We start from the raw sequence: 52,985 nt of genomic DNA, 5'->3' as shown, positions 1-52,985 counted from the left end.
ACGACGAAGCTTATACCTGACACTGGCAACGGCGGGAAAGTCCCCCTTCGAAGGGGGCAGCGGGATGTTAATCGGGCACGGGTAATTGAGGCGACAATGCCTATACTTACGAACTGGCAACGGCGGAAAGTCCCCTCCTTGGATAAGGAGGGGTAGGGATGGTTTGACCCGGTACTGCAAAGAAACTGCTGCAGCTACGAAGCTATACCTGTAAAGTAGCAACATAAAACTTCCCTCTTGGGAGGGGCAGGGGTGTGTAATAGCAACTGCTTAACCTCCCTCCAACCAAGATCCTTTGAGGATGACAGATGGAGAGGGACTAGCGGCAAAAGTACCACTTCGATGGGAACAGGGGGATGATAACCAAGCACACTCCCATCTCAAAAAGGGGAAAGCCTGGCAACTCAATCAAACACCCACTGCAGCACAAAATGCGAAGGCAGGTAAATGCAGATTGGGAAAAACAATAGGGACAGAGCAAAGTACAGTCCCTTAGGTATAGCGGTTTGTGGTTCGCTGCCAAAGCCGTATACCCAGTTTACATTCTCTTTGGGGTCGGTGAGGAAGTAGCTGAGCGGGAGCACGACCCAGGCCAGTGCCGTTTGGTACCAGATTGCGCGGGTATCGTAACCCCACTCCATCAGCAGCCAGATCACGATGGCCGGCAGAAAGACGTGAAACAGCGACAGCCCACGCAAAAACAGGCTCTTGTCCGGATGAAACATGTAATCGCTTAGGCCCAGCAACTCCCTGCCAGTGAGCAGGCGCCCGAAATAGTCCACGTTCCAGATAAGCTCCAATCCCAGCACCCCGACAGCCATCATGCTCAGCAAAAGGTGGTTTTCCGTCCAGAGCACGATGCCCACCGAGAACAGCGCCACATCCGAAAACCATAGGAAATTGCCCGGACCATAGTGCTTCCAATACACCGGCACCAACACCAGCAGGAATAAGGTATAGGCGATTGGCAACCAGAGTGGGATGGTTTCTGACATGAAAACACAAGCGATTGATCGATCCCCTTATACCTGATTTCCCTGCGAAAGGATGAAAAGAGTTTGGGTGAGGCGTCAAATTATACCTGACAGCTAACAAATGACCGCCAGACAAGTAAAACAATGTAAAGACTTGATTGATAACGGTTTAAAATATTGGCTTATGAAACGGGAAGATTTAAGTATCAGGAGGGCGCTGTTTTATTTTTTAGTGATACTGAGCGGTTTTGCTTACGCCTGCGACGACGACGATGAGGAGGATCTACTTGAAAGTGAGGTTGAATTCACAAATGTAGGGCTGTCCGGAGAAAACGAGGTGCCGGCCGTTGCCACAAGCGGATCGGGTTCCCTCACCGCTACCTACGACCGGAGCACCCGGGTATTGACATATAATTTTAGCTGGACACTCGGCAGCACGGCTGACAACACGGTAGGTATACACTTTCATGGTCCGGCCCTTGCCACCGAGAGCGCTCCTGTCGTGATACCGATCGAAAATCACCCCACCAGCCATACCGGTTCGGTGACAGGCACGACGCGGAAGTTAACCCAAACTGAAGAAGAGCAGTTACTCGACGGCAGGTGGTACCTGAACATACACAGCACCGCTTACCCGAACGGTGAGTTGCGCGGGCAACTGCTGCGTGGTGAGAACTAATGATGTAACGGTTTAGTAGTGTCCTTTTGTGATAGCCTGTTTGACAATAAGGCAGGTATAGGTGTACCTTTGTGGTAAATTAAGACACATTATGCATTTGGCTACTACCGAAGCTACCGTACAAATACTCGATTTCGAACCCCAGCACGCCGGCGCGTTCAAAGCCCTAAACGAAGAGTGGATCACCCGTTATTTTGTGATGGAAGAGGCCGACCACAAATCGTTGGGTAATCCGCAAAGCTACATCATCGACAAGGGCGGGCATATCCTGATGGCCAGCTACCAGGGCGAGATCGTAGGCACTTGTGCACTGATCAACGATGGCGATGGCGTGTATGAACTGGCTAAAATGGCGGTGACTCCCAAAGCACAGGGCCTCAAGATCGGGAAGCTTTTAGGCGAGGCAGCCATCCGGAAAGCCTGTGAGGTCGGTGCCCGCATGGTATACCTGGTGTCGAACCGCAGGCTCGAAACAGCCCTGAACCTGTACCGTCGCCTGGGCTTTGTGGAAGTACCCATGCCGCCCAGCATTTACGAGCGAGCCGATATCAAAATGGAATTACCTCTGTAAGATATAGGTATAGAAGGTATAGCCTTTAGATCAGGCTGGATTGGCGGTTTACATCCTGGCGGGCAACGCCCACTGTCATCCAGCAGCCTTTATACATGCCTTTTCGCTGCTTGGCCAGTATGAACAGGTAAGGCACCTGCTCCCCACTTGCCCCTTTGATAACGACCAGTTGGTAAGCCGTGTCGTCTGTTATCACCATCTTACCGGTTTTGTATGAAACGAAGTTGAGCATGGGGCTGTAGGCCGGGTCACGCACCATCATCCGGAAGTGGTTGAGCGGTCCTAAACTTACCCGGCTGGTTGGCGACGAGAAATTAAAAACCGTGATGATGCCACTATCCGTCATGTCGTTTCGTTGGAGGGCGTAAAGCTGAATTTTGATGACTTCGCGGGGAGAAAGGGTCTTGGAGGGCTTCAGAAACCGGGCTTTTGAGTTCATAACCGTTTTGGCTTCGTCCGAGGTGTAGCGTACATGATCTTCCGCATTCATCTCGGGCATAGCCGGAAACTGCACCCACAGCAACACCAGCAACACGACCCCTACACCGAGTAGGAGTTTGTCGTATATGTTTTCAAACCCTCTCATGTTCAATATGTACTTTATATAGGGCCAATAAGTTGTTAATAAAGCATTCCGCTATGTGAACCGCCCTTTTTTGCGGGTAAAAGCGCTTGCGCCTGTATCAAATTGAGAGGATTGCGTATAAAAGTTGGATTTTTACTCTATGCTCCATTTTCTGACATACCTCTTCCAATCGATACGCAACTGGCTGGGCAGGCAGCCGGTCGTGCAGCGCTTCTACCGCCGATTCCCAAGGCTTTCCAGTTTTCTGCTGCGCCGCTTCGATACCACGTCTTTTATTGGGTTGCCGCTATCTATCCTGGTGCTGGCCATAGGGGTAAACGCGGCACTGCTCTCCCAACTTGCCGAAGATGTCATCGAATCAGAGGGGGTCGTGCATGTTGACAAAGCGTTCACGGACTTCCTTTACAGCATGCGCAGCGAGTGGCTGAGCCAGACGTTTTATGCCCTCACGCAACTGGGTACCCGGGAAGCAGTTTTCGCCGTCGGCGGTTTGGCCTCCATCGTGTTTTTGTACAACCGGCGCTACACAGCGGTGCTGGCCTTCTGGCTAACCATGGCGGGTACAGGGCTTTCGGTGCAGTATGGCAAGAAGTTTATCAGCCGCGATCGGCCCACCGAGGTAGCTTTCTATCCGGAGCATAATTTTTCTTTCCCGAGCGGGCACGCCACAACCAGCATGGCGCTTTGGGGGATACTGGCCTATTTCGGATACCGCCACCTGTACCGGAAGCGCTTGCGCAATGCAGTGGTGGCCGGAACCGGCGCGCTGATCCTGCTGATAGGTTTCAGCAGAATATACCTGGGCGTGCACTTTCTTTCGGATGTACTGGCGGGCTTTCTGCTCGGCGCCATGTGGGTGCTGTTGGGGATCAGTATCGTCGAAGTGATGAGCTACTTCAGAGCACGGAAAAAGCTGCATGCTTCTCCATAGAATATAGCCCTTATTCTATCTCTTTGGCGGTTTCTGCGTACAACACCTGACGCATACTTACAATCATGAATTACCGCACCCTTTCAAGGTCAGGCTTCCTGGCCCTGTTCCTATACCTGTTACTAACGGCGACCACCGTGCGCGCCTATGGCGTGCTCACGCACCAGGCCATTATCGATGCCGCCTGGAAGGACTCCATCGAGCCCCTGCTACGCAAGCGTTTTCCCAAGGCCACGGACGAGGACCTGCAAAAGGCACACGCACACGCCTATGGCGGCTCTATTGTGCAGGATATGGGCTACTTCCCGTTTGGTAACACCTTCTTCACCGACCTGACGCATTATGTGCGCAGCGGCGATTTTGTAGAGAACCTCATCAAGTCATCCACTACGATAGAGGAATATGGCTTTGCACTTGGCGCCCTGTCGCACTACAATGCCGACATACACGGTCACCCACTCGGCACCAACAAGGCGGTGGCATTGGTATACCCCAAAGTAAAAGCTGAGCATGGGCAAGTGGTGACGTATGCCGAAGACCCCGTATCGCATATTAAGACTGAGTTTGGATTCGATGTATTGCAGGTGGCAAGGGGCAATTACGCACCAGAGGCATATCAGTCTTTTATTGGGTTTGAGGTGTCGAAAGAACTGCTGGAACGGGCCTTCCTGGAGACCTACGGACTTGAGCTAAAGGAAGTGTTTCTAAACTTGCCGCTGGCGATCGGTACGTACCGCTATACCATCCGTGGTTTTATACCCGACCTGACCAAAGCCGCCTGGCAAGCCAAGAAAAGTGACATACAGGAGGCCAGTCCAGGTATAACCCGGCGTAAGTTTCACTACCACATGAAGCGCGCGGAGTTTAACAAGACCTGGGGCACAGACTACGACAGACCCAACATATTCGCCCGCTTCGCAGCCTGGATCATTAAAGTGCTTCCCAAATTAGGGCCTTTCCGGACGCTGGCCTTCAAACCCCCGACCCCAGAGGCCGAAAAACTGTTTTATCACAGCTTTAACACCACCGTTGAGCATTATACAAAACTTCTAAAGCAGCTCCGGCAACAGGACCAGCTAAAGCTGGCCAACAGGCAGCTCGACACAGGAGAGCCCACAAAACCTGGCGGCTACAAGCTTACCGATGAAACGTACGCTGAGCTGCTGCACAAACTCGCCAAATCTGACTTCAAGAACACAAGCCTGGCACTGCGACAGGATATCCTGCAATTCTATCAACCCCGGGTAGCGCTGCAGGAGGTGGAGAAGGAAGACCGTGCCGAATTGAAAGAAGACCTGAAAAAGCTGCAGGCGTATCAGTTGTAGAAAAAGGCCAGGCGTTTAAGCTCGCAGGTATATAGAACATAAATAAGCACATGGGTATTGCTGCCGGGAAAGATTGCTGGTCTGCTGATTTTCGTATAATTATAGCAGGTCGAATTTGTGCGCACAGGGGAATATGAGGAGCGACTGAAACCCTAAGCCTTAAAACGCGATACATATAAGTCTGACACCCTGCATAAAAGGCCAACTGTGGACGCATGACAGGGTGTGCATGTGTTTAATTAAAACAAACATAACTATGGAAAACAAAACGAATAAGAATTCGCAATCGAATCAGAATCCATCAGCTCAGAGCAGCTCACAATCAAATACATCCAATATGGGCTCCAGCCAGTCTTCCGCTTCAGGCTATAACAGCGGTAGTCAATCATCTTCCAGAAACGCATCCGGAAGCAGCCAGCAGTCTTCTGCATCAGGCAAGTCGAACTGGAAGGACACGTTCAAGAAGGAGAACCTGAACAACCTGACAGGAAAGCTGCAGGAATTTGGCAACAGCACCATGAACAAAGTGAATGGTCTGAGCACTACCCAGAAGGTAGTGGGTGGCTCTTTGCTGGCGCTGGGCGCAGGCTGGGTAGCCATGAACTCGATGAACAAAAACAAATCAGCCAAACTGGGTTCCAGAAGTGCGAGCTCACAGGACAAGCTGAACAGAAACCTGAACAAGAACAAGGGAAGCAACAGATAGTTGCTCCAACGATAAAGCTACATGGCAAAAAGCCGGGTGATCAACCCGGCTTTTTGTTTCGTGGGGCTACAGCAGACAGATAAATTCTGCGTATAGCAACACAAAGACCTGAATAACTCTATGAAGAAGCGAATACTATGGAAATAAGCAAAGCACTGGTAAGCGGACTGGCAGGGGCCGTTGTTTTAACAATCACACACGAAACCCTGCGCAGGCTTGTGCCTGAAGCACCCCGGATGGATGTGCTGGGAATGCGGGCCATTTCAAAAATTATGAAGAAGGCGGGTGCACAGCCTCCTGCCGATGATACTTTGCGCAGCTGGGCCATGGTGGGCGATGTGATCTCCAACTCACTCTACTACAGCCTGGCCGGAGCCGGCAAAGACACCTGGCTGCGTGGCAGCCTGCTGGGAGCCGGAGCAGGGGCAGGCGCTGTGTTGCTGCCCGGTCCGATGGGCCTCGGCACTGACCCGAGCAACCGCACCAACACTACCCGCGCCATGACAGTAGGACTATACCTGCTGGGTGGCCTGGTGGCCGCCGCCGTGGGCAGCGCCCTCGCCTGCGACGACAAAGACTGCTGATATTCGAAGTAAGGTATTAGACGGTGCTCTGCATCTGCGCCATTCTACTGCGGTAGATTGGCGCAGATGCAGAGCACTTCTTTTTGTGGGGTAACGGGCTCGTAATCGGGCTGCGTATACTCTTTCATGTATATCACCTGCAGTTCTTTTATGGGGTTTTGGGGATGTGCCTCGTTCCAGCGGCGCACCAGGTAGTTGCAGTAGTAAGGCCTCAGGAAAGCATAGTTCACAAACAGGTAGTTCTCGGAGTACTTCCGCCAGCGGTCATTCTTAAACATGCTCATCACGGAGGCGGGCTTGGCGTAATCAGCTTCCTTCCCCTCCCGGTTCAGGTCTATTAACTGGCCGTTGGCTGCGTGGCCTTCCAGCACATACCAACCGTCATCCTTAAAAACGGCCGGGGCAAACATACCCCAGCGCTGGTCTACGCGCAGCAGGTTGCCAAACCAGGTGGTGGACTCCGTCATGGCCGGCACCCGTACAGTGGCTCCTGCCAGGTTCCACCAGATGCAGTAGATCAGCACAAAAGTCACAAATCCCTCCCGGGCGTAGCGCAGCTGATTCTTCGAAAGCAGCGGCTTCTGCATGCTGATCTCCAGCCGTAGCTGAGCCGGGCTCTTAAAGCCCTTGAAGATGCGCTGAAACTGTCCTGAAAAAGGCCTTCTGAAGGATGTAAAGAACTTCCGCTCGGCCCAGTTCATGGCCTGTGGCGGGAGCAGACCGGAGATGGAGGCGATGTTGATGAGGTAAAACAGACCGACAAACAGAGTCAGGCTGATGCTGATGTGAAACACAAACAGCACACCGATGACAACGAGCCGCCAGACGTGATTATAGAAAGGGATCAGCAGCAGAAAGGGTAGCAGCAACTCGGTATACCAGGCACTGAGCGTCAGGAACTTCAGGAGCTCCGGGTAAGGGTATATCAGCTTGCCGACAGGCATCAGGATCTGGTCGAGGCTGAGCGCATAGTACAGGGCGGTGCCGTCGGTGTGCCACTCCGGTGAACTCTTGAGCAGGGCCGTGCAGAAATACACCAGGAAAATCTGCATGATGTACGCCACTGTGGCCGCACTGAAATAGGTCGTTTGCTGTAGCGGAGGAGCTTCCGATTTGACGGCATCATAGCTGTAAAATTTGCCCCAGGGCAGAAACATCCCCCAAAAGAGCAGCATGCGGAGCAGGTCATCACCGCCCTGCGCTATAAACGTGTTCCGGTTTTGCAGCGAGACGAGTAGGACCCAACTGACGATGGTGGCCGTGCGGGTTTTATAGCCCAGCAGCAGGCATACCGCAAATACGGCCGCTACCAGGAAGAGCAGGGCCTGTACCTGCCAGAGTCCGCTCAGGGTATGAAAGGAAAAGTGGTAAGGGTTCCAGCCAAACTGGTGTAGCACATGCAACGGCAACACGCCCATGTTGGAATAGTGCGCCTCCAGGTCGGTTGCCCGTATGGCCAGGTCCGTGAGGATAATCCCGGCTACCCAGATCCGCATGATGGCCAGTGCACGAAGGTCAACTGTAAAAACCTTTCGGAGGTATCCTTGCAGTTGATTCATGATGCTTCAGGTATAAGGTTGAATAAAACAAAAAGGCAAAGACCGGGAGGTGCTTGCCTTTTTGCTTGTGTGATCAGAAGAATAACGCCTGCTATCTTGGAGCTGTACCCATGGTGGTAGTTCCGGTAGTGGAGCCGGTGGTTGTACCGCCGGTAGTAGTTGTGCCGGTTGTAGTGCCAGTCGTCGTTCCAGTTGTAGTACCAGTCGTTGTGCCCGTAGTAGTACCGGTGGTAGTTCCAGTGGTTGTACCGGTCGTGGTTCCTGTAGTAGTTCCGGTTGTCGTACCCGTTGTTGTTCCGGTTGTGGTACCTGTGGTCGTGCCAGTAGTTGTACCGGTGGTAGTTCCGGTTGTAGTGCCTGTGGTCGTACCCGTAGTGGTTCCAGTAGTTGTGCCGGTTGTCGTACCAGTCGTCGTACCCGTAGTGGTTCCAGTAGTTGTGCCGGTGGTAGTTCCGGTCGTTGTGCCAGTGGTCGTTGTACCAGTAGTTGTAGTTCCGGTTGTTGTGCCGTTCATATCGGTATCCGTTGCATCAGTACCAGTAGTAGTGGTGTCTGCACAACCGGTCATTACCGTTGCCGCTACAAATGATAGAGCGAGCATGTTTACAAATGTCTTTTTCATAGTTCTTGTTGTTTGTAATACTGTAAAATTAGATTTCAGTATCCTGTTTACGGAACTAGTGCTATTTAGATAGCTTTTTTTGTGTAAATAGATTGGATAAAACCTGTTTCGATGCCCGATGCAGGTTTTCAGGAGTACTTATATAGACATAGACGAAATGGAGCGGATGCGGTTTTAGCCAAAGCGCTGGCTGCCAGTCTGTTGGTGGAGATACTCTTTTCTGGCCACCTCCAGCTCCTCTATCAACTCCTGGCGCTGCCGTTTCAGGCTTTCTGCCACCGGGCTGTTGCTCAGGAAGAGTCGTAGCAGCAGCCAGCGCTCCCGCACACGCAGCAGTGTGTTCCAGTAGCGCAGCGCGAAAAAGCCCGACAGCGGCAGACTGATCAGGTATAGCAACAGGTATAGGGTGCTCGGCCAGAAATGCCACAGGATGCCCGCCTGTAGTGCATATAGTATCGGAAATGAAAAAATGCCTACCGACAGCATGATCGGCGCCCTGAACTCCTGCTCCTCTGTCAGTGCATCGGCTACTCTGGAAGGTATAATGTAGGCCAGGTAATTGTTGATAAGCCCGTACAGGTATAGCGGCATGGTGAGCGTCAGTAGCAGGGTGCGGGCGAGGGTCTGACGGAGCAGCACGTTGTTTTCCTCCACGGTGGGGAGGCGCTGCAGGTCCAGTTCCTCAAGCTGCTGGTTATACGACCGCATCCTATCCCGGAACCGCTCCACCCGTGTCGGCTGCGTTTCCAGAAAGTGCGCCAGCCCTTTTATTATAGCCCTTGTCAGCAGAAAGTCGCGCACGTGGCGAGGGGCATCCAGAGGTGTTTGGGCTGCCAGTTTTTCTTTGTATACCTGCTCTATCTGCTGTACAAGCGTGTCCTCGTCGTCGGAGGGGGTTACGACGATCAGTTTCTCGAGCTGCCGCCGGATATGGTCCGTCAGTTCGTTAACGGTCCCCTTTTCATCCTGCTGGTACTGCGCCAGGTAGGGGGCGATGGCAATGGGTTTTCCCACGTTCACAAACACATCGCTTCGGAAGCGGGTAGGGTCGGAGTAGTTGAGGCCCACCGGGAGTATCTGCAGGTCAGCCACCTCAGGCAACTGTGCCACGGCGCCCAGTGCCATCCGGGCCGTGCCTGTCCTGAGCTTGCGCAGGCGCCTTTCAATAAAACTAGTGCCCTCCGGAAAGATAAGGAGCGTTTTGCGGCCTGCCAAGGCCTGGTAGCTGGCCTTGAAGGCGGCTTCATTGTCTACCGGCAAGCCCGGCTGGTCCTGACTGCGGTGAATCGGGATCAGGTTCATGCGGTAGAGGAGCCAGTTATGCAGCGGCGAACTGAACACGGTGCTCTTGGCGATAAAGTATACCTGCTGGGGAAGCAGCGAGGCGATCACGATCGGGTCCATGAACGTGTTGGGGTGGTTGGCCACGACCAGCAGCGGGCCTCGCGTGGGCATCAAATGGCGGTTGCGCACCACAAACCTCCGGAAGAACACCCACAGGCCTGTGCGTAAGATCAGCTTTAAAACAAGGTATAGCATGCGCGCTTTTCAGGTATAAGCAGTAGCCTCACCGGGGTATAGGCCTGCGTTTAGCCTGACAATATAAGCAATATCTTTTATAGCCGGATGATGGGGAAAGCAGAAGAAAGCAGCTTAAATCAGGGTATGGCTGGCGGTTAAGCGTGTGCCAGGCAGATCCGGGAACTGTGGTCTATTCCTCAGAAGTAAGCCAGTCGTAAGCGGAGGTTAGGTCGTCAAACTCCCGGGTTTCGAAGGGGAGCGGGGAGGAGCTTTTGAAAAACACCTGCTGGAGTTGTCGGTGGGCAGCAGGGTCGAAAGGGTTGAGGGAGGCGGAGCGCTTGAGCGGGAGTTGGCTGAAAGCCTGGGCGTACACGTCGCGGGTCCAGGCCAGGTCATCGGGGTCCAGGGGGGTAAGGAGGCGGCTGTCGGTAATAGCGTAGGGCGCTCCCAACTCCCGGGCAAGCCTGATCAGTTTGATGAGCGCCTGCCTGTACTGCAGGCTGCTGCATTTGCCATACCACTGACTCAGCAGTACATGGCTGGCTACGTGGTACTCTACGAGCAGATAGTCCGTCTGGAAGTAAACCATAATCTGTGGCGTTAAACCGGTGAATCCCAGCCTAATAATACAGATTAATTGTATTAGTGGCAACCTTTTTTCAGATAAAAAAGACGTTCTTTATATTGTAATAATGCTATATAATGCTGCTGGTTTCGTGATTTTGCTGCTATTGTTTGGTGAAAAAGTCTTTTTAGATTTCTCACGCAGTTTAATGGCCCAAAGCAAACGACAAAAGCCGCAGATAACAGCACCTAATGCTGTTATCTGCGGCTTTTCTGTTCAGCAATATTTTATTTTGTTCTTAAATTATTGGCGTTGCTGCCGTCCAGCTTACGGGTGTCTTCCTCATTTTTGGCTGCGACATTGCCTCCTTCCTCTGCGCCTTCCGGCTCAGCGTCTAATATGTCGTGCTCTTCTTTTTTGATGCCCTCCAGCGGCTCGGGGTTTTCGTCAGGCAGACGCTCGCTTTCATCAGAGTTGGTAATAATATCGTCTTCGCGTGGTATTTCCATGGTTCTTCAATTTAGGTTATACCTTATGTACGTAGCGCGGGCGCAAGGTTTTTATTTAGGCTGTGTTAAAGTATGCTGCTTCCGCAATTCACTTTGGATCCGTCAAAGAAACGGACTTCAACGAGAGCGCCGGGTATACAACTCGGGTAGCGGCCAGAAAAACCAGGTCGCCTACTAAACGCATCAACCCCAGTGTGTTGTCAAGAAGAATGATCAGCAGGTATAGATCTTGACGGAGTAAAGAATAATTTGCTTAATGTAAAATATGTTTTACTTTTAGTAAACAAATTCGTACATATACCCAAAAAGCCTATGAAAGAAGTAATGCCCCCGATAAAGTTGCTGCCCTATAGGTATAAGCGCTACGGCCTTTGGGTACTCATAGCAGGTGTCCCCTTTATGACGCTCTTAACCTTCGTCTTGATCAGTATAGGGCTCATACCAAGAAACGATGCTTTTTTTGATGAATGGTCAAAACCGATCATATACTACCCCATCATCATTGGGCTGGCGCTGCTCAATTTCTCGGAGGAGAAAGAGGAGGACGAGATGGTGCAGCATGTGCGCTACCAGGCGTTTATGACGGGTGTGCTATACCTGATAGTCGGGTTACTGCTGCTTCCTCTGTTCACTAACATAGTTAGGCTGTTGGAGGGCAGAGCGATTGGCATGCCCGACGTAGGGGGGATGCTCGGTGCACTGGCGCTGCTACTTGTTTATACCTATGGTTATTTCAGGGTCAGACTCCATCAGATCCAGAAATCCCTCGAGGCAGATGAGGAATAACATCAAAGTAGAGCGGGCCAAAAAAGACATGACCCAGGAGCAACTGGCCGAAGCCTTGGGCGTGAGCCGCCAGACCATCAATGCCATCGAAAAGAATAAATACCTACCTTCCACGCTGCTGGCTCTTAAAATGTCGGACTTGTTTGGCATGACCGTAAATGAGCTTTTTATACTCGAAGAAGGCGATTAGCGGACAACAAAAGGCTTTGGTCCAGGTACAGCGTGTGCCCCGTGTTACAAAAAAGATAGCCTTCCAGAGCATTTTTCGTTTGTGAGCCCCAACATTTTGCGGTAACTTTGGGCAATTTATACCTACCCATACAAATGCCTAAAGACACCAGTATTAAATCCGTTCTGATTATTGGTTCTGGCCCCATCGTTATCGGCCAGGCCTGCGAGTTTGACTATTCCGGTTCGCAAGCGGCACGCTCCCTTCGTGAAGAAGGCATCGAAGTGACGCTCATCAATTCAAACCCCGCCACTATTATGACCGATAGTGTAACAGCGGATAATGTGTACCTCAAGCCGCTTGAGAAGAAGTACATCATTGAGATTCTGGAGAAGCATAAGATTGACGCCGTGCTGCCTACCATGGGCGGACAGACGGCCCTGAACCTGGCCATCGAGTGCGATAAGGCCGGCGTTTGGGAGAAGTATGGCGTTCGCATCATCGGTGTGGATATCAGAGCCATCGAGACCACCGAAGACCGCGAGAAGTTCCGTTTGAAAATGCTCGAGCTCGGGGTGAATGTTTGCAAGGGAGAAACAGCTACCTCGTTCCTGGAAGGAAAAGAGATAGCGCAGGAAATCGGTTTTCCACTCGTTATTCGCCCTTCGTTTACCCTTGGAGGTACGGGGGGCGGTTTTGTTAATACCCCTGAGGAGTTCGACGCGGCCCTGACCCGCGGCCTGCACGCTTCGCCTACGCACGAAGTGCTGGTGGAGCAGAGCATCATGGGCTGGAAAGAGTACGAGCTCGAACTGCTCCGCGACAACATCGGCAACGTCATCATCATCTGCTCTATCGAGAACTTCGACCCCATGGGCGTGCACACCGGCGACTCCATCACGGTAGCGCCAGCCATGACCCTGCCCGACACCATCTACCAGCAAATGCGCGACCTGGCCATCAAAATGATGAACGGCATCGGGCAGTTTGCCGGCGGCTGTAACGTGCAGTTCTCCGTGAACCCGGAAGACGACACCATCATTGCCATTGAGATCAACCCACGCGTATCCCGCTCTTCGGCGCTGGCCTCTAAAGCAACCGGTTACCCGATTGCCAAGATCGCCGCGAAGCTGGCCATTGGCTACAACCTCGACGAGCTGAAAAACGCCATCACCAAGACCACCTCGGCTTACTTTGAGCCGGCGCTGGACTACGTGATCGTGAAGATACCGCGCTGGAACTTCGATAAATTTAAGGGCGCTAACCGCACCCTGGGTCTGCAGATGAAGTCTGTGGGCGAGGTGATGGGCATTGGCCGTACCTTCCAGGAGGCGCTGCAGAAAGCCTGCCAGAGCCTCGAGATCAAGCGCAATGGCCTGGGTGCCGACGGCAAGGAGATGACCAATTACGATGAACTCATCTACAACCTGAAGAACCCGAGCTGGAACCGTTTGTTCTGCATCAAAGATGCCATGCGCATCGGTATACCTACCAGCACCATCCAGAACCTGACCAAGATCGACCCTTGGTTCCTGTCGCAGATCGAGGAAATCGATATGCTGGAGAAGGAGATGGAGAAATACACCCTGGCTACCTTGCCGGGCGAGCTGCTGCGCGAAGCGAAGGTGAAAGGCTACGCCGACCGCCAGATTGCGCACATCCTGCGCTGCCTCGAGAGCGAAGTGCATGCCGTGCGCATGGAACTAGGTATACAGCGTGTTTACAAAATGGTGGATACCTGCGCCGCCGAGTTCGAAGCCAAGACACCCTACTTCTACAGCACCTTCGACGGAGAGAACGAAAGCGTGGTGAGCGACAAGAAAAAGATCGTGGTGCTCGGCTCAGGCCCGAACCGCATCGGACAAGGTATAGAGTTCGACTACAGTTGCGTGCACGGTGTGCTGGCGGCCAAGGAGTGCGGCTACGAAACCATCATGATCAACTGTAACCCGGAAACGGTTTCAACGGACTTCGACATTTCGGACAAGCTGTACTTCGAGCCGGTGTTCTGGGAGCACATCTACGACATCATCCTGCACGAGAAACCGGAAGGCGTGATCGTGCAGCTGGGTGGACAGACCGCCCTGAAGCTAGCCGAGAAACTCGACCGCTACGGCATCAAGGTAATCGGTACGAGCTACAAGGCGCTTGACCTGGCCGAGGACCGCGGCTCTTTCTCTTCCCTGCTGCGTGACCTAGGTATACCATACCCTCCGTTCGGCGTGATCGAGACAGCTGAAGAGGCGCTGGAGCTGTGCAAAACGTTGAAATTCCCGCTGCTGGTGCGCCCAAGCTACGTACTCGGTGGCCAGAGCATGAAGATCGTGATCAACGAGAAAGAACTCGAAGCCCACGTGATCGACCTGCTCAAAGACCATCCGGGCAACCAGGTGCTGCTCGACCACTTCCTCGACCATGCCATTGAGGCAGAGGCCGACGCGATCTGCGACGGCGAGGACGTGCACATCTGCGGCATCATGGAACACATCGAGCCGGCCGGCATCCACTCCGGCGACTCGTACGCGGTGCTGCCGCCGTTCGACCTGAGCGAGAACGTGATCCGAAAGATCGAAGACTATACCAAGCGCATCGCCCTGGCATTGGACACGGTAGGTATCATCAACATACAGTTCGCCGTGAAAAACGAAGAGGTATACGTGATTGAGGCTAACCCTCGTGCGTCGCGTACTATCCCGTTCATTGCGAAGGCCTACCGCGAGCCGTACATCAACTACGCGACCAAGATCATGCTGGGCGAGAAGAAGGTGAAGGACTTCAACTTCAATCCGCACAAACAAGGCTACGCCATCAAAGTACCGGTGTTCTCCCACAGCAAGTTCCCGGAAGTGAACAAGGAACTCGGCCCGGAAATGAAGTCCACAGGCGAGGCGATCTACTTCATCGATAACCTGCAGGATGACTACTTTGTTAAGGTATACTCTGAGCGCAACCTATACCTGAGCGTATAGTGCTTGTTCTGTAATATGTAAAAAGCCCTCTTCTGAAAAGGAGAGGGCTTTTTGTTTTGTTGGAACAGCATACTAATTGCCCTCACGTCCCGCAAGTGTGGAGATGCTTTTCTTGCTTTGTAGCAACTGTCGCAGCAGGTATAGCAACTAGTATTGTTGTATAGCTTCGCCTGTGTGGCGGGCATCCCGAAAGCTTTCGGGACAAAAAAATCAAGACGATTTTGAACTCGCTGACCGCTCAAACAAAAAATCGTCATTGGTGCACCTGGCTGAGGTGATCTGCTTCATAGTTTCCAGGGCAAGTTGGTCTTGCTATACCCGCCAGTGGTGTGTGACGTCTACAACAGTGCTTATACCTGTAGAGTGGCAACTGCATAAAGTCCCCCTTTGAAGGGGGCAGGGGGATGTTAATCGTGCACGGGTCATAAAGCAACGAAGCTATACCTGTAGCGTAGCAACAGGCTCCCCGACTGGGGGTAGGGGCCCCCTTCAAGAACAAGGAGGGGTGGGGGGGTGAAACCGGCAATGCGTGTGTTTCAGCAGCCCTTTCTATACCTGAAAATGGGCAACGGCCAAAAAATCTCCTGTATTGGGAGGGGACAGGGGGAGTAATGTCCAGGTGTGTTGTAGTTGCTACCTCACCTGCTGCCACCAAGATTTTTACAAGATGGCAGGTGGGGAGCAGTAAGTTGAAAGTCGCATTGGAGGTAAAGGCCATCGAAAAAGAAAGGGCAAGAGGATGGCAATCGTGCACAGAAATCCTGTAAATCCATAAATCCTGTAAATCCTGATTCAGACAGTTTAAACCAGCCGCCAGAGTCCGCCCGATAGCTCACACCCGCGGGACGCGAGCGAGGGCGGAGATAACTCATATTCCGAAAACGTTCGTGACAGAAGCAGTGTACACCCACAACCCCAATTTTCAAGCGAAATACAAAATCCGTATCTTTGCACAAGCCCCGCCGAAATGGCAGGAAAAACTTTTTGGCAGGGGAATTGTATCCGAACAGGTACTGTTTTTGTTAACTAATAGACGGCCGACGTTTGCTGGCTATACCTTAACCGACTATTATGAAGTTCATATTCATCACCATACTTGTTATCCTTTTTCTCAGATTAGCTGCTCCTGTCCTGTTTCGCTGGTTACTGGCTTTCTTTGTGAAGAAGAGCCTCCGCAACGGCACTTTCTTCTACAGCAACATGAACCAGCCACGCCCTGAGCCGCAATCGAATGGCAACGGCCGTCAGAAGGGCGGCGTGAAAATCGACTACATACCGGAGCAGCCGGACCGCAAGGATTTCAACGGCGGCCAGTACGTCGATTATGAAGAAATAAAATAAAAGCCCTATCTTTCAGCTCTATTCTGAGGTTTCCTGAAAGATATGACAGCTTCTATTGACTTTAAGCGCGATGTGCTCCCGCACCTTATCGCGGTTCTGATTTTCCTTGTTCTTACTGCCGTATATTTTGCTCCTGTCCTGTTCGAAGACAAGGCGATGGCGCAGCACGACATTCTGCAGTTTAAGGGCGGCGCCAAAGAGATACAGGACTACCGCGAGGCCACCGGCGAAGAAACCCTCTGGACAAACTCCATGTTCAGCGGCATGCCCTCATACCTGATCAACACCCGCTATTCCGGCGACCTTTCAGGATACATCCATAGCATCCTGACCTTCAACATGCCGGCCATGGCGGGCAACATCTTCATCACGCTGCTCTGTGCCTACTTTTTGCTGGTCACGCTGCGGCTCAATACCTGGGTGTCTGTCATCGGCGCCATTGCCATTGCCTTCACTTCCTATAACTTCATCATTCTGGAGGCGGGCCACAATACCAAGTCACTTACCATTGCCTACATCCCGCTGGTGCTCGCCGGTATGTTCTATGCCCTCCGGCGGAACGTCTGGATAGGGGCTGCCATTTTTGCCTTGGGCCTCACACTCAACCTGCATTTTAACCACCTGCAGATGACCTACTACATGCTCCTGATGGTGCTGGTGTGGATGGTGGTGGAGCTCATTTATGCCATTAAGGAAGGCCGGATGGCCGACCTGATCAAACGTGGTCTGGTGCTGGCCGTGGCAGCGGTGCTGGCCGTGGGCGTGAACTTCGGCAGACTTTATACCGTGGCCGAGTACAGCCAGCACAGCATCCGTGGTAAATCGGAGCTGAGCGTGGCCAACAGCGGCGACAAGACTTCCAGCGGCCTCGACCGCGACTATGCCTTTAACTGGAGCTACGGCGTGGGCGAAACGATGACGCTGCTTATACCTGACTTCTATGGGGGCAGCAGCAATAACACCCGCCTTGACAAAGACTCGCAAAGCTACCAGGCGCTCTTGGGGCTGGGTATGCCGCCGGTGCAGGCGGAGCAGGCGCTCGAGCAGGGCCTGCCAACTTACTGGGGGCCCCAGCCGATGACGAGTGGTCCGGTATACGTAGGTGCTATCGTGGTTTTCCTGTTCGTGCTGGGCTGTTTCATTGTGCATAAGCCAACCCGCATCTGGCTGATTGGTGCCACTATCCTGTCGATTGTGCTGGCCTGGGGCAAGAACTTCGAGGCCTTCAACTACTTCATGTTCGACTACTTCCCGGGCTACAACAAGTTCAGGGCGGTATCGTCAGCCCTGATCATCGCTCAGATTACCATACCGCTGCTGGGTATACTGGCGCTTTACAAAGTGATCCGTGACCGCGACCTGATCAAGGACTTCGACAAGAAACTGCTGATATCCGGAGGTATAACCGCCGGCGTTTGTTTGCTGGTATGGGTGTTTGCCGGCTCGGCGAGTTTTGTGGGTACTGTCGATGCGCAGCTGCAGCAGTCGTACTTCCCGCTCGATGCCATCCGGGCCGACCGCGAAAGCATGATGCGCTCCGATGCGCTGCGCTCGTTTATCTTCATCGCATTAGCGCTGGGTCTGCTGTACTTCTATCTGAAAAATAAACTCTCGGCTACGATGGCCATGGCAGGTATAGGTTTACTGATACTGGTGGACCTGTGGAGCGTGAACAAGCGCTACCTCAATGATGGTGACTTTGAGAAGCGCGTGGTGGAGAACTACTTCCAGCCAACCAAAGCCGACCAGATGATCCTGCAGGACAAAGACCCGCACTACCGCGTGCTCTACCTGCCGAATCCGTTTAACGATGCCCGTACCTCCTACTTCCACAAGTCGGTGGGTGGCTACCATGGCGCCAAGCTGCGTCGCTACCAGGATGTAATTGACCGCCACATTGTGCAGAACAACCTGGAGGTGCTGCGCATGCTCAATACCCGCTACGTGATCACAGGCGATCCGCAGCAGCCGGTGCAGCGTGTGCCGGGCGCACTGGGCAACGCCTGGTTTGTGAGCGAAGTGAAAACGGTGAACAATCCGGATGAAGAAATTGAGGCACTGAACGGACTGGACGCCAGCACGACCGCTGTGGTGGACGTGTCGAAGTTCAAGACAGCAGCTGCCAACTATAATGCCGAAGGCTCTACCATTGAGCTGACCGAGTACCAGCCAAATGCCCTGACTTATGCGGTGAATGCGGCGCAGGCCGGTCTGGCAGTGTTCTCGGAGGTATACTACGCCGACGGCTGGCAGGCCTACCTCGACGGAAAGCCGGTAGACCACATCCGGGTGAACTACATTCTGCGCGCCATGGAAGTGCCGGCCGGCAAGCATACCATCGAGTTTAAGTTCGAGCCGAAATCCTACGCGATTGGCAATACTGTATCATTGATCTCGTCGATTCTGCTGCTGGCAGTGCTGGGTGGCGCCATTTTCTATGGGATGCGCCGCAAGCCGGAAGAAGTAGAAAAAGAAGTGATCGTATAAATTGAGGCCCCGGTATTACAGATCGGGGCCTTTGTTTTAAAGCGCATGGAAGCACCGCTGCAACAGCTGCACAGCAAGGTATGGGAGGAGCAAGGTATAGCGCTTTGGGTGAAGCGGGAGGATCTGCTGCACCCCACCATATCGGGCAATAAGTGGCGCAAACTAAAGTACAACCTGCAGGAAGCAAAGCGGCTTCAACACGATACACTGCTCACTTTTGGCGGAGCCTACTCCAACCACATCATGGCAGTCGCGGCGGCAGGGCAGGAGTTTGGTTTCAAGACCATCGGCATCATCCGTGGAGAGGAGCACCTGCCGCTTAACCCTACGCTCAGTTTTGCTACAGCGGCAGGGATGGAACTGCACTACATTTCCCGCGAGGCTTACCGGCAGAAGACTGACGCTGTATACCTGGAGCAACTGGCCGGGCAGTTCGGACATCCTTACATTATACCTGAAGGTGGCACAAATGCGCTGGCCGTAAAAGGCTGTACTGAAATTGTGTCAGACATCTCCGTTGAATTCGACTACATCTGCTGCGCCAGTGGCACAGGCGGTACACTGGCCGGCATCATCGCCGGGCTTGCCGGCAGAAGGCAAGTGCTCGGCTTTCCGGCTCTAAAAGGGGGCGATTTTCTAAAGGAAGAGATCGAGCAGTTGATCAACAGGTATAGCGGGCAACACTACGACAACTGGCAGCTAATCACTGACTATCATTTCGGCGGTTATGCCAAAGTGAAGCCTGAGTTGTTGGATTTTATGCGCAGTTTTCAGCAGGAACACAGTCTGCCGCTGGAGCCGGTGTATACCGGCAAAATGTTCTACGGCCTGGTTGATCTGATCCAAAAAGGCTACTTCCCGGAAGGCAGCCGCATTGTGGCGGTGCATACTGGCGGTTTGCAGGGCAACGCGGGTTTTAAGGAGCGCCTGGGCCTGGAGGTATAGGATTTGAACTTTAGCACCATAATTGCTGTGTAGGCAATAGAAATCAACCAAGAAATGTATTTTTTCATGCCCCTTATCCGCTCTCTGTTCCGTCTGCTACCCTTTATTCTGCTACTTTTGGTGGGGTGGTATGTTTGGCGACAAGTGAAAGACACTTTTGGCCCCGACGAGAGGCAACCTGAAGTGATAGTAAACCACAACACCATCCTGACCACAGTGGAAGAGCTCGGAAAGATGGAACTGGTGCGCTATAATTTTAAGGATGTGGTGGAGTACGAGAAAAACGTCTCGCGCTGGGTGCCGAACTCGAAAGTGGTGCTGATTGTGACAGGAGAGGCCGTCGGCTGTATCGATTTCACGAAGCTGACTGAACAGGATATTGTGTTCCAGGGCGACTCACTGGTGCAGATCAGTCTGCCGGAGCCGGAGCTATGCTACTACAAGATCGACCACAGCAAATCCAAAGTCTTTTCGAAGGAGAACACGTATTTCCAGGACGCCGACCTGGTGCAGGAAAGCTACCGCTATGCCGAATCCAACGTGAAAGAAGCGGCCATCAACGCTGGCATCCTGCGTCAGACGCAGGTAAACGCCGAGAAGGTGCTCAAGCCTATTTTAGAGGAAGTAACAGGCCGTAAAGTGGTGCTGGTGCCGCAGCGACGGATCCAGAACCCTGAAATGCCGAAGAAGCGTTGATTACAACCGGTTCGGTTTTTTGATGGTTGTTAGTCAGCTATAAGAAATGCCGTCACTCCACTTGTCTGGGAGCGAATCTAACTAGACTGCTACTTAGTTTAAGGGGGTTGCTACCGGGCAGAAAGGCGTGTCTTCTGTTTTCTTCCTATCAAAAGATACAGGATGGCTCCTAAAACAGGCAGGAAAAGGATGACAATCACCCAGACCAGCTTGTTGGTGCTGTCGCTAAATTCGCTCGTAAGCAGGTCAACCAAGGCCCAAAGCAATAGAATGATGGGCATACCCAGGAAAAACAAGATCAGCATTAATTCTGCTCCTCCTAGTCCGCCGATAAATAAAAGGCTGTTTAGCATCATGTTAAGTTAGTTTTCGTGTGATATTTCTCTATACAAATTGTACTGCAACACAAGTCTTCACGCCACACCTGTGCGGACAGGCTGCTGGGACAAGTCATTACAGTTTACTAATATAGGAATTCTTTATTATAGTCTGATAATAAGGCAAACTTTTATTCCAGCTTCTTCAGCGCATCCTGCACCAGGTCACTTTCATAGCCTTTGCTCACCAGGTAATAAGTCAGCTTCTGGCGGCGGGCGAAGGGGTTCTTTTCTTTTTCGGTGGCGTTCTTTTTCTCGAGGAGCTGTAACAGGTTCTGCTCATACACGTCGTAGTCAATTTCCTTTAGGCCCTGCTTGATGCAATAGTCTGAGATGCCTTTGGCTTTGAGGCCCTGCACGATCTTGCGGCGACCCCATTTTTTGAGGCCGTACTTGCCGCGCACGTAGGCCTGGGCGTAGCGTTCCTCGTCCAGCATTTTCTCCTGACCCAGGCGCACAATGATCTCTTCCACATCATCCGGTTCCAAACCGTAGGTATAGAGTTTGGTTCGCACCTCCTGTTGGGTCCTTTCCTGATACGCGCAGTAAGCCGCCGCCTTGATCAGGGCCTCTTTCGGGGTATAGGTTTTCTGTTTTTTCTGTCGTTCCAAATCGTTCGTTTTGCTCCTGGTTAAAACAAGTACAGGGTCACAAGAGTTGCGCTTTTCGAAGCAATCAACAATTTAACAATCTAACAATTAAATCAACAACTAATCTGAATTCCCCGCACCTTTGTGGCTTCAAAAATTAACTTGGGTATGTTTTCAAAGGGAGTCAGGTACATGCTGCTGTCCACGTTTTTTTTCGCGCTCATGAACGTGTGCGTGAAGCTGATGCCGCATATACCTGCCATGGAGATTATCTTATTCCGCTCGGCAGTGTCGATTGTGATCAGCTATTTCGCGCTGAGTCGTCAGAAAGTGAGCGTATGGGGCAATAACCGGGGACTGCTCATCATGCGCGGCCTGACGGGCTCTACGGCGCTCGTGCTTTTTTTTAACACGCTGCAGAACCTTCCGCTGGCCACAGCCGCCACCATGCAGTACCTCTCGCCGATCTTCACGACCATTCTGGGTGTTTTCATTGTCAAAGAGAAGGTCAAGCCCTGGCAGTGGGTATTCTTTGCCATCTCTTTTGCGGGGATCATCGTCATTGAGGGGCTCGACGCCACGGCCGACTCACTTTACGTTTGGATGGGGGTGGCGAGTGCCCTTTTCTCGGGACTGGCTTACAGCTCCATCCGCCGGCTCAACACCCGGGAGCACCCGCTTGTGATCGTGTTTTATTTTCCGCTGGTGGCCCTGCCTATTGCCGGTGTGTACTCCGCCTTTAACTGGGTGCAGCCTGAGGGTTGGGACTGGGGCATTCTGTTGCTGGTGGGCATCCTTACGCAGCTGGGCCAGTACTACATGACCATGTCGTATCAAGCCGAGGAGATCTCCAAAGTAGCCAACCTGAACTACATCGGTATTATTTATGCGCTTTTGTTGGGCTTTGTTTTGTTTGACGAGCATTTCCAAGTGGCCACTTATGTAGGGATGTTCCTGGTGCTGGTGGGCGTGATCCTGAACGTGCGCTACAAAAACCGACTGTCCCAGCGCGAGATCGAGGCCCACGAAACCAGGCTGCCCAAGGTATAGCGCTGAGGTCCTCCACGCTTAAATTCTGAAAAAGCAAAACACGATGGGCAGGTTTTGTCGTTAGTTCTTAAATTGTGAAACCCAACAATCAAACTAAGAGCCTACTGTACATGCGCCCTGCTTTGCTGCTTTTCCTGCTATACCTGTTGCCGGCCATCACCATGGCGGGTACACTGCGCGGGCGCATCACCGACGAAAACAACCAGGGCCTGCCGTTTGCCAGCATCTACATCAAGGAAACAGCCAGCGGCACCGCCTCCAATGACCAAGGCAATTTCCAGCTGCAATTGCCGGCTGGTACCTATACCTTGGAGTTCAAGTATGTCGGGTACAAAGCCCGCATCGAAACCGTGACCATTGGCGAGGGCGCGCAGGAGCTAAATGTGCAGCTGCTGCCCGAGGTGCTCAACCTGAAAGAAGTGGTCGTAAAAGCCGCCGACGAGGACCCGGCCTACGGCATCATGCGCAACGCCATCCGGCTGCGCAAGTACCACCGCGACGAGGTGAATGCCTGGAGTGCCCGCGTGTATATGAAAGGCGTGGCCCGCATGGACAAGGTGCCCGGCAAGGTGTTGGGCGTGCGGGTAGTGGATGTGGACACGGGCATCGTATACCTGTCGGAGTCGGTGTCGGAGCTGCATTTCAAAAAGCCCAACAAGGTGAACGAGCGGGTGATCTCCTCCAAAGTAAGCGGTAAGAAACAGGGCTTCAGCTTCAACCAGGCCTCGGAGATGAACATCAGCTTTTATGATAACCTGCTGAAGGTAGAAGGCCTGAGTGAGCGGGGTTTTGTGTCGCCGCTGGCCAACAACGCGCTCTTCTTCTACCGCTTCGAGTACCAGGGCGCTTTCGAGGAAAACGGGCGCACCATCAACAAGATCAAAGTCATACCCAGGCGCAAAAACGATCCGGTGTTTCAGGGCAACATTTACATCGTGGACGGCTCCTGGCGCATCCACAGCACGGACCTCACCCTCACCAAAAACGCAGGGATAGATTTCGTTGATTTCATCCGGGTGCGGCAGGTATACGCGCCGGTGCAGGAAGAGGTGTGGATGCCGGTGTCGCAGCGCTTCACGTTCGAGGCTTCGGGACTGGGCTTTAAGGGCGGGGGCTATGCGACAGGCGTATACTCCAGGTATAAGGTGCAGCCTGCCTACAGCCGTCCGCCAGCGGTGGTGGAGCCCGAGCCGGAAGTGGTGGAAGATGCCGTAGCCGTGGAAGTGAAGCCCGCCCGGCGGAAGCGGGCACGGGTGATCGAACCCATCGCCGCAACACCCGAAGAGCAGCCTGCCATACACGACGAAAAGCTTTTCAGCCGCGAGGTGCTGGTCGTGGAGAAAGAAGCCAATACCCGCGACTCAGCCTACTGGGCGGAGATCCGGCCGGTGCCTCTCACCGAGGAAGAGCAAACCGACTACCAGCGCAAAGACAGCCTGGAGGAAATTCGCGAGTCCAGGGTATACAAAGACTCGGTGGACCGCATCCGGAACAAACCAACTTTTGGCAGTTTTTTTACGCGCGGCTATACCTACAATAACACCTACGAGCGCCGCTTTTTCCGGATCGACCCGCTGCTGAGTTTGACGGGCGGGCCGAGCGTGCTGCAGTACAACACGGTGGAGGGTACCGTGCTGAACGTGGGCATGGAGTACCGGCAGGACTTTGAAGACCGGCGGCGCTATGAAATAGAGCCCACCATCCGCTACGGCCTTGCCAACGAGAAACTCAATGCCAAACTGCGCCTGAGCTATACCTACGATCCCATCAAACGGAGCTCGGTTTCAGTCGAAGGAGGCCGTTTCGTGGATCAGATCAACTCCACCAACCCGATCTCGCCGTTTGCCAACACGGTCTATACCTTGCTGATGGAGCGCAACTACCTTAAACTATACCAGCGCGACTATGGCCGGGTGAACTACCGCTCCGAAATTCTGAATGGCGTCACAATCCTTGGATCGCTGGACTACAGTCACCGGATGCCGCTGCAGAACTCCACCGACTATACCTTCCGGGAAAGCAGCAGCGGCGGCTTCACCTCCAATGTGCCCGAGAACGCCGAGCTGGCCGATGCCGCCTTCGATCCGCACCAGGCCCTGACGGCGGCCTTCACCGTCGCTTTCCGTCCGGGCATGAACTACATCTCCCGACCCGACCGCAAGATCAACATCGGCTCGCGCTGGCCTACCTTCTCGCTGGGCTACCGGGGCGGTATCAAGGCACTGGGCGGCGATGTAAGGTATACGACCCTGGCGCTTCGCATCTCCGACGACTTCAGCCTGGGGTTGCTGGGCAGCAGTGAGTTTAGCTTTACCGGTGGCACGTTTTGGGGCAAGGAGAACATGCAGCTGATGGACTACCGCCACTTCAACGGCAACCGCACGGTGTTCGCGGGCGTGTATACCGGCTTCCAGCTGCTCGACTACTACAGGTATAGCACCAGCAACCGCTACCTGGAAGGGCACTACGAGCACCACTTCAATGGCTTCCTGTTCAACAAGATCCCGCTCTTCCGCAAGCTTAAGTGGCAGGAGGTGGTGAGTTTGCATTACCTCAACACGCGCGAGTCGGAGAACTACCTGGAACTGGGTCTGGGGATAGAGCACATCTTCAAAGTGCTGCGCGTCGATTTCTTCACGTCGTTTCAGGAGCGGCAGAAAGTGCATACCGGCGTTCGGTTCGGGTTTGGATTTTAAGGTATAGTGCCGGGTGAATGCTGTTTTATAACCAAATCCACAGGATGGCCGTTAAAAAAGCACAGTTCATAACCATTTAAAAACGACTATGAAGAAGCTAAAAGATATATTTATAACAGGATTGGCGCTGGCCTTGGTAGCGGTATTAGGCACCAGTTGCGGCGAACGACCACAGTCCGACCCGGTAAATGACACCAGTACTTCCGAAGCTATTACGAACAAGAGCGAATCCACGCAAAACCTGACCAAGCCACGCCCTGCACCGATCGGCGACACAGCTGAAACAGGCGAGCAGGCCGACCGCTTTGGCAACCTGCCCTCCAACGTAGATACGGTAGCCCGCCAGCGGGTAGAGTTGGAAAAGCAGCAGCAACAGCAAAAAAGAACCAATCAGCAGCCCTAATTTCACAACCTGAATGCAGATAAAAGCAGGAAGGAACAGTGACAGGGAAATTAAACAAAGAAGCCATACCTAAGCACAATCAGGTATGGCCTCTTTGTTTTTAGCAGGTATAGGTTACTTCACCACCGCCGTGGTGCCGACTGGCGGAATCACCAGGCCGGCGCCCGTTTTCTTACGGCCTTTCAGGTTGATATTGTAGATGATCACCGAGATAAAAATCAGCACGTAGGCTGCCACCTTTACCGCCGTGGTCTCTTCGTTGAAGTACACGAACGCCACCACAAAGTTGAGGATCGGGTTGATGTACATCAGGATGCCGATGGTGCCGGAAGTGAGCTCCTTGAGCGCATAGAGATTCAGGAACAGCGGCAGCACCGTAAAAACAGCGCTCAGTATACCTGTCATCAAAAAGAAGTGTCCGTCCAGCACCACCTCAGAGCTGCCTTTGAACTGCTCGTAAAATGGTGCGATGAACACAAAAGAGAGCAACAGCTGCAGCGTGAGCAGCACGATCTTGTCGTACGCCTTGAGCAGGCGCTGCGTGATCAGGTAAAAGGCATAGCTCAGCGCAATCAGCAGACTGAAGAGCAGACTCGTCAGCTCGCCCGTCCCGATCAAAACGCAGCTCAGTGCACTCAGGCCAATGGCGAGCCACTGGTTTGGCCGCAACTCCTCTTTGAGCAGCGCAAAGCCCAGCACCGCTGTCAGGATCGGGCAAAGCAGGTATGAGAAAGAGCCCGTCTGGATGTTGATGTGGTTGATCACGTAAATGAAAGTCAGCCAGTTGATGGTGAGCAGCGAGCCGCCCAGAAAAGTGAAGAGTAGGAACCTGCGTGCCTCACGCGGCTTGGAGGCCTTTACCTGGGCCAGCGTCTGCAACAGGTATTTGCGCCGGAAAAGCACCGTGATCAGCACCAGAAACAGCACAGACAACGTCACCCGGAAGAACAGGATTTGCCCGCTCGGGTAGTCGGCCAGTGCCTTGAGCGGGAAAGGGATAAAGCCCCAGATGACGAAGGCTGCTATACCTGCCGCGTAGTATGGTTTGGTGTTCGTTGTTTCCATTTTTCAACTAAAAGAGGGCAAAGGTATCGTTTTGATTTTGAAAAAGCTGCTATATAGTTTTCGAAATCTGTGTTTTAACATTAAGTTCCGACTGGTTTAATTCTGCGCAGCTCGCCACAACCCTTCGTCCTAAACCTTATCTTTGAGCTTTAAATTAAATTGTATGCTCAGCTTTCGCCAGCTTCAAGCCATTACAGGAGGCACCGTAGTGCAGCTGCCGCAGGACAGCGCCGTGGTGCACCTGCTCACCGACAGCCGAAAGCTCTCGCAGCCGGCAGGCACGCTGTTTTTTGCTATAAAGGGGCGACACAACGACGGGCACGTATACCTGGGGCAACTTTACCGGCTTGGTGTGCGGCAGTTTGTGGTCGAGGCGTCGGCAGGGCTGGCGCAGCTATACCCGGAGGCAAGTATCCTGCAGGTGCGCAACAGCCTGGAGGCCCTGCAGGCGGTGGCAGCCTCGCACCGGGCGCAGTTCCGTATACCTGTGCTGGGCATCACGGGCAGCAACGGCAAAACCATCGTGAAGGAATGGCTGGCGCAACTGTTGAGTCCGGAGGAAATGGTCGTGAAGAGCCCGCGCAGCTACAACTCCCAGATCGGGGTGCCGCTCTCAGTCTGGCAGCTGGATGCCAACCATACCCTGGGCCTGTTCGAAGCAGGTATATCGCAACCCGGTGAGATGCAGAAGCTGCAGCAAATCATACAGCCAACACTGGGTTTGTTCACCAACATCGGCAGCGCCCACGACGAGGGCTTTGCCGACCATCGCCAGAAAGTAGCGGAGAAAATGCAGCTGTTCAGTAGAGTGGAGCTGCTTTTCTATTGTCTCGATCACAAGTTGATACACGAAGCGGTGCAGGCGAGCGGTATACCTTCTTTCACCTGGTCACGTCACCAACAGGCCGATGTGGAAATCCGAAGCAGCACTACTTCCGGCCATAAAACCATCTTGGGCTATACCTTCCGGGGTGAACGGCACAGCCTGGCTATACCTTTCACAGATGAGGCCTCGGTGGAGAATGCCCTGCACTGCCTGGCGGTATTGCTGCAACGCGGAACCGACCTGACAGCCATCCAGGATCGCCTGGACCGGCTGCAGCCCGTGGCCATGCGCCTCGAAATGAAAGAGGCCATCAACGGCTGCTACCTCATCGACGATACTTACAACAACGACCTCGCCGGCCTTTCCATCGCCCTCGACCTGCTGGCCAGCCAGCCGAAGCGGGGAAGGCGCACGCTGATACTTTCTGATCTGCTGGAGTCAGGTATGCCGGAGGAGAAACTTTACAGCGAAGTAGCTTCCCTGACCAAAGCCCATCAGGTGGAGCGACTGATCGGCATCGGACCAACCATACAGGCGCATGGCGCCAAATTTGGCGGCGATACCATTTTCTATACCAGTACTGCCGATTTCTTGCAGCAGTTCAGTCCGGAGCAGTTCCGTAACGAACTGGTGCTGGTGAAGGGCGCCCGTGTTTTTGGGTTCGAGAAGATTGTGCAGGCTTTTCAGCAGAAGGTGCACGGCACGGTGCTGGAAGTAAACCTGGATGCGCTGGTGCATAACCTCAACTACTACCGCTCCAAATTGGCGTCGGGCACCAAACTGATGGTGATGGTAAAGGCCTTTGCCTACGGTAGCGGTAGCTTTGAAGTAGCCAACCTGCTGCAGTTTCATCGCGTCGATTACCTGGCGGTGGCTTACGTGGACGAAGGCGTGAGCCTGCGCGAGCACGGCATCACGCTCCCGATCATGGTCATGAACCCCTCACCGGACAGCCTGGCCAAACTGCACCAGTACAGCCTCGAGCCCGAGATCTACTCCCTGGAGCTACTCCGCGATTTTCTGGCAACCGCCCAGCCGGACATCCGCTACAAAATTCACCTGAAGCTCGACACCGGTATGCACCGCCTGGGTTTCACAGAAGAAGATTTTGACGAACTGTTCTCCTTGTTAAAGCAGCATCCGCAGGTGCGGGTGGTGAGCACGTTCAGCCACCTGGCCGGAGCAGACGAGGCCCTGCACGATGATTTTTCGCGCATGCAGCTGCAAAACTTCAGTTCTCTGGCTGCTGAGGAGGAAGAGCGCCTTGGCTATACCGTGCTAAAGCATATCCTCAACTCGGCAGGCATCGTGCGCTTCCCGGAGCACCAGCTGGACATGGTGCGGCTAGGTATAGGACTGTACGGAGTGGAGTCCACAGGCTCGGAGCAGGAGGCGCTGCAACCGGTGAGCACGCTCAAGACAGCTATCTCCCAGATCAAACACATCCGCCAGGGCGAAACGGTGGGCTACAGCCGCAAAGGTATAGCCGACACCGACAAGACCATCGCCACCATCGCCATCGGTTATGCCGATGGCTACGACCGCCGCTTCAGCAACGGCACAGGGCACGTGCTCGTCAACGGCCACCACGCCCCGATCATCGGCAACGTGTGCATGGACATGTGCATGGTGGACGTAACCGGTATACCTGCCAAAGTAGGCGACGAAGTGACGGTGTTCGGCCCGCAGCTGACGTTGGTCGAACTGGCGCAGCGCATCGGCACCATCCCCTACGAACTGCTCACCAACGTCAGCTCCCGCGTCAAGCGCATTTTCTTTTCGGAGTAATTCGGTAAAGTGCTAATGTGGGAATGTGTTAATGGGTTAATTATGGAATGTGAGTATTTATGATAGATTGATGTATTGCAGGTTAAAAAGCCTGCTTTCGGTTGTAGCTGGTACGGCTATACCTGTCCTATACCCATGCCGTCAACACAAGGAGTAGTAGACCTCAATTGTCATCTCGACAGAATGGAGAGAGCTGGCTCATCTCAAGGGTTTGGCAACATGTCAGATTTCTCACCAACGTTCGAAATGACAGTAAAACACTTAAGTCGACGGTACAATGCCTGTAAACCTAGGCCTGCGCTATACCTGTAATCCATACTATACCTGTAAGCATCTGCCATCCTATACCTGGCCCTGCGACCCGGTCGGGAACCCAGTCTCAACAAGCCCGCACCAATCAGGTCACAAATCAATTGCTCCTTAAAATTTAAGAGGTCCGGATCTCAAGATTATCATCAGCACATTCATTTTCAAATCTTCAAATTTCCACATCTCCAAATTTCCAAATCTTCTCATCCCCAAATCCTCCTATCTTCAAATCATAAGTCCTATTCTTTTGCAATACCGGGGAACAGCTTGTATCTTGCAGTTGTTTATAAACAGTCTAAATAAAAGAAGAGAAATCGTGCGTAACAGGACAGAGGAATCACAACAACAGAAGAGTGTGCGCGATCTGAGGATCGGGGAGAGCGGGGAGATTTCTAGCCTAAACGACCCGGAAATGGCGCTTAAGCTACTGGAGATGGGCTGTATACCTGGTGCCGAGGTGAAGCTGAACAGCAAAGCCCCCTTTGGAGACCCTGTTACCATCATCGTGAACGACTATACGCTCTCACTCCGTTTAGACGAAGCTGAAACCATTCTGCTGAAGTAGATTTATTACCACATGGCTGTTACTATAGAGGCGGAAGCGCCGGAAGCCAAAAAAGTACCTGTCCACCAGCCGGTGGCCAGAATAGCTTTGATTGGCAACCCGAACTCGGGTAAAACCTCACTTTTCAACCAGCTCACAGGCCTTAACCAGAAGGTGGGCAACTTTCCGGGCGTTACCGTCGACAAAAAGACCGGCATCAGCCATCTGACGCCGCAGCTCAAGGCCCAAATCATCGACCTGCCCGGCAGCTACAGCTTATACCCCAAGTCGCTCGACGAGCGGGTGATCATCGACCTGCTCTACGATCCGGTATTAAAAAATCGCCCTGACCTGGTCATCGTTACGGCCGACGCTTCTAACCTGAAGCGCAACCTGCTGCTGTTCACGCAATTGGCCGACCTGCGCATACCTGCTGTGCTGGCCCTCAACATGATGGACGTGGCCGAGACCGAAGGCGTGAAGATCGACATTGAAGCGTTGCAGCGCGACCTCGGCGTGCCGGTTATACCCATGAATGCCCGCAAAGGCATAGGTATAGCGGCGCTCAAAATCCTGGTGTCGCAGCAGCTGTCGGCCACCGAGGTGGCTTTCTTTGAGGTACCGGCCAACCTCAGGCCCACGGTGGAACAGATAAAAGAGCGCTTTAGTCTGAACAACGATTACCTGGCCCTGCACTATGCGCACCAGTACAAGCACCTGCGCTTTTTGTCAGAAGAGGATAAGGTATGGGTGGCGCAGCTACTGGAGGCACAGGGGTTCAGGTCTACCACAGAGCAGGCCAACGAGACCATTGCCCGCTATGTGCGCATCAACGAGGTGCTGCTCGACGTGGTGCGGGTAGAGAAAGCCAAGGAGGAAGAGAAGTTCAGCAACAAGCTCGACCAGATCCTGACGCACCGGGTGTACGGGTACCTGATCTTCATGGGACTGCTGTTTCTTGTGTTTCAGGCGGTGTTTGCCTGGGCCAGCTATCCCATGGACCTGATCGACGAAGGTATAGCGGCGCTGAATGGCCTTATCCAGGAGAACTTCAGTGGGCCGCTAATCAACCTGCTGACCGAAGGCGTGATCGCCGGCCTAGGCGGCGTTCTGATCTTTATCCCACAGATCGCCATACTTTTTGCTTTCATCGCCATTCTGGAAGAAACCGGCTACATGGCCCGTGTGACGTTTATGATGGACAAGATCATGCGCAAGTTCGGACTGAACGGCAAAAGCGTGGTGCCGCTTATTTCTGGTGTGGCCTGTGCCGTACCCGCTGTGATGTCGGCGCGCACGATCGAGAATTGGAAAGACCGCATGATCACCATCTTCGTGACGCCGCTCATGAGCTGCTCGGCCCGCATACCGGTGTATACCGTGCTGATCGCCCTGGTGGTGCCGGAGGTGTATTACTTCGGCTTCATGAACCTGCAGGGCATTGTGCTGATGGGACTATACCTGCTGGGCTTCCTGTCGGCCATCCTGTCGGCACTGCTACTCAAGGTGTTGCTGAAAGCCCGTGAGCGTAGCTACTTTATTATGGAGTTTCCGGTGTACCGCATGCCGCGCTGGAAAAACGTGGGCCTCACCATTTTCGAGAAGTCCAAGGCTTTCGTGATGGAGGCGGGCAAGATCATCGTGGCGGTTTCCATTATCCTGTGGGTGATGGCCTCCTACGGTCCCGGCGATAGCTTCGAGCGTGCCGAGGAGCGCGCCGTCGCGGAGGCCGAAGTGAAAGGCCTTGGCGAGGAGCAAACCGATAACCTGATCGCTTCTTACCAACTCGAGTCGAGCTACGCGGGCAAGTTCGGTCAGGCCATCGAGCCGGCCATCCGTCCGTTGGGCTACGACTGGAAGATAGGTATAGCCCTGCTCACCTCCTTTGCTGCCCGCGAGGTGTTTGTCGGCACCATCTCGACGATCTACAGTATAGGCGAGGAAGAGAACGTGACCACGATCAAAGACAAGCTGATGTCAGAGAAAGACGCCGATGGCAACCCGTTCTTCACACCGGCCCGGGCCTTCTCGTTGCTGATTTTCTACGCCTTTGCCATGCAGTGCATCAGTACGCTGGCCATTGTGCGCCGCGAAACAAAGAGCTGGACATGGCCACTGGCGCAATTAGTTTACATGACAGGGCTGGCGTATGTCTCCGCTTTCGCTGTTTTCCAGTTGATGAGTTAAGCAGAAACCTAGCTATAACTGAAGAGCCCGCTCCCGAAAGGAGTGGGCTTTTTGTTGCCATATCTGATGGATCCTTTTTGTGTACCTATGTCTGGTGTATCCCGAATACCAAATCAGCTACTACTGGTCTAGCAGTGTAGCTGCTGGCTTCGGATATTTATAGAAATGAGCGAATCACACTTGATTTTGTATTATTTTGCTTTTAAAATTTGCCTTGTGGCTAAAAAGATTAGAATTAAATTAAAATTGTCATAACAAATATTCTGCACGACAGGTATAACATATGGCGCAGGAATAAATGCAGTGGCCGAATGTGGTGGGTTCCTGGCAAACTATCTTGAAAGGGTCTGATTAGCTGCAATCGTTAGAATATCTCCACTTCACGGATGCCCCTCTGGCACCGGTACAATACGCCTACGACTGAACGGCTGCCTAGCGGCACCGGGAACCATCATCTACCTTCTTCTGAACAGACGCCATCCTGGCGCTGGCTAATTGGCTATACTTCTATAAGCCAGCCATACTCCGATTTTTACTAAATCCAGAAAGCGATGAAAAAACTTCTAGCAATAAGCTTCTTACTGATCTTTGCATTGCAGCTACAGGTGCTGGCCCAGGGAAGGGTCATTACCGGCAATGTAACAGACGCTTCCACAAATCAGCCTTTACCAGGGGTAGCGGTACTGGTGAAGGGAACAACCGTTGGTACCGCTACAGGTGCCGATGGAAACTACTCTATAACGGTGCCAGAAGGCGCCACTACCTTAGAATTCCGGTTTATCGGTTACCGTACTACTGAGCGTCCCATTGGGGATGCGACTTCCATTAACGTAGCACTTCCTATAGCCGCAGAGCAGTTGGGCGAGGTAGTGGTGACAGCTTTGGGTATCGAGCGAAACAAGAATGAGCTGGCATACTCCGCCCAGCAGGTGAGCGGTGATGAGATTACGCGCACAAGACCTGCCGACTTTGTGAACTCCCTTTCAGGAAAGGTGGCTGGTCTGGACATCCGTTCCAACAACACCATGGGTGGTTCCACGAACGTTATTATTCGTGGTAACAAGTCTATTACAGGTAATAACCAGGCACTGTTTGTAATTGACGGCGTGCCGGTAAGTAATGCCAATACCAACACCGCCGACCAGCAGTCTGGCCGAACCGGTACTGACTTTGGTAACGCTGCCGCGGACTTGAACCCCGATAACATTGAGTCTGTTAACGTGCTGAAGGGTGCCGCCGCAACAGCGCTCTATGGTTCGCGCGCAGCCAACGGCGTTATCATGATCACTACCAAAAAAGGCGCAAAGAACAGCCTCAATATTACGGTTAATAGTGGTGTTACTTGGAGCACGATGGATAGGAGCACGTATGTCGACTACCAGAAAGAGTATGGCGCGGGCTACTTCCAGGGATTCCGTACATCAGCTGACCTGGGTAGCGGCGTTGCGCCAGTAGTTCGTTTCCAGGACGACGCTTCTTATGGTCCGCGATTCGACCCGAACCTGCAGGTATACCAATGGGATGCCATTGATCCACTCCACCCGAATTTTGGAAAGACAAGACCCTGGGTAGCTGCTGAAAATGATCCCCGTGATTTTTATGAGACTGGTGTTAACTCTAATCAGAGTTTAATGATCAGTGGCGGCGGTGATAAGACGACCTTCAACATAGGCTATACCCGAAACGATATTAAAGGAAACCTGCCCAATGCGACGCTTGATAAAGACCTGTTTAACTTTACGGGTACTTTTGAGGCAACTGAGAAGATATCGGTAAGTGCTTCTGCCAATTACTCGCGCACAGTGGGTGTGGGTAGGTATGGAACGGGCTACCAGGGCCGTAACCCTAACCAGCAGTTCAGGCAGTGGTGGCAGACCAACGTGGATATCAAAGAGCAGGAAGAGGCCTACTTCAGAAACCGCCAGAACATTACCTGGAACTGGAATGCGGCAAACACAGGTCCTATCTACTCTGATAACCCCTACTGGACCAGATTCGAGAACTACTCTAACGACGCCAGAGACAACTTCTATGGTTATGTAACTGCTACCTACAAGTTTACGGACTGGCTAAACTTAATGGGCAGGGTCACTTATAACACAACCACAGATATGCAGGAAGAGCGTGTAGCCGTCGGAAGTGCTGATGTGAGTGAGTTTGAGCGATATGACAGGGAATTCAACGAAACCAACTACGATCTCTTCTTAAACTTCAACAGGGATCTTACGGAAGATATTAGCCTGAATGGTTTAATTGGAACCAACCTGCGCAGAGACCGGCTCAGAGATATCAGAGCAACTACCAACGGTGGACTTGTTGTGCCAAGGCTCTACACACTGTCAAACTCAGTTAACCCCATCACGGCTCCTATTGAAAACTTTGAGCGTATAGGCGTTGACGGCATTTTTGCGAATGCTAACATCGGCTTCAGAGAAACCTACTTCCTGGAGCTTTCTGCAAGACGGGATAAGTCTACCACACTACCAGAAGGAGAAAACTCGTACTTCTATCCCTCCATAGCGGGTAACGTGGTGTTCTCCAACCTACTTCAGGTGCCGTGGCTGTCAGGTGGTAAGCTTCGGGTGAACTATGCTGAGGTAGGCAACAGTGCTCCGGCGTTCAGTATATTCGATGTGTACACACAGCCAACAGGATTAGGCTCCATTCCACTCTTCTCGATACCGAATACCAAAAACAACGAGAACCTGAAGCCTGAGAGAACCAAAAGCTTTGAGGCTGGTATTGAGGCAGACTTCTTCAACAGCCTGTTTGGATTTGACTTCACCTATTATCGCTCCAGCACGGTAGACCAGATCATCAACGTGTCTACCACCGGCGCTACGGGCTATACGGCGCAGTGGGTGAATGCCGGTGAGGTGGAAAACAAAGGGTTTGAGGTGGCTGCTTTTGCAACGCCGGTTCAGACAGGTGATTTCTCCTGGAATATCAATATCAACTTCGCCCGTAACCGAAGTGAAGTCAAGAGCCTGTACCAGGATGTTCAGAATATCCCGCTTGCCACTTTCCAAGGTGGGGTGTCGCTCAACGCTGCTGTTGGACATCCATTTGGTGTGATCAGGGGTACTGACTTCGTCTACACAAACGGGCAAAAAACTGTTAATTCCGAAGGCTACTACATAAACTCCGGCAACGCGTCTGACATTATCGGTGATCCGAACCCGGACTGGACCGGTGGGGTTAACAACACGCTGACCTTTAAAGGTGTGTCACTCGGCTTCCTGGTTGATGTGCGCCACGGCGGCGATATATTCTCCCTTGACCAGTGGTATGGCGAGGCGACAGGCCTGTATCCGAATTCTGCCGGGTTGAACGACAAAGGAAATCCTTCTCGTTTGCCGGTGGCTGAAGGTGGTGGCGTGCTGCTGCCCGGCGTGAAAGAGGACGGCACCCCGAACGACGTCTATGCAGAGAATACGGACGGTAATGGAGCCACTCCTTTTGGATATGCTGCCGGAGGTATAGAGGCCCCAAGGGCCATGTACGTGTTCGACGGCAGTTTCGTGAAGCTGAGAGAAGTTGCCCTTTCCTATGCGTTGCCACAGTCCTTAATGGAAAACCTCGGCTTTATTAAAGGGGTTGACATCCAGCTGATTGGCCGAAATCTGTGGATTATCCACAAAAACATGGATTACTCCGATCCGGAAGAAGGCTTGAGTTCGGGCAACGCATCCAGAGGGTATCAGTCTGGCGCATATCCTGCCTTCAGAAACTACGGATTTAATGTCAGATTCAATTTCTAAACTAACGAGAGATGAAAAAACTTATCATATGCTTATTCTCGCTGGTGTTTATGGCAGCGTGCGTAGACGACCTGGATGAATATAATATTGACACGAAGCGGGCAACTGATGTCCCGCCCGCCACGCTGTTCACCAATGCCCTGTTGGGCCTGACGGATGTGTTGACTACCCCGAACGTGAACACGAACAACATCAGGTTGTATGTGCAGCACTGGGCTACAACTCAATATGTAGAGGAGCCCAGGTACAACATGACCGGCCGTTTGATTCCTCAAAACTTCTGGAATGCGCTTTACCGGGACGTACTGGCTGACTTGAAAGAGTCTAAAAGGCTATTAGTTGCCGATGAGACAATTGACCCGGTGCTCAAAAACAACCAGTTGGCTCAAATTGAGATCATGGAGGTATATGCCTGGTCTGTTCTGGTGACGACTTTTGGCGATATTCCCTATACCGAGGCGCTTGACCCGACTAACACGCAGCCGGTATACGATGATGACCAGGCGATTTACAACGATATCCTGGAACGCCTTGATATGGCGCTTGGTCTGATCAATACAGCAGAATCTGGGTTTGAAGAAGGAGATGTGCTTTACAATGGAGACATGGCGCAGTGGGTAAAGTTCGGTAATTCTCTGAAGCTGCGGTTAGCCATGGTGATAGCTGATGTTGACGCAGCTAAAGCCGGAACGCTTGTAGCAGAAGCTGCGCCAAATGTGTTCACAAGCAATGCGGACAATGCCTTATTCCCCTACACAGCTGCGACTCCGAACAACAACCCTATTTCGGATAACGTCAGAGGTCCGCTTTCAGCAAGGGAGGACTTTATAGCAGCCGGTAGGCTCGTTGATCTGATGAATTCGCTGAATGACCCCAGGAGGCCGCAGTACTTTACAGATGTTGATGGGCAGTTTGTAGGCGGCCGGGTTGGCTTTGCGAACGATTATGAAGAAAACTCCACCGTAAGCGAGAAGATAGCCGCACTTGATTTCCCGGGAGTGTTGCTGGATTATGCCGAGGTAGAGTTCCTGTTGGCTGAAGCTGTAGAAAGGGGGTTTATCGCCGGGTCTGCCGCTGAACATTACAATGCAGCTATCAGGGCATCCATTCTGTATTGGGGAGGAACAGAAGCTGAGGCCGCCGCCTATCTGGCCCAGCCCGCAGTCAACTACGCTACAGCGCCTGGTGACTGGAAGCAGAAAATAGGCACACAGGCATGGATTGCTTTCTTTAACCGTGGTTATGAGGCCTGGCTGACCTGGAGAAGACTCGATGCTCCAACTCTGACACCACCGGTAGAAGGATTGATTGTGCCAACAAGACTGATTTACCCTGTCAATGAGCAAACGCTGAACCCAAATAACCGCGCCGCAGCGGCATCGGCCATAGGAGGAGACGAAAGTTCTACGAAGCTGTTCTGGGATGTGAATTGATGGACTAATGCATGACTGATTAATATAGTAGTAGTTTACTTATAGAAAAATGCCCCCGGGTTCGGGGGCATTTTTCTTTTACTGCCAGATAAGTCTCACATCATAAACTGTTGGCTTATAATTGATCAGACCAGAGCAGTCATAGCGACTTCGGTCCCGGTTTAAAGCTGGCAGAGATTCATACACAGCGGTGTATTGTCCCCTTTAACTAAGAAAATAAGTAAACAGGTTGGTTTCACCAACTTGCCATACCTGAAGCCAGGGGTGGTTAAAATCTTGATTTTGTTTGCCTTATGCTTTAAAAATTTAATTTTTCTGTTATCATATTGAATAAATTTATCCTTTCCTATACCTATCCGTATAAGGAGGAGTTTTTATCGCTTTGCTTGTATTCCGCTTACATTAACTACCCAAGAGTCGCTTTGAAAATTCTTAAGATTTGCTTTTGAGGTCAAAAAACGCATTAAATATTTGTGAAAGCCGAAAACATTCTTTAAAATTGAGCATCTCTCACCTTAAACAATTTAAAACAATGAAAAGACCTCTACTATTCTCAGAGTTATCTTTGCCCCATTGCCGCTTACCAATTTCAGCAAAGCTAGCGGCTTCCTAAGTATTTATCGATTTACATAGCCTGATTTTGAGGCTATCAAACTGTTGTCTGCAGGCTTAAATGGTCTGCCCTTACGACAGCCATATCCTTATTTTGATAAATAATTCAATATAATCTAGTTTTCGGCATCTGATACAATATTTCGTTGAAGGTGATTATCTGTTTAGGGTCGTGCTCTTGTCCCCTGAATATGTTGGTTCCGGCATTTTAGGTAAGTCAGCTCATCAACCCGCTTCAGAAGCAAATTGTCGATATCATTGACCAGTACTCAATCTCGGAAGCGAAGGAAAGCAATAGATGAAGGAGGTGATTAACAGATAGAGCGAGTATTAGCTCAATATTTAACATAAAACGAACATACTGAAGCTGTTATCCAGCGAAGTGATAAAATAACACCTTAACTATTTTGATTTAATTCTTACCTAAACAAACAGCGCAATGAAAAAAATTCTAATGCTATGCCTGCTGCTTGTGTCGGCCTTTATCCATGAGGCCATGGCTCAAGTCAGGGCGATCACCGGTACGGTGACAGACGCTACTACCAATCAGCCGCTGCCAGGGGTTACAGTCCTGGTAAAAGGCACATCAGTGGGTACTGCCTCGGGGGCAGACGGTACCTTTACTGTGAATGTGCCGGAAGGCAGCAACACCCTTGTATTTCGCTTCATCGGCTATCAGACAGTTGAACGGCCAATTGGAAACCAATCGACCATAAACGTGTCTATGGGAACCGACACCCGCCAGTTGGGTGAGGTTGTGGTGACCGCCCTGGGTATCGAGCGTAACAGAAACGAGTTGGCCTATTCAGCTCAGGAAGTTAGCGGAGACCAGATCACACGTGCCAGAAATGAAAACGTAGTAAACTCCCTCTCAGGTAAAGTGGCTGGTCTGGACATCAGAACCAACAACACCATGGGTGGCTCTACAAACGTGATCATCCGCGGTTATTCTTCCCTTACAGGTGAAAACCAGGCACTGTTCGTTATTGACGGTGTGCCGGTAAGTAACGCCAACAACAACGGCTCTAACCAGGCTACTGGCCGTGGTGGTGCTGACTTTGGTAACGCTGCCGCCGACCTTAACCCTGATAACATTGAGTCTGTTAACGTGCTGAAAGGTGCAGCAGCAACAGCGCTCTATGGTTCGCGCGCGGCGAACGGTGTTATCATGATCACTACTAAAAAAGGCGCGAAAAACAGCTTGAACATAGCTGTTAACAGCGGTGTTACCTGGAGTAACATCGATAAGAGCACTTATGTAAAGTACCAGAAAGAGTATGGTGGTGGTTACTTCCAGGGCTTCCGTGCACCTAAAGATTTGGGTAGCGGTGTAGCACCGGTAGTAAGATACCAGGATGACGCTTCATACGGTCCGAGATTCGACCCGAACCTGCAGGTTTACCAGTGGGATGCGATCGATCCGCTTCATCCAAACTATGGAAAGACAAGACCTTGGGTAGCTGCTGAAAACGACCCTACTTCATTCTATGAAACAGGCCTTAACTCTAACCAGAGCGTGGTAGTTAGTGGCGGTGGCGACAAGACAACCTTTAACCTTGGTTACACTCGTAACGACATCAAAGGTAACCTGCCAAACTCTACAATAGACAAAGACATGTTCAACTTCAATGCTTCTTATGAGGCTTCTGAAAGGTTAACAGTGTCTGCTTCAGGTAACTACACTCGCACAGTAGGTATGGGTAGATATGGTACTGGTTATAGCGGTACTAACCCTAACCAGCAGTTCCGCCAGTGGTGGCAAACTAACGTGGATCTGAAAGAGCAGAAAGATGCTTACTTCAGAAACCGCCAGAACATCACCTGGAACTGGAACAGCTCAAACACAGGTCCGATCTACTCTGACAACCCATACTGGACGCAGTACGAAAACTACGCGAACGACAGCAGAGATAACATCTATGGTTATGCGACTGTTAATTACAAAATCACCGATTGGATGAGCGCCATGGGTAGAGCCTCTTTCAACACTACAAGTGACATGCAGGAAGAGCGCGTTGCGGTTGGTAGTGCTGGTTTGAGTGGCTACTCCAGGTATAACAGAGACTTCAACGAAACGAACTTCGACTTCATGTTGAACTTCAACAAAGACATTTCTGAAGAGTTAAGCTTTACAGGTTTGTTAGGTACCAACCTTCGCAGAGACCGTGCTGAATCTATATTTACAGCAACAAACGGCGGTCTGGTTGTTCCAAAACTGTACTCCATCTCCAACTCTGCAAGCCCGGTAAACCCTCCAACTGAAACCTTCTGGCGCAGAGGTGTAGACGGTATTTTTGCCAACGTTAACCTTGGTTTCAGAGACACTTACTACATGGAGCTTTCTGCCCGTCAGGATAAGTCTACTACACTTCCAAAAGGCGATAACGCTTACTTCTACCCAGCTGCTGGTGTGAACGTGCTGTTCTCTAACCTTATAGAAACCTCATGGTTATCACATGGTAAGGCGAGAATTAACTACGCAGAAGTAGGTAACGACGCTCCTCCGTTGAGTATCTATGATGTGTATTTTAAGCCAACCGGTTTTGGCTCAACTCCGATCTTCTCGCTTCCTAGCACAAAGAACAACCCTAACCTGAAGCCTGAAAGAAAGAAGAGTATGGAAGCAGGTATAGAGGCGGAGTTCTTCAACAACCTGTTCGGTTTCGACTTCACTGTGTACAAGGAAAACCAGATCGACCAGATCATGCCTGTTAGCCAGACGGCTGCGTCAGGTTATACAAACCGTTATGTTAACGCTGGTGAAGTAGAAAACAAAGGTTTTGAGATCGCTGCTTTTGTAACGCCAGTTCAGACAGGTGACCTCACCTGGACCATGAACTTCAACTTCGCTCGTAACAGAAACAAAGTTATCAGCCTGTATGAAGATGTGGAGAACCTGACACTTGCTTCTTTCCAGGGAGGTGTTTCTCTGAACGCTGCCATTGGTCAGCCTTACGGTGTAATCCGTGGTAACGACTTCGTTTACACAAATGGTCAGAAAACAGTTGGAGCAAACGGCTACTACCTATTGTCTGACAGATCAGACCTTATCATTGGTGATCCAAACCCAGACTGGACTGGCGGTTTCAACAACACCTTAACGTATAAAGGTGTTTCATTGGGCTTCCTGATCGATGTGCGTCATGGTGGCGATGTATTCTCTCTTGACCAGTGGTATGGCGAAGCAACTGGTTTATATGCCCATACTGCAGGCCTGAACGATAAGGGTAACCCTACTCGTGATCCAGCTGCAGAAGGTGGTGGCGTAAAGCTGCCAGGTGTTAAGGAAGATGGCACTCCGAACGATATCTATGCTGAGAACCAGGATGGTGACGGTATGACTCCTTACGGCTACGCAGCTGATAACTATGTTGGTGCTCCGCGCGCCATGTATGTGTTCGATGGTAGCTTCGTGAAGCTGAGAGAAGTTGCTCTTTCTTATGCTTTGCCTGAGTCAGTTATCGGGAACCTGGGATTCGTAAAAGGTGTTGATCTGCAGTTGATCGGTCGTAACCTTTGGATCATCCACAAAAACATGGAGTACTCTGACCCGGAAGAAGGTTTGAGCTCAGGTAACTTTGGCAGAGGATATCAGTCTGGTGCTTACCCAGCTGTTAGAACTTATGGCTTCAACGTTAAATTAAATTTCTAAAATATCAGAAAATGAAGAAACTTATCATATGCTTATTCTCGCTGGTGTTTATGGCATCATGCGTGGATGATCTGGAAGATTACAATGTCGACCAGAAACAAGCGACAGTAGTTCCGGCGGTTACCCTGTTCACGGGTGCTACTAAAAACCTGACGGACGTACTGACAACTCCAAACGTTAACACTAACAACTATCGTTTTTATGTGCAGCACTGGACATCCACTCAGTACCTGGATGAGCCACGCTATAACATGACTTCACGTTTGATTCCACAGAACATGTGGACAACCTTGTACCGTGATGTGCTGAACGATTTTGTTGAAGCCAAAAGGATCGTAACTGAAGATGCGACGCTTGCTGAAGGCGTTAAGAAAAACCAGCTGGCTCAGATCGAGATCATGGAAGTGTATACCTGGTCTGTGTTGGTAAACACGTTCGGCGACATTCCTTATACGGAGGCGCTCAATTCTCAGAATGCACTGCCTAAATACGACGATGCAAAAACTGTTTACGCTGACATTCTAACTCGTCTTGAAACAGCAGTAGCACAGCTTGACCCTGCATCTAAAGGATTTACTGGAAGCGGTGACATTCTTTACGGTGGCAACATGGCGGACTGGCTTAAGTTTGGTAACTCACTTAAGTTGAAGCTAGGTATGGTAGTAGCTGATGTTGACAATGCGAGAGCGAAAGCCTTAGCAGAATCAGCAGTAGCGGGTGGAGTAATCTCAAGTAATGATGAGAATGCGTCATTCGGATACTTGTCTGCACCACCAAACAACAACCCGATCTCTTCTAACGTGAAAGGTCCACTTTCAACCAGAGAGGACTATGTGGCTGCCAACACCTTGGTTGACGCCATGAACCAGCGTAATGACCCAAGAAGAGAGTTTTACTTCTCGAAGGTTGGCACCGAGTTTAAAGGTGGCAAGTATGGTTTCCCTAACACCTTCACTGATTTCTCGACTGTAAGTCCTAAGATTGCTGATCCTACGTTTGAAGCATTACTGCTTGATTACGCTGAAGTTGAATTCCTTCTGGCCGAAGCCGTAGAAAGAGGTTATAACGTAGGTGGCACTGCTATGGAGCACTATAACAAAGCTGTTACAGCCTCCATCACCTATTGGGGTGGTACTGCAGCGCAGGCTACAGCCTACCTGTTACAGCCAAGCGTGAACTATCTGACTGCTCCTGGCGACTGGAGACAGAAGATTGGTACACAGGAGTGGATCGCGCTTTATAACCGTGGATACGACGCATGGGTAACCTGGAGAAGATTAGATGCTCCAACGCTTCTTCCTCCAGTAGAAGGCCTGACCGTACCTACAAGATTGATCTACCCAGTTAACGAGCAGACGCTCAACCCATCAAACAATGCTGCTGCGGCATCAGCAATTGGTGGTGATCAGAGCTCTACTAAGCTGTTCTGGGATGTTAGATAGTAATGAATTAGTAATTGAATTTTAAGAAAACTAGGTAGTAGTCTTCTTCATTGGCAAAGGTCTCCGGAATCCGGAGACCTTTTCTTTTTACAAGGATTCACCGCAAAGGCAGTGTCAGGTTTATTTATTAAAAAGCTTTTGGCACTAGTGGTAATTGAATGTCCAAACTTTGTATATTTAAAAAAGTATTTAAACAATATTTCGCTTCATATGCCCCGGAAATCAGTTGCAATTACCCTCTTACTGATGGTCTTCACATTAAACGCATGGGCTCAAGCTGTAAATTCAAGGCAATACAAACTATCAGGTACAGTGAAAGGTATCTGGGGCGAAAGACTGGAAGGGGCTTTCTTAGTGGTTTCACCAGGCGGGAAAGGCGTGTTCACTGATAAGCAGGGACGGTTTTCCTTACTCCTAGAGAAGGGTAGTTACGAAATTGCCTGTCAATACATCGGGATGGCACCCTTCCGGGAGTCAGTTACCGTAGCCGCTGATAAAGAGGTTGAATTTACGCTGACACTAGCCAACTTTAAACTAAAAGAAGTAGAGATCACAAGCAGACCTGTTACGGATGTGAACAGTACCCACATGGGCAGTTCATTCATCGATCAGAAGATGCTGACACGCATGCCAAAGCTATTGGGAGAGGCGGATGTGTTACGGAGTGTTTCGGCATTGCCCGGGGTGGTGAATGCGGGCGAAGGAACATCGGGCTTTTTTGTGCGGGGGGGCAGTGCAGACCAAAACCTCGTACTGATGGATGACGCTCCCTTGTTCAACGCCAACCATCTGTTCGGTTTCTACTCTGTCTACAATCCTGATATTCTCAAAAGCTATGAACTGCACCGTAGTGGTATATCCGCCAGGTATGGAGGTAGAATTTCTTCCATTTTAGATGTCAGACTGCGGGATGGGAATGAGGAGAGAATGAAATATGAGATCGGCGTTTCTCCTATCTCGGGCAAGTTCAGCATGGATGGGCCGCTGTCTGACAAGCTAACGTTTCTGGTTGCTGTTAGAGGAGCGTTCCCAGGCTACATCATGAAGCTCTTCCCCAATAGGAATATCAAGAACAGTTCGGGTCATTTCTATGATGGAAACCTGAAGTTTAAGTATAAGCTGAACGCAAAGAACACCGTCAGTTTCTCGGGTTACCACAGTGCGGACGGTTTCAAATTCCCGAACGACACAACCTACCAATGGAAGAACACACTGGGGACACTCAAGTGGAGCCATATGTTCAACAATAACTTTACAGGTATAGCCACAGTAGTTAAAAGCAACTATGTAAATAAGGTCGAAGGTATTGCCGTCGGAGAAGAGTTTGCCCTTAACTCAGGTATAGACCTGACCCAGCTAAAGCTTGATTTTGGATATTTCGGGCTCGATAAGCATCAGCTTGACTTCGGAGCCGACGCATCTCTATATGACATTCAGCCGGGAGAATTGGTGCCTTACGGTAGCTCTAGCCTCAACCCACGCCAATTGGAAAGCGACAAAGGATATGAAACATCCGTTTACCTGAACGATGAAATGACACTTACGGACAGGCTGTCGATGTCAGTGGGACTGCGTTTCTCCCGGTTTGCCAAGATAGGCCCCTCAGTTACTTATGTTTATGCAGAGGGGCGGCCTAAAAGTGATGTGAATATTGTTGATACGCTTTCCTATGGTGCGGGAAATGTAGTGCAAACTTACGCAGGGCTTGAACCGCGTGCCTCCTTCAAGTACTCTTTAACTGACAATACTTCTTTAAAAGCAGGCTATAGCAGGACCAGACAGTATATTCAGCTTATTTCAAACACGGCCGCCATCACGCCGGTGGATGTCTGGAAACTGTCTAACAAACACATAGAGCCCCAGGTGGCAGATCAGGTATCGTTAGGATACTTCTACTCAGATCCGGAGAGTTGGTATGACTTCAGTTGGGAAGTGTATTATAAAAAACTTTATAACCAGATTGATTATAAAGACGGGGCAACGCTCCTGCTCAACCCCACACTCGAATCGGATTTGCTGTTTGGAGATGGGGAGGCCTATGGCTCTGAATGGATGCTGAAAAAGAACCAGGGACGGCTCACAGGCTGGGTCAGCCTGACGTACTCCAGGTCTTTTAGGACGATAGCCGGCAAAACCGAGGCAGAAACCATCAATGGTGGGAAAGCTTATCCATCCAATTACGACAAGCCGATCAACCTGAACGTTTTTGCTGATTATCATCTCTGGCCCAAATGGAAGGTGACGGCCAACTTTACCTACACCACCGGCAGGCCTGTGACCGCCGCGGACTCCTGGTATTGGTACCAGGGGCAAATCTTTGCCAACTACGTCGGCCGAAATCAGCAGCGAATGCCCGACTATCACCGCCTGGATGTGTCCCTGAATCGGGAAATTATCAAAAGAGGCAAGGCGGAATACAGTGGCAGCTTCTCCATTTATAACCTGTACGGCCGGAAGAACGCTTACTCCATGCTATACCAGCATCATTATGGAGAAGCGCCGGGGGCGTATAAACTGGCCGTTATCGGGGCACCTATACCTTCCATCAATTTTAATGTTAAATTCTAATGCGTATGCTACGAAGGTTGCTGCCATTTTTCCTGCTGCTTCTCATGAGCTGCATCGACCCGGTTGATACCGATCTGAACACCCAACGAAAACACCTGGTGATAGAGGGGTACTTCACTAACGAGGCTAGTCTGAACTACGTGCGACTGAGTTACTCCCAGCCACATTCATCCCCCTATAATGAGTTTGAAGAAAAGGCAGTCGTGACGGTGACAAGCAATGAAGGGCAATGGCACCTGTTTTCGTATGATAAGGCAGGGTATTATTACCCTACCGGAGGTGGCGAAGCAATAGGGGTTCCCGGGCAGACCTACACCCTCAACATTACGGTAGGTGACCAACTCTACCAATCAGAGCCAGTTGTCATGAAAGAGCCGATAGCGATCGACTCTGTTCAATTTGAAGTTGCTGAGCAGACATTCGCCTTTCCGGGAGAACGTGAACAACAGTTGCTTCCGGGGTATAACGTGCTTGTAGACTACTCCGATCCGGCAGAAGAAAAGAATTTCCTGCGTTGGTCTTTCACTACCCAATACGAGGTCAGGACACAGCCTCAGGATTACATTCACCCCTTCACCGGGCTGCCCGCACCAAAGGAATGTTGTGTGCAATGCTTTCTTGAAGAAAGGCTGGAGCAGCTCAAAGTGATAGACGATCGCTTGACCAATGGAAAACAGGTGCTCCGTCAGAATGTGCTCTTCCTGCCTTTTGAGAAATATTTGGGGGTGAAGAACAAACTGACCTTGTACCAACATTCGATTACCGAAGAGGCTTACAATTTTTTTCGCATTCTGGAGCAGCAAAAGCTAGCCACAGGCACCGTGTTTGACCCGCCTCCGGCCGAAGTAAAAGGAAACATCACCAGCGTAAACAATGAAAATGAGCAGGTGATCGGTTTTTTTGATGTATCCGGAGTAAGCACCAGGAAGGTAACCATTTTGCGGAATGACATAGACTACCCCATCGCCCCATTCCGCTTCCCTGACGATTGTCGGGTAATGAAAAATGCAAACTTGGGTATACCTGAAGACTGGTAGAGGACAGAACCCGATCTCAGAAAAGAGACTAACCCAGTGCCGGCCTTGCTAAAAGTTCTTTTAGAGAAATTACCTATAAATCAAAAACACCGCCGGCTGCTTGTGTATATCCGGTAGCTTGCCTTTCCACTCGGCGATGGTTTTGGTTTGGATGAACTCGTGCTCCGGTGAGGTGATGTTGGCCGCAATGCAGAGGCGGGTGCCGCCGCTAAGGGTTTGCACCAGGTCTTCGAGCAGTTTGTTGTTGCGGTAGGGCGTTTCCATGAAGATCTGCGTCTGGTCCCGCTGCAGCATCTCCTTCTCGAGGTTGCGCAGCGCCTGCAGCCGCGGCCCTTTCTCGATGGGCAGATAACCGTGGAAGGCGAATCGCTGGCCATTGAAGCCACTGGCCATGAGGCTGAGCAGGATCGCTGACGGCCCCGCAAAAGGCACCACCCGTATACCTTTCTGATGCGCGTACCTGGCCACTTCGGCCCCGGGGTCAGCTATACCTGGGCAGCCCGCCTCTGATATAATACCAGCGTCTATACCTTGCTCCAGCAGTGGCTTCAGAGAGGCATGCACCTGAGCGGGCGTTGCATCTTTATCAACCTGCACAAAATTCAGCTGTTCGATCACCAGTTCCGGGCAAATGCTTTTAACGAATCGACGGGCGGTGCGCAGGTTCTCCACAATAAAATAGGTCAGCCGCTGAACCGTGTCCTTCACCTGCGGCGATATCACCTGGTCGGCTGTGTCGTCAGCCAGTATGGTCGGAATCAGGTATAGCGTGCCGGTCTTCTTCATGTTAAGTTATTTGTTGGATGGTTGAATTGTTTAATTGTTTAGTGGTTTGGCCTGTTGTAATGGCTATACCTTAAAACAAAGCCGCAGCTTTTGGCTACGGCTTTGCTGTCAGGATCTACTCTAAGGATTTGCAGGATAGTTCTAGCCTTTGCAGCAGTGTGCAGTTCCTTCAAGTGCCTTGACTAGCGACAAAAGCATGGAAACACAATGCATCGTGTCCCTTCAGCGGACTGCGGCGAGCGATATAAAAATCTGGTATAGCAACCCAGTCAATCCGTGGGGATAGGGGCCCTCTTTAACTCTGAAAATCCTGATTCAGATTCAGTCAGTATCCAGGAACCTCGTTACCAGGTCGTATACCTTATCCGGGGCTTCGGCGTGTACCCAGTGGCCGGCTTCAGGTATGGTTTCCACTTCCACAAGCGTAAACAGGCGCTCAATGCTGCCATACACATCTTCGGGCATGATGTAGCGCGAGCGCCCGCCTTTGATGAAGAGCGTGTTTTTCTTGAAAGGCGTCTCGGAGGTGATAGGAGCTGCTACTTTCTCGTAATTCTTCTCGATCGCATCCAGGTTCATGCGCCAGCCAAAAGTGTTGTCATCTTTGCGGTACAGGTTCTTCATCAGGAACAGGCGCACTGACTCCTCCGGGATTGTTCTGGCCAGTTGCTTGTCCACATCGCCACGGCTGGTCACTGTGCTCAGGTCCACTGACTGCAGCGCATCAATGATCTCGTCGTGGTGCGGCGGGTAGGCCTTCGGGGCAATGTCGACCACAATCAGCTTGGTGAGGCGGGTCGGGTATTTCAGCGCGTAGTTCATTGCCACTTTGCCCCCCATGGAGTGTCCCATGATGGCTGGCGTCGGGATTTGAAGCTCGTCTACCAGGCGCAATACATCTTCGGCCATCGCGTCGTAGTTGTGCTCTTCGCTGTGCGGGGAGCGGCCGTGGTTGCGCAGGTCCACCAGAAACACATTGTAGTGCTCGGCCAGTCGCTTGGCCAGGGTTGCCCAGTTATCCAATGTGCCGAACAGTCCGTGCAAGATCAGCAGCGGTTGCCCATGGCCCATTTCCTTGTAGTGTAGTTTCATGTTATGTGGGGTAGGATGGTCCTGTATGATTATCAGCTTACCTTACGGTAGAAGATGTGTTATTGGTTAAAGTATAAGTTTTTTTGCGAAGTATTTGCTTCAAGTTGAGTATGGCTATCAACCCGAGCAAAACAAGTGTAGGCCAGAGTTTAGCGGCGCCCGCTCGGTAAGGTGCCAGATGATGGTCCATTTTCTCAGAGAAGCTCATTTGTGAATAGATGACATCTGAATAATCCAGAAGGATGATGTCACATTCAAAAAAGAGTTGCGGCCCAGCTGGTTTGGGTCTGTTTAATACCCAGATACTATTTTCGTAAACAACAAAGGAGGCAATGCTATCTACTTTAAGGGAATTCAATACGCTTACGTACGTGCCATAAGAGGCATCCTGGAAAATGTAGCGGATGCCGTTCACTCCGTCTCCTGTTGTATACATTTGGTTGATGAATGCCCGGGCACTGGCGATAGCGGCTTTATTCTGCTCGGCATCCCTTGTGAGCACAACTGGTTTATAATTACGCTCAGGAAAAGGAAACAGCTTTCCCCTGTCAGGGTGCCACACGTTCACTTCCAAAACGCGCTTATCAAGCTTGCGGTTCTGCTCCAGTGCGATAGGTATAAACAGCATGGCTACCAGGAGTAAACTGAGTAACCCTGGTACATAATAGAGCTTTTTATACCTCCTTCCGCGCATTTTTTACAACACCCGAATCAGCTTCTCTTCACTGTCACGCTCCTTCAGCACGCCTAGGGGTTCTAGCTGCAGACCGTACTCCTCAAACAGCTGCAGCACCTCTTCGCGTCCGCCTGGATCAACGGCAACTAAAAGCCCTCCGCTGGTTTGCGGGTCGCAGAGCAGGTGCTTCTGGTCTACGGTGAGCTCGGCTATTTTGTGTCCGTAGCTGTCGAAGTTGCGGTGGGTGCCGCCAGGTATGGCTTTTTGCGCCAAATAATCCAGCGCCTCCGGTATAACCGGTACTTTGTCAAAGTATACTTCCGCAGCCAGGTTGCTGCCTTCGCACATTTCGGAGAGGTGACCCAGCAGACCAAAGCCCGTCACGTCGGTCATGGCTTTTACCTGGGGTAGCTCGCCCAGTTCAGCGCCGATCTTGTTCAGCTGCATCATCTGCTGCGGTGCCAGGTGCGTATGTTCAGGCTTCAGGATGGCTTTTTTCTGAGCGGTAGTCAGGATGCCTACGCCCAGTGGTTTGGTCAGGTATAGCTCGCAGCCGGCGGTGGCGGTGTCGTTGCGTTTCAGGTTCGGGATGTCGAGCATGCCGGTCACGGCCAGTCCGAAGATCGGCTCCGGGCTGTCGATGCTGTGGCCACCTGCCAAAGGTATACCGGCCTCGTGGCAGATGCTGCGGCTACCCTCGATCACGCGCTTGGCTACCTCAGGGGCCAGTTTGTCGATCGGCCAGCCCAGCACGGCAATAGCAATGGTAGGCGTGCCACCCATCGCATACACATCCGAAATGGCATTGGCGGAGGCGATGCGACCAAAGTCGTAAGCATCATCCACGATCGGCATGAAAAAGTCAGTGGTGCTGATCACGGCGCGGCCATTGCCTATGTCATAGACCGCGGCATCGTCTCGGGAGCTGTTGCCCACCAGCAGCCTGTCGTTTTCGGGGTAGTGGATGTCGGTGTGCAGGATCTTGTCGAGCACTTTGGGGGATATCTTGCAGCCGCAGCCAGCGCCGTGGCTGTACTGGGTGAGTTTTATGTCCTGGGTGTTGGTTTCTTCCATTGTTAGTGAGTTATTGTTCATCACAGGTATAGCGGTTGTATGCCTGTAAGATATTGCTGCCAGGTTATTTCAACTGGCTTCTTTTGTGAGCTTTGCCTCGATTGCTTTTTGTCCGGACACTTATTTAATCAGCTGGTGCAGCCTGGCGAATTCAACCAGGTGCTGGGCGTTCTCTTCCGGATTCAAGGTTTCCAGGGGCAGACGCAGCACGTTTTGCTTTTTGGCCAGGTCGTAGGTATAGGCTTTGTCGTAGTAGGAGAGGGCGATATCCACCATCTTTTCCATGTCACCAGCCGAGATGGCTTCGATGGCCTCTTTTGTGGCCAATCCGCCCAGCCGTTTCTTTATTCTAAGTATAGCCGCCTCCAGCAAAGCCGGGTCGGTGCGGCAGTACTCCTCAGCCAGCTTCTGTATACGCAACGGCTTCGGAACCTCGAGCACAATAGCCGGGGCTTCCTGCATTTTATTAAACAGCGACTTGGGCATCTGCACCTTTCCGATGCCGATGCTTTCGTCTTCCAACCACAGCGGTTTCTGATCATCGAGCTCGAGCAAGGCCATACCCAGTAGGTTCTCGAAGTGCTCGGTGCTGGGTTGCGGCGCCATGCCGATGTTCCCGAATGAAGAACCCTTGTGACTAGCCAGTCCTTCGAGGTCGATGATCTGCTGACCGTGCTGTTGCAGGTAGGGGAGTAAATCGGTTTTGCCACTTCCGGTATTCCCGCTGATCACGAGCAACGGACGCTCGCGCTCAAACTGCTCGTGCATGTACTGCCGGTAAGCCTTGTAGCCGCCCTGCAACAGGTATACCTGAAAGCCCGAGAAGTCGAGCAGCCAAGCCATGGCTCCGCTGCGCATGCCACCCCTCCAGCAATGCACCAGTACTTCTTTCGTCTGAGCCAGCTTTTCTGCCTCCCGCACAAATCCTGACATCTTGGGGCCAAAAAGGTCGAGCCCGATCAGCACTGCCGGATCGTGCCCCTGCTGCTTGTAGGCCGTTCCGATCGTGGCCCGCTCTTCATCCGAGAAAATAGGAAAGCTCCGGGCTTGCGGTATACGACCGAGCGCGTACTCTTTGGGTGCGCGGGCATCCAGCACAGGCAATTGCTTCGCTTTCGCCAAAAATTCCTGTATCGTGATGGTATGGACCACTTTATTTGAGTTGACGCAGGTATAGCTGGATCGTGTTTTCCAGCCCAAGGTATAGCGCATCGCAGATCAGCGCGTGCCCGATGCTCACTTCCAGCAAACCAGGCAGCGTGTCTTTCAGGTATTTCAGGTTGTCGAGGTCCAGGTCGTGGCCGGCGTTGAGGCCGATACCGAGCTCCTTGGCCTTTTGCGCGGCCACCAGGTATGAGCGTATCGCTTCCTCAGGGTTTGTGGGGTAGCCTTTGGCATAGGCTTCGGTGTAGAGCTCCACCCGGTCTGTGCCGATAAATGAGGCTCCCTCGATCATGCGCACATCCGGGTCCACAAAAATAGAGGTGCGTATACCCAGTTCTTTCAGTTCGCCGATCACATCCGTCAGAAAATCTTTGTGATGCAGCGTGTCCCAGCCAGCGTTGGAGGTGATGGCATCCGGCGCATCCGGCACCAAAGTGGCCTGGGCGGGGCGCACGTCTTTCACGATCTTCAGAAAATCGGGCGTTGGGTTGCCTTCGATGTTAAACTCCGTGGTCACGACTTCCTTCAGATCGTACACGTCGCGGTAGCGGATGTGGCGCTCGTCGGGGCGTGGGTGCACCGTTATACCTTCGGCGCCGAACCGCTCGCAGTCCTTGGCGGCCTGCACTACGTTGGGTCTGTCGCCGCCCCGGGCGTTCCGCAGTGTGGCTATTTTGTTTATATTTACACTAAGTTTGGTCATGGTATGTGTGTTGTAGCCCGTAGGCTGGTGATACTAATGCATACGGAAAGACTAAATTAGTGGAAATTTGATTAAGATGATAACCTATGGCCCCGGCTGTAGTAGTGTATAAAGTAGAGGCAGGGAGTTCATCACTTGCCTTAAATAACCAATCAACCATAAGACTATGAGTTTAAAACAACGCATTGAAGCCGATATCAAGCAGGCGATGCTGGCCAAAGACAAAGCCCGACTGCAGGCGCTACGCAGCATAAAATCGCTCATACTGCTGGCCGAAACCGAAAAGGGCGGCACCGATGGGATCAGCGAGGATACGGAGTTAAAGCTGCTCACCAAAGCCGCCAAGCAGCGCCGTGAGTCGGCCGAGATATACGCCAAACAGCAGCGTGCCGACCTGGAACAAGTAGAATTGGCGGAGCTGGCCGTGATAGAAGAGTACCTGCCCGGGCAGCTCGACGAGGGTGACTTGCGCGTTCGTCTGCTGGAGATCATTCAGCGGGTGGGCGCATCGGGTCCCTCAGACCTAGGCAAGGTAATGGGCGTTGCCTCCCGCGAACTGGCCGGACAGGCCGACGGGCGTGCCATTTCCAAAGCCGTGGGCGATTTGCTGAACAACACGGATTTC

At 51.8% G+C, this 52,985-nt stretch carries 42 protein-coding genes (1 of these 42 only partly in view); 26 read left to right on the top strand and 16 right to left on the bottom strand.

Annotated elements, in window-relative coordinates:
• Positions 1-404: 404 nt before the first annotated feature.
• Positions 405-995 carry a membrane-associated protein gene (locus IEV97_RS19650; protein WP_188503195.1) on the bottom strand — a complete coding sequence of 197 codons (591 nt, stop codon included), beginning with the start codon at positions 993-995 and terminating at the stop codon, positions 405-407.
• Between the two features lie 163 nt (positions 996-1,158).
• On the opposite strand from IEV97_RS19650, the gene IEV97_RS19645 reads away from it, so the two are divergent.
• Positions 1,159-1,653, top strand: a complete 495-nt coding sequence (locus IEV97_RS19645) for a CHRD domain-containing protein (RefSeq protein ID WP_188503194.1) — start codon at positions 1,159-1,161, stop codon at positions 1,651-1,653.
• Positions 1,654-1,744: 91 nt separating this feature from the next.
• Positions 1,745-2,224, top strand: coding sequence for a GNAT family N-acetyltransferase (locus IEV97_RS19640; protein ID WP_188503193.1), 480 nt, complete (start codon positions 1,745-1,747; stop codon positions 2,222-2,224).
• A 25-nt stretch (positions 2,225-2,249) separates the two neighbouring features.
• On the opposite strand, the gene IEV97_RS19635 is transcribed toward IEV97_RS19640, so the two are convergent.
• Positions 2,250-2,810 (bottom strand): DUF4864 domain-containing protein, encoded by a 561-nt coding sequence (locus IEV97_RS19635; RefSeq protein WP_188503192.1) that lies wholly within the window; start codon positions 2,808-2,810, stop codon positions 2,250-2,252.
• Between the two features lie 139 nt (positions 2,811-2,949).
• Here IEV97_RS19635 and IEV97_RS19630 point away from each other — a divergent pair, with 139 nt between their 5' ends.
• The 4 genes from IEV97_RS19630 (at position 2,950) to IEV97_RS19615 (ending at position 6,356) form a co-directional block, all read left to right on the top strand.
• Positions 2,950-3,741, top strand: coding sequence for a phosphatase PAP2 family protein (locus IEV97_RS19630; RefSeq protein WP_188503191.1), 792 nt, complete (start codon positions 2,950-2,952; stop codon positions 3,739-3,741).
• Between the two features lie 65 nt (positions 3,742-3,806).
• Entirely contained in the window at positions 3,807-5,066 is a 1,260-nt protein-coding gene (locus tag IEV97_RS19625; protein ID WP_188503190.1) for a zinc dependent phospholipase C family protein, read from the top strand.
• 256 nt (positions 5,067-5,322) lie between these two features.
• On the top strand, positions 5,323-5,772 hold the full coding sequence (locus IEV97_RS19620) for a hypothetical protein (protein ID WP_188503189.1): 450 nt from the start codon (positions 5,323-5,325) through the stop codon (positions 5,770-5,772).
• A gap of 137 nt (positions 5,773-5,909) precedes the next feature.
• On the top strand, positions 5,910-6,356 hold the full coding sequence (locus IEV97_RS19615) for a hypothetical protein (RefSeq protein ID WP_188503188.1): 447 nt from the start codon (positions 5,910-5,912) through the stop codon (positions 6,354-6,356).
• Between the two features lie 44 nt (positions 6,357-6,400).
• Here the strand turns inward: IEV97_RS19615 and IEV97_RS19610 are convergent, their stop codons facing one another.
• The 5 genes from IEV97_RS19610 to IEV97_RS19590 form a co-directional block, all read right to left on the bottom strand.
• Entirely contained in the window at positions 6,401-7,915 is a 1,515-nt protein-coding gene (locus tag IEV97_RS19610) for an HTTM domain-containing protein (RefSeq protein WP_188503187.1), read from the bottom strand.
• 91 nt (positions 7,916-8,006) lie between these two features.
• The gene (locus tag IEV97_RS19605; RefSeq protein ID WP_188503186.1) at positions 8,007-8,537 is read right to left on the bottom strand and encodes a hypothetical protein; all 531 of its coding nucleotides are present in this window, start codon (positions 8,535-8,537) and stop codon (positions 8,007-8,009) included.
• Between the two features lie 174 nt (positions 8,538-8,711).
• The gene (locus IEV97_RS19600; RefSeq protein WP_188503185.1) at positions 8,712-10,076 is read right to left on the bottom strand and encodes a lysophospholipid acyltransferase family protein; all 1,365 of its coding nucleotides are present in this window, start codon (positions 10,074-10,076) and stop codon (positions 8,712-8,714) included.
• Positions 10,077-10,248: 172 nt separating this feature from the next.
• The gene (locus IEV97_RS19595) at positions 10,249-10,647 is read right to left on the bottom strand and encodes a hypothetical protein (RefSeq protein ID WP_188503184.1); all 399 of its coding nucleotides are present in this window, start codon (positions 10,645-10,647) and stop codon (positions 10,249-10,251) included.
• 263 nt (positions 10,648-10,910) lie between these two features.
• Entirely contained in the window at positions 10,911-11,132 is a 222-nt protein-coding gene (locus tag IEV97_RS19590) for a hypothetical protein (protein ID WP_188503183.1), read from the bottom strand.
• 312 nt (positions 11,133-11,444) lie between these two features.
• Here IEV97_RS19590 and IEV97_RS19585 point away from each other — a divergent pair, with 312 nt between their 5' ends.
• The 7 genes from IEV97_RS19585 to IEV97_RS19555 all read left to right on the top strand — a co-directional run bounded on the left by IEV97_RS19585 (position 11,445) and on the right by IEV97_RS19555 (position 20,525).
• Positions 11,445-11,918: a hypothetical protein gene (locus IEV97_RS19585; protein WP_188503182.1), complete on the top strand. Its 474-nt coding sequence runs from the start codon at positions 11,445-11,447 to the stop codon at positions 11,916-11,918.
• Positions 11,908-12,108 carry a helix-turn-helix transcriptional regulator gene (locus IEV97_RS19580; protein WP_188503181.1) on the top strand — a complete coding sequence of 67 codons (201 nt, stop codon included), beginning with the start codon at positions 11,908-11,910 and terminating at the stop codon, positions 12,106-12,108. Before IEV97_RS19585 ends, IEV97_RS19580 begins: the two co-directional genes overlap by 11 nt.
• Positions 12,109-12,242: 134 nt before the next feature.
• Positions 12,243-15,056, top strand: coding sequence for a carbamoyl-phosphate synthase large subunit (carB, locus tag IEV97_RS19575; protein ID WP_188503180.1), 2,814 nt, complete (start codon positions 12,243-12,245; stop codon positions 15,054-15,056).
• Between the two features lie 1,071 nt (positions 15,057-16,127).
• Positions 16,128-16,397 carry a DUF4834 family protein gene (locus tag IEV97_RS19570; protein ID WP_229734053.1) on the top strand — a complete coding sequence of 90 codons (270 nt, stop codon included), beginning with the start codon at positions 16,128-16,130 and terminating at the stop codon, positions 16,395-16,397.
• A gap of 42 nt (positions 16,398-16,439) precedes the next feature.
• Entirely contained in the window at positions 16,440-18,884 is a 2,445-nt protein-coding gene (locus IEV97_RS19565) for a YfhO family protein (RefSeq protein ID WP_229734052.1), read from the top strand.
• Between the two features lie 45 nt (positions 18,885-18,929).
• On the top strand, positions 18,930-19,829 hold the full coding sequence (locus IEV97_RS19560; RefSeq protein WP_188503179.1) for a 1-aminocyclopropane-1-carboxylate deaminase/D-cysteine desulfhydrase: 900 nt from the start codon (positions 18,930-18,932) through the stop codon (positions 19,827-19,829).
• Positions 19,830-19,883: 54 nt separating this feature from the next.
• Positions 19,884-20,525, top strand: a complete 642-nt coding sequence (locus IEV97_RS19555; RefSeq protein ID WP_229734051.1) for a DUF4230 domain-containing protein — start codon at positions 19,884-19,886, stop codon at positions 20,523-20,525.
• Between the two features lie 110 nt (positions 20,526-20,635).
• On the opposite strand, the gene IEV97_RS19550 is transcribed toward IEV97_RS19555, so the two are convergent.
• Both IEV97_RS19550 and IEV97_RS19545 read right to left on the bottom strand, forming a co-directional pair.
• Positions 20,636-20,881, bottom strand: a complete 246-nt coding sequence (locus IEV97_RS19550) for a PLD nuclease N-terminal domain-containing protein (protein ID WP_229734050.1) — start codon at positions 20,879-20,881, stop codon at positions 20,636-20,638.
• A 152-nt stretch (positions 20,882-21,033) separates the two neighbouring features.
• Positions 21,034-21,513: a regulatory protein RecX gene (locus tag IEV97_RS19545; protein WP_188503178.1), complete on the bottom strand. Its 480-nt coding sequence runs from the start codon at positions 21,511-21,513 to the stop codon at positions 21,034-21,036.
• A gap of 147 nt (positions 21,514-21,660) precedes the next feature.
• On the opposite strand from IEV97_RS19545, the gene IEV97_RS19540 reads away from it, so the two are divergent.
• The 3 genes from IEV97_RS19540 to IEV97_RS19530 all read left to right on the top strand — a co-directional run bounded on the left by IEV97_RS19540 (position 21,661) and on the right by IEV97_RS19530 (position 25,641).
• Complete coding sequence (locus IEV97_RS19540) at positions 21,661-22,542, top strand: DMT family transporter (protein WP_188503177.1); 882 nt, start codon at positions 21,661-21,663, stop codon at positions 22,540-22,542.
• Between the two features lie 110 nt (positions 22,543-22,652).
• Complete coding sequence (locus IEV97_RS19535) at positions 22,653-25,238, top strand: DUF5686 and carboxypeptidase regulatory-like domain-containing protein (RefSeq protein ID WP_188503176.1); 2,586 nt, start codon at positions 22,653-22,655, stop codon at positions 25,236-25,238.
• Between the two features lie 88 nt (positions 25,239-25,326).
• Entirely contained in the window at positions 25,327-25,641 is a 315-nt protein-coding gene (locus IEV97_RS19530; protein WP_188503175.1) for a hypothetical protein, read from the top strand.
• Between the two features lie 114 nt (positions 25,642-25,755).
• Here the strand turns inward: IEV97_RS19530 and IEV97_RS19525 are convergent, their stop codons facing one another.
• A complete protein-coding gene (locus IEV97_RS19525; protein ID WP_188503174.1) occupies positions 25,756-26,706 on the bottom strand; it encodes an EamA family transporter in 951 nt (316 codons plus the stop codon).
• Between the two features lie 163 nt (positions 26,707-26,869).
• Here IEV97_RS19525 and IEV97_RS19520 point away from each other — a divergent pair, with 163 nt between their 5' ends.
• The 9 genes from IEV97_RS19520 to IEV97_RS19480 all read left to right on the top strand — a co-directional run bounded on the left by IEV97_RS19520 (position 26,870) and on the right by IEV97_RS19480 (position 46,865).
• Positions 26,870-29,320 carry a bifunctional UDP-N-acetylmuramoyl-tripeptide:D-alanyl-D-alanine ligase/alanine racemase gene (locus tag IEV97_RS19520; RefSeq protein WP_188503173.1) on the top strand — a complete coding sequence of 817 codons (2,451 nt, stop codon included), beginning with the start codon at positions 26,870-26,872 and terminating at the stop codon, positions 29,318-29,320.
• A gap of 625 nt (positions 29,321-29,945) precedes the next feature.
• Positions 29,946-30,194 (top strand): FeoA family protein, encoded by a 249-nt coding sequence (locus tag IEV97_RS19515; RefSeq protein WP_188503172.1) that lies wholly within the window; start codon positions 29,946-29,948, stop codon positions 30,192-30,194.
• A 12-nt stretch (positions 30,195-30,206) separates the two neighbouring features.
• Positions 30,207-32,360, top strand: coding sequence for a ferrous iron transport protein B (feoB, locus tag IEV97_RS19510; RefSeq protein ID WP_188503171.1), 2,154 nt, complete (start codon positions 30,207-30,209; stop codon positions 32,358-32,360).
• 551 nt (positions 32,361-32,911) lie between these two features.
• Entirely contained in the window at positions 32,912-36,121 is a 3,210-nt protein-coding gene (locus tag IEV97_RS19505) for a SusC/RagA family TonB-linked outer membrane protein (RefSeq protein ID WP_188503170.1), read from the top strand.
• Between the two features lie 11 nt (positions 36,122-36,132).
• Positions 36,133-37,554: a SusD/RagB family nutrient-binding outer membrane lipoprotein gene (locus IEV97_RS19500; protein WP_188503169.1), complete on the top strand. Its 1,422-nt coding sequence runs from the start codon at positions 36,133-36,135 to the stop codon at positions 37,552-37,554.
• Between the two features lie 1,051 nt (positions 37,555-38,605).
• Positions 38,606-41,818, top strand: coding sequence for a SusC/RagA family TonB-linked outer membrane protein (locus IEV97_RS19495; protein WP_188503168.1), 3,213 nt, complete (start codon positions 38,606-38,608; stop codon positions 41,816-41,818).
• 11 nt (positions 41,819-41,829) lie between these two features.
• Positions 41,830-43,260, top strand: coding sequence for a SusD/RagB family nutrient-binding outer membrane lipoprotein (locus tag IEV97_RS19490; RefSeq protein WP_188503167.1), 1,431 nt, complete (start codon positions 41,830-41,832; stop codon positions 43,258-43,260).
• 312 nt (positions 43,261-43,572) lie between these two features.
• On the top strand, positions 43,573-45,828 hold the full coding sequence (locus tag IEV97_RS19485; protein ID WP_229734049.1) for a TonB-dependent receptor: 2,256 nt from the start codon (positions 43,573-43,575) through the stop codon (positions 45,826-45,828).
• 5 nt (positions 45,829-45,833) lie between these two features.
• Positions 45,834-46,865, top strand: a complete 1,032-nt coding sequence (locus IEV97_RS19480) for a DUF4249 domain-containing protein (protein WP_229734048.1) — start codon at positions 45,834-45,836, stop codon at positions 46,863-46,865.
• Between the two features lie 69 nt (positions 46,866-46,934).
• Here the strand turns inward: IEV97_RS19480 and IEV97_RS19475 are convergent, their stop codons facing one another.
• From IEV97_RS19475 to IEV97_RS19450, 6 genes are all read right to left on the bottom strand, one after another.
• Positions 46,935-47,651, bottom strand: a complete 717-nt coding sequence (locus IEV97_RS19475; protein WP_188503164.1) for an SAM-dependent methyltransferase — start codon at positions 47,649-47,651, stop codon at positions 46,935-46,937.
• Between the two features lie 321 nt (positions 47,652-47,972).
• A complete protein-coding gene (locus IEV97_RS19470) occupies positions 47,973-48,743 on the bottom strand; it encodes an alpha/beta fold hydrolase (protein ID WP_188503163.1) in 771 nt (256 codons plus the stop codon).
• A 37-nt stretch (positions 48,744-48,780) separates the two neighbouring features.
• Complete coding sequence (locus IEV97_RS19465; protein WP_188503162.1) at positions 48,781-49,371, bottom strand: hypothetical protein; 591 nt, start codon at positions 49,369-49,371, stop codon at positions 48,781-48,783.
• Between the two features lie 69 nt (positions 49,372-49,440).
• Positions 49,441-50,493 (bottom strand): selenide, water dikinase SelD, encoded by a 1,053-nt coding sequence (gene selD / locus IEV97_RS19460; protein WP_188503161.1) that lies wholly within the window; start codon positions 50,491-50,493, stop codon positions 49,441-49,443.
• 120 nt (positions 50,494-50,613) lie between these two features.
• The gene (gene mnmH / locus IEV97_RS19455; RefSeq protein ID WP_229734047.1) at positions 50,614-51,705 is read right to left on the bottom strand and encodes a tRNA 2-selenouridine(34) synthase MnmH; all 1,092 of its coding nucleotides are present in this window, start codon (positions 51,703-51,705) and stop codon (positions 50,614-50,616) included.
• Entirely contained in the window at positions 51,647-52,360 is a 714-nt protein-coding gene (locus IEV97_RS19450) for a pyridoxine 5'-phosphate synthase (protein ID WP_188503160.1), read from the bottom strand. Before IEV97_RS19450 ends, mnmH begins: the two co-directional genes overlap by 59 nt.
• A 166-nt stretch (positions 52,361-52,526) precedes the next feature.
• On the opposite strand from IEV97_RS19450, the gene IEV97_RS19445 reads away from it, so the two are divergent.
• Positions 52,527-52,985, top strand: partial view of a GatB/YqeY domain-containing protein gene (locus tag IEV97_RS19445; protein ID WP_188503159.1) — the 5' portion only. It continues 3 nt past the right edge of the window; the window shows 459 of its 462 coding nt (coding positions 1-459); the start codon lies at positions 52,527-52,529; the stop codon falls past the right edge of the window.

The sequence above is a fragment of the Pontibacter amylolyticus genome (assembly GCF_014638845.1).
GTDB lineage: Bacteria > Bacteroidota > Bacteroidia > Cytophagales > Hymenobacteraceae > Pontibacter > Pontibacter amylolyticus.
The sequence above is the reverse complement of the archived record's forward strand: the minus strand, read 5'-3'. Positions and strand labels throughout refer to the sequence as shown.

Excerpts from the sequence above, each read along its gene's own strand:
- IEV97_RS19650 (WP_188503195.1), bottom strand. The coding sequence starts at position 995 with ATGTCAGAAACCATCCCACTCTGGTTGCCAATCGCCTATACCTTATTC.
- IEV97_RS19645 (WP_188503194.1), top strand. The coding sequence starts at position 1,159 with ATGAAACGGGAAGATTTAAGTATCAGGAGGGCGCTGTTTTATTTTTTA.
- IEV97_RS19640 (WP_188503193.1), top strand. The coding sequence starts at position 1,745 with ATGCATTTGGCTACTACCGAAGCTACCGTACAAATACTCGATTTCGAA.
- IEV97_RS19635 (WP_188503192.1), bottom strand. The coding sequence starts at position 2,810 with ATGAGAGGGTTTGAAAACATATACGACAAACTCCTACTCGGTGTAGGG.
- IEV97_RS19630 (WP_188503191.1), top strand. The coding sequence starts at position 2,950 with ATGCTCCATTTTCTGACATACCTCTTCCAATCGATACGCAACTGGCTG.
- IEV97_RS19625 (WP_188503190.1), top strand. The coding sequence starts at position 3,807 with ATGAATTACCGCACCCTTTCAAGGTCAGGCTTCCTGGCCCTGTTCCTA.
- IEV97_RS19620 (WP_188503189.1), top strand. The coding sequence starts at position 5,323 with ATGGAAAACAAAACGAATAAGAATTCGCAATCGAATCAGAATCCATCA.
- IEV97_RS19615 (WP_188503188.1), top strand. The coding sequence starts at position 5,910 with ATGGAAATAAGCAAAGCACTGGTAAGCGGACTGGCAGGGGCCGTTGTT.
- IEV97_RS19610 (WP_188503187.1), bottom strand. The coding sequence starts at position 7,915 with ATGAATCAACTGCAAGGATACCTCCGAAAGGTTTTTACAGTTGACCTT.
- IEV97_RS19605 (WP_188503186.1), bottom strand. The coding sequence starts at position 8,537 with ATGAAAAAGACATTTGTAAACATGCTCGCTCTATCATTTGTAGCGGCA.
- IEV97_RS19600 (WP_188503185.1), bottom strand. The coding sequence starts at position 10,076 with ATGCTATACCTTGTTTTAAAGCTGATCTTACGCACAGGCCTGTGGGTG.
- IEV97_RS19595 (WP_188503184.1), bottom strand. The coding sequence starts at position 10,647 with ATGGTTTACTTCCAGACGGACTATCTGCTCGTAGAGTACCACGTAGCC.
- IEV97_RS19590 (WP_188503183.1), bottom strand. The coding sequence starts at position 11,132 with ATGGAAATACCACGCGAAGACGATATTATTACCAACTCTGATGAAAGC.
- IEV97_RS19585 (WP_188503182.1), top strand. The coding sequence starts at position 11,445 with ATGAAAGAAGTAATGCCCCCGATAAAGTTGCTGCCCTATAGGTATAAG.
- IEV97_RS19580 (WP_188503181.1), top strand. The coding sequence starts at position 11,908 with ATGAGGAATAACATCAAAGTAGAGCGGGCCAAAAAAGACATGACCCAG.
- carB (WP_188503180.1), top strand. The coding sequence starts at position 12,243 with ATGCCTAAAGACACCAGTATTAAATCCGTTCTGATTATTGGTTCTGGC.
- IEV97_RS19570 (WP_229734053.1), top strand. The coding sequence starts at position 16,128 with ATGAAGTTCATATTCATCACCATACTTGTTATCCTTTTTCTCAGATTA.
- IEV97_RS19565 (WP_229734052.1), top strand. The coding sequence starts at position 16,440 with ATGACAGCTTCTATTGACTTTAAGCGCGATGTGCTCCCGCACCTTATC.
- IEV97_RS19560 (WP_188503179.1), top strand. The coding sequence starts at position 18,930 with ATGGAAGCACCGCTGCAACAGCTGCACAGCAAGGTATGGGAGGAGCAA.
- IEV97_RS19555 (WP_229734051.1), top strand. The coding sequence starts at position 19,884 with ATGTATTTTTTCATGCCCCTTATCCGCTCTCTGTTCCGTCTGCTACCC.
- IEV97_RS19550 (WP_229734050.1), bottom strand. The coding sequence starts at position 20,881 with ATGATGCTAAACAGCCTTTTATTTATCGGCGGACTAGGAGGAGCAGAA.
- IEV97_RS19540 (WP_188503177.1), top strand. The coding sequence starts at position 21,661 with ATGTTTTCAAAGGGAGTCAGGTACATGCTGCTGTCCACGTTTTTTTTC.
- IEV97_RS19535 (WP_188503176.1), top strand. The coding sequence starts at position 22,653 with ATGCGCCCTGCTTTGCTGCTTTTCCTGCTATACCTGTTGCCGGCCATC.
- IEV97_RS19530 (WP_188503175.1), top strand. The coding sequence starts at position 25,327 with ATGAAGAAGCTAAAAGATATATTTATAACAGGATTGGCGCTGGCCTTG.
- IEV97_RS19525 (WP_188503174.1), bottom strand. The coding sequence starts at position 26,706 with ATGGAAACAACGAACACCAAACCATACTACGCGGCAGGTATAGCAGCC.
- IEV97_RS19520 (WP_188503173.1), top strand. The coding sequence starts at position 26,870 with ATGCTCAGCTTTCGCCAGCTTCAAGCCATTACAGGAGGCACCGTAGTG.
- feoB (WP_188503171.1), top strand. The coding sequence starts at position 30,207 with ATGGCTGTTACTATAGAGGCGGAAGCGCCGGAAGCCAAAAAAGTACCT.
- IEV97_RS19505 (WP_188503170.1), top strand. The coding sequence starts at position 32,912 with ATGAAAAAACTTCTAGCAATAAGCTTCTTACTGATCTTTGCATTGCAG.
- IEV97_RS19500 (WP_188503169.1), top strand. The coding sequence starts at position 36,133 with ATGAAAAAACTTATCATATGCTTATTCTCGCTGGTGTTTATGGCAGCG.
- IEV97_RS19495 (WP_188503168.1), top strand. The coding sequence starts at position 38,606 with ATGAAAAAAATTCTAATGCTATGCCTGCTGCTTGTGTCGGCCTTTATC.
- IEV97_RS19490 (WP_188503167.1), top strand. The coding sequence starts at position 41,830 with ATGAAGAAACTTATCATATGCTTATTCTCGCTGGTGTTTATGGCATCA.
- IEV97_RS19480 (WP_229734048.1), top strand. The coding sequence starts at position 45,834 with ATGCTACGAAGGTTGCTGCCATTTTTCCTGCTGCTTCTCATGAGCTGC.
- IEV97_RS19475 (WP_188503164.1), bottom strand. The coding sequence starts at position 47,651 with ATGAAGAAGACCGGCACGCTATACCTGATTCCGACCATACTGGCTGAC.
- IEV97_RS19470 (WP_188503163.1), bottom strand. The coding sequence starts at position 48,743 with ATGAAACTACACTACAAGGAAATGGGCCATGGGCAACCGCTGCTGATC.
- IEV97_RS19465 (WP_188503162.1), bottom strand. The coding sequence starts at position 49,371 with ATGCTGTTTATACCTATCGCACTGGAGCAGAACCGCAAGCTTGATAAG.
- selD (WP_188503161.1), bottom strand. The coding sequence starts at position 50,493 with ATGGAAGAAACCAACACCCAGGACATAAAACTCACCCAGTACAGCCAC.
- mnmH (WP_229734047.1), bottom strand. The coding sequence starts at position 51,705 with ATGCGCTATACCTTGGGCTGGAAAACACGATCCAGCTATACCTGCGTC.
- IEV97_RS19450 (WP_188503160.1), bottom strand. The coding sequence starts at position 52,360 with ATGACCAAACTTAGTGTAAATATAAACAAAATAGCCACACTGCGGAAC.